The organism is Nostoc sp. NMS8, from assembly GCF_017115045.1.
Lineage (GTDB): Bacteria > Cyanobacteriota > Cyanobacteriia > Cyanobacteriales > Nostocaceae > Nostoc.
This window is the reverse complement of the sequence record NZ_JABXKK010000108.1, coordinates 1-57,671: the sequence shown is the minus strand read 5'-3', so window position 1 is coordinate 57,671 and position 57,671 is coordinate 1. Positions and strand designations below refer to the sequence as shown.

Here is a 57,671-nt window from a genome sequence, read left to right as displayed (position 1 = left end):
ACTTGTTTGGGATGATAGGCCCTCTCCTGGGTACTTTTGTTGCTTTTGTGACTGTTAGTCTATGGTGGTTTCCCCTTTTACTTCGATCTGTTTTTGGTACATCATTGAGACAACTTTTTTTAGCAGTTGCTCGACCATTGGCAGTTGCTATTCCTTATGGTTTAGCAGTCTGGTGGATTGCCAGAAGCCACACCCCTTGGGGATGGTTTGGATTGGGTGCTGAAATAGGGTTGACTGAGCTCATTTACATTGTCATGGTATGGTTACTAGTGTTCAATACATCAGAACGCTGCCAGTGGAACACTCGATTACGTATATTGTTTTCAATTATTCGTAGATAACTCTCCGCCTCCTCCAATAATCTTATTTTTCAAGATAATCATGTCTTTTGATAGCCCATGCTCAATTGCACTTCCTAACAATGCAGCTTCGGTTACGAGTCGAGTTTCATCCCAGATTGGGTTGTAATCTTCAATTGCTTCACATAAGCCTGCCATTGCATGAACCTATCCCACTAATAAAACTCTTTGAATCCAAGATATGAATAGAAGCAAGATCAAGAAATGCATCAAAATATACTTTTCGACGTTCCCAGCGAACAACTAAACGACGATATTTACGTTGATACCAAGCAAAACAACGTTCTTGCTGGTATCTCGTGACAGATATCTTGATGGGTCTACCAATATGTTTTCTTAGTTTTCCAAACCCTTTTTGGTATTTGGGGTCGAATCCCCCGTTTGCGTAGACTCGCACGTTGTTGTTTCGAGTCATACCCCTTATCAGCAGCCAAATTCACACATCACGCGCTTTGAAAAAATTATAGATAGCAAGGGCAATGGCTAAAAGCAACACTGCATGAATTAAATTTCCCGCAATATGAAGTGTCAGTCCTAATGCCCAAAAAACAACCAGTACAACAACAATGCCCCAAATTATACTCAACATATAATATTTGCTCTGATTCAAGTAAGTTTTTATTTGCTCATATACTTTACTCCTACTTTGACTTTGATTCTATTTATCTTCAGAAAGGTATATAACTTTAAATCATCGCTCTTGAGAGAGAAAACTAATTTAACTCAGTTTGAAAAATAACTGAAGTCTCGTTGCTTCTCTACAATGTCGCAGACAAGGCTTGCTTTATTGTCGGGATACGCTATTGGTGAAGTTTGTTGATTTGTTCACAATTCTTCATTTTTAGATTGCAATTTCAAGATATAAAGAGTCTTTTAAGCAGTAATACTCACCGACTTATTTACAATTCTTGACTTTCAATTTTTCAAGTAAAGTTTGTTGTCTTTTAAATTCAATAGCCCCGATCCACTGTTAGTCTTTTAATTAATGAAAGCAAGGTTTTAGCGTAATTATATGCGTCTCAATTGCTTAACAAAGCTTAAAAGTTCGATAATTAGCGTTAATTTTATAGCGATTAGTTAGTTCTTCAGGAATCTCCAAGAGTTGACATTCACCAAGTACACAACTTCCACAAACCGAACTCCCAAACCCGATGATGAATCATTACTCACTTCAATGGATTGAGGCATGGTGCCAAGAGAATGGCTGGACAGATTTGTTTGTCGAGCGACGTAATAACTTCTGGGCTTTCCCTCCGGGTGGGGTAATGCCAGAACCGATTCCAGTTCATGCTCTCAGATTGATTAAAGCCGAAAATGGACTGACTTTTGAAGAACGATTGTGGTCAATGTCCGCGGTGTTTGGCACAATTTTAGCTGTTTTCTTTACTTTTTGGTTTCAGTCGCCGATGCCATTAGTTTTAGCTTTCGCTTTGAACGCCGTTACGGTGGCTCAATTTGAACTTGAAGATGCCTAAATTATTATTTTGGGCTTTGCAATTAAAAACTGCTCTTGTCTACTTTCAGCAAGAGCAGTTTTTAATTTAACAATAAAGAATTCAGGAGTCAGGAAACAGAATGGCTAAACCTTAGCTATCCGCTAACAGAATTGAATTCTGTGCAACTCGCTACCGCTGCAAAGAAACAAGCCACGCGCAGCGTCTCGTAGAGAGCATCTTGATTCTGACTTTTGAATTCTAAATTCTGAATTCAATGATTTGTATAGCAAATGTCTAGTCTATTAGGCAATACGCTTGGGTTAAGGGCTACTGGCAACAATTTTGGGTTTTCGAGACGCGATAAATCGCCGTCTCTACAAGTGTTTTGTTGCTTATTGTGAACTGTATTGATCTATTAGGACATAACAATTAGAAATCACTAACACCTCAAATCAACTAGCAGGTACAGCTACCTTTGCGTGTTTGTTAACGTAGTCCACAAATAATTGCTTCAATCGGGGACTAATACCAGCATGTTCAAAGAATCCAAAGCCAAGATTCTTAGCTTTTGCTAGGGTTTCTTCTGGTGTTAATCCTTCCTGGATAGCGATACTCAACAGTGCAATTCCAGTTGAGCGCATCCCAGCAGCACAATGCACAACTGCTGGTTTAGGGATTTGTTCGAGTGTCGTGAGGATTTTGGTAATCACCTCTTCATTTAAATTTTTTAGATCCACCTTGAGTGGAACATTTTGATAATACAGCCCTAATGCTTCTGCTATTTTTTGCTCATCCTTAGAAAATCCTAATTCATCAGGCGATCGCAAATTTAGAACCGATTTAAAACCTTCTTGAATAGCTTGCTCAAGCTGTTTCGGTATGACTTGTCCTGTAGTTGTCAAGTTTTCGTTAATTTGTATGGCGTTGATCACATTCACTCCTTTTAACTTTCTAATGTCTTCTGGCTTGGTTAATACTCTAAGGGAGCAAGCTTTGAGAAGATATTCAAAATAAACACCCCAAAATTAGCTAAATATCACAAGATATTGCTTGATTACTTCAAAATTAGTCTTTTGAAGCCGATTATTTTATTGCTTTATCCATAATATACGGTTTGTCGATAGGTTTACTGGTAATTAGAAGTTATTATACTTTATCAGAATAAAATTACCGTAGATTATATTTCAGGCGCTATACTATTGGGCAGGTTGGGGGAGTAACTGAATCAAGATTTTCGTGAACAAGGGTATAAATAATGACTGCTATAGAACAAGTTCCTTTTCTATCCATTGGAATAGTATTGTTCCCAAATTTGACACAGTTAGATTTCACGGGGCCCTATGAAGTCTTTGCCAAATTGCCAAAGGTGCAATTATATCTGCTAGCGGAAACACTCGAACCAATTCGGAGTGATCGCGGCCTCACCTTTTTACCTGACACCACCTTTGCTCAAGCCCCAGCCTTAGATGTGTTATTTGTGCCAGGAGGCCCAGGTATTAATGCCAAAATGGAAGATGAAAAGTTTCTCAACTTTCTCAAAACCCAAGGTAAACAAGCCCGCTACGTTACAGCTGTCTGCACTGGTTCTTTGCTGCTGGCGGCGGCGGGGTTACTTCAGGGCTATCGCGCCACTACTCACTGGCGATCGCTGGATTTGCTTGAGATGTTGGGAGTTGAGACAGTTACAGAAAGAGTTGTCATCGATCGCAATCGAATTACAGGCGGCGGTGTGACAGCTGGCATTGATTTTGGATTAGCGATCGCTGCTGAGTTATTTGGGGAAGCGATCGCCCAAGGAATTCAACTAGCGATCGAATACAATCCTCAACCGCCCTTTAACAGTGGTTCTCCCCAAACTGCCCCTGCGGCTGTACTTGCTCAAGTTACCGCTGCGAGTCACAATCTTCAAGAAATCAGAAGACAAATTGTCCAGCGAGTTGTGACTCAATTGCAAACTACTATCTAAAATCCAAAATGGTATAATCTGAATGCCAGTCCTGAACCTATGAGCGCTAACGAAATCTCTCTTCGACCTGCCCAGGAAACAGATGCCTGGGCGCTGAGTGCAATTCATATTGCTGCTATCAAAGCTCTGCCTGCAACTTTTTACACCCAAAAAGAACTTTTAGCTTGGCGTTATTACCGCAACAAAGCTGATGGTTCAAATATCTTGAAAAGTATGAAAGTGGAAACTTACTGGGTTGCGATCGAGGGAGATGCCGTTGTAGGTTTTGCTAGTTTCATTGTTGATGAACTAATCGGGCTGTACGTCCATCCTAAATATCAAGGAAAAGGGATTGGCCGTGCTTTAGTTCAACATTTTTGTGATGAAGCAACTGAGCAAGGGGTAGGTGAGGTAATTACAACTGCTAGCCTTTATGCTGAAGGGTTTTATTTACGACTGGGATTTACTGCCATCCAAAGAGCGCCTCATTATTTAAGAAGTGGGATAGTTGTTCCAGTTACTAAAATGAGTAAACCATTAGCTCCTGCACCGAAATCAATTTGAGAGGGTAAAGATTTTTAATAACTTTAAAAATGCTGGCATCACGATTATTTTTTTCCCAAGTTACAACCGCCTTTTCTACATAACATATTATTGAAGTAAGTACTTGCCAGCATCAATGCATAAAACCATCCGTTCATCAACTCTTACCCGTACACGTTTGATAGAAGCTGCCTTGCAGGTATTTGCTAGTTTAGGTGTTCAAGGAGCAACTACCCGTGAAATAGCCCGTGTTGCTGGTGTGAATGAGGTGACTTTATTTCGCCACTTTGCTAGCAAAGAACAACTTCTGGGAGCAGTAATGAAAAATGCTTTGGCACTCCAGACAGAAGCCCTTGCACATCCCGAAGCCTGGACGCAGGATCTAAAAATTGATTTAAGACAGTATGCCTATCTTTACAATACGATGCTAGAGGCACAGGAAGACTTAATTCGTACCTTCATTGGAGAAGCCAAACGTCATCCTGAGGCAGCCAAACAAGTGATTCAAGAAGCTGCCAAGCCATTAGGGGAGAAACTTGTAGCTTACCTGCAATCGAGTCAGAAACGAGGCACTGTTAGAGCAGACCTCGATCCGTTTCCGGCAGTGGATATGTTTACAGGAATGTTGTTAGCTGGAATGCTATGCCGCACTGTCAAATTCAATCAAGGCAACTATAGCTGTGAGGACTATATCGAAACCTGTGTAGATATTTTTGTGCGTGGTATCAGTACTAATCCTCTGTTAGTTGTCAATGCAGATGTCAGCCGTGAGCCAAATTAGACAATAGACATCTCCGAAAAAGAATGTATAAACATAACAGTACTACGTTTCTACAAGGGTTCTGGGTAACGCATCTTTAATTTATGGAGATGTCTAATGATTTAATGGCGCTAATGAAACATGCGGTAATAGACCCGAATCTAGGACGCGTTGTCAACCAATACACTTGTAGAGACTTGTAGAGACGCGATTTATCGCGTCTTGGATTTATCGCGTCTTGAAATATCAATCAGTAGAAGACTCAGGACTGATGACCAGTCAAGTAAAATTTGGTACTCTTATCTGGGAATCACTGTAATTACGTCCGTGACCGAGATGAGTAGTCCAACAGCCCGATCCTACGCTTTCTTGTCGATTGCAGCGGCAATCATCACTATTGCCCTAAAATTCGGCGCTTACCAGCTAACCGGGTCAGTAGGTTTGCTTTCAGATGCTATTGAATCAATTGTAAATCTCCTAGCTGCATTGGTCGCTTTATGGGCATTGACCTACGCTGATAAACCAGCCGATGCCGAACACGCCTTTGGGCATTCTAAAGCCGAATACTTCTCCAGTGGTGCAGAAGGTGCGTTGATTATAGTGGCAGCGATTAGCATTGCTGTTGAAGCTTGGGGACGCTTGTTGCATCCAGAACCATTAACACAGTTAGGATTCGGGTTGACACTCTCCCTATTTGCAACCGCAATCAACGGCGTTGTTGCCTTTATCTTGCTACGAGCAGGGCGACGGTTGCGTTCCATTACACTGAGGGCTGATGCTCACCATCTGTTTACCGATGTGGTGACTTCGGGTGGTGTGATAGTTGGAATCTTACTCGTCAAGCTAACAGGCACTCTCGTATTCGATCCAATTGTCGCGCTGATAGTAGCAGCAAATATTACTTGGACAGGATTTCGTTTGCTGCGGGAAACCAGTAGCGCGTTACTGGATGCAGCTTTGCCTAAAAAAGAAATTGACGCAATTAAGAGCATCCTTAACGAGTACAAACGTCAAGATATCCAATTTCATGCCTTACGAACCCGTACTGCTGGAACCCGCCGCTTTGTTTCCTTTCATGTTCTTGTGCCTGGATCTTGGACAGTGCAACAAGGGCATGATTTATGCGAGGCAATTGAGCTTGCTATTCTTGGGGTGCTGCCTTCAACTCACGTTACAACTCATTTAGAACCAGTAGAAGATCCAGTTTCTTGGGATGATTTGGAGTTGGAGCGTCCGAGCAATCAGAAAATGCAAGATATGAGCGCAAGAGATTAATTGCTGCCGTTGAGCTTTCAGGAATGACGCGATTGCATCGGTTTATAAGAGATGCGATCGCATTGTCGGTCGTCAATACAATCGCTTTTTAACTCTGTTTTCTGTGGGAGACTTTGTAGGAATGTGCTATAAATTGATAGGGATTAAATCAGGATTACTACAGACATGGATTTATCTGTGCTGGCTTTGCAAGCAGTGAATATAGTACTTTATGCACTTGATAAAGCTACAGGTGGTACTTTAGAGAAAGCTGGAGCAGATATCTTAGATTTCTTGAAAGCAAGATTTCAAGGGAGACTTCAGCTTGAGAAGGCTAAACAAGAACCAAAGCTTTTAGAAGCTGCGCTTGTGAGTGAAGCTGAATCTGACAAAACATTTCAAGAGGACTTAGAGAGACTAGTTAGTCAGTACCAGCAGATACAGAATACCTCTAATGTCTCTCAGAATACTCAATCAGGTGTAAACCTCAACGTTAATAACAATCCTGGTACAGTTATAGGTCAACAAATAGGTCAGCAACTTTTTCGTTAATCAGTTTTACTTTGACCTACAAAGTTCAGACCTGGAAGACAATAGAAACTTACTTAACAGGTTTTACAACTACGTTAAAGTAGTCGTATTTCTGATAGGTTCTCTAGTTTTCTGGGTTTTCTTTGGTTGGTTGGCTGACTATTCTTTTCCTTTTGGTCAAGCCTTAGAGTTATTGCTTGCTTGTTTCAAAGGTACTATTTCAGCAAAGATTAACAGCTTACAACAAAAGTTACAAAAAACAGATATATTCTCTCAAGCAGATAATCAACAGCAAGTTCAAAAACTGAATAAGTTAGAATCTCAAGCTTGGCTTTACCAAGGTATCTTAGAACGTTTCGGTGAAGATCCTACTGCAAATCCTGAAAAAATAGCAAGGACACTTGAGGCATTAGAATATAAACGAAGCGAAATTACCCAAGAATTAGAACCTAGAAAACCTAAGAGATACCAAGTTTTTGCAGGTATACAGAAGATCGCTCGTTCTCTTTTAGCTAGTCAGGCTGAAAAGGATTATGAACGACTCGATACAATTGTAACTAATCTAGTTATTTTTGCAAGAAGCAAGCAATCCTCACAATTTATTCTTTCACAAGTAATTGAAAGAATAGCTGTAGAAATAGCACAAAACGCTAATCATATTAGTCCATATCGTCTTCGTCTTGCTTATAAAATTGATGATTTAATCAAGGTTTTATCAGCAAAACTGGTTTTAGGATCTGACAGGTCTAGAACTGATAGTAGTTATCAAGCACTCGTTAACGAGTTGCGTTCTCGAATCAATCTTTTATCTGAGCAATTTAACAGTTTACTTAGAAGTAGACAAAATAATACTAACGATTTAAATAAGCGTATACAGGAAATTTCTAATCTTACTAAAAATATCTCTGCTTTACATAAAGCTATATCTGAGCGTGATGCTGATATAGCTGTTTTACGAAAGAACACCCAAGATTTAACAGAGTTAGCTCAAAAAAAACAAGCTCAAATAGATAGCTTGCAAAATTCAATATCTAATTTCCAAAGAGACATTCAGAATTCAAGAGAGATTGATCGAGAAAAAAAAGCTCAAGTTAGTAACTTACAAAATCAATTGTCTCAACTGAATCAAGAGAAATCAGATTTACAGAAAAGAATTCAAGATATTGTTGTTTATGCCCGAAGCAAGGAATCTGACGTTGAGAACTTACAAAGCGAAAAGTCTCAATTGAATTCTCAGAAATCAGAGTTGCAATTACAATACCAGACACTATATAAACACTATCAGCAGCAACAAAATGAAATAGCTAGCTTAAGGGAACAAATAAAAAATCTTTCCCAGACTAATCGAGCGCAATCTACTAGCCTCACCTATAAAACACCACAACCATCTGTTAAACAAGTTGCGACCAAAAAAACAGTTTCAGTAAAAGAATATGAGAAGATTTCTAATCAAAGTGATTATGTATATATTGATGCCTATACTCGAGAAGATGGAACCCCTGTAAGGGCACACTACAGAAGGAAACCTAATAGATAAGCTTCCTGATTATCTTGATCATTCAACTGAGGTATAGGATCGGCTACAGAACAGCGCGATCGCATCTCTCATCAACTGCAACGCCAAATACTGCAAATGCGTAGGCGTAGCCAGCCGTAGGCATCGCTAATTTTCAAACTCAATCAAGTTGATTAGCTTGCGATCGCTTCCGGCGGGTAGTTACGCGATCGCAACTGTTTTTTTACGCGAAGGACGCTTGCGGTCTGATTTTTTCTTCAGTCCTACTGCTTGAGCTTGATCGCTATCTGAGCCATATTGCCCGCGTACAACTTCTTTCATCGCTAATACAGCATTATGAAATTCCCACTCTGCTAATCGGGCAGCATCAGCCGCCGCACGGTATAAAGCTAGTTTCTCAGTTTCGGTTTGCTGAGAAATCAACATCGTCTGATAAACTTCCTGTAAGTTTGCAGCTGAGGCATCAGCACGAGTTGTGTTATAGGTGCTGACGGTTTGCAAGCCGTGGAATGAGTCAATATCTTGACTAATGGTTTGAGGACGTAAACGGCGTGTTATGTCTTGGATAGTCATAAATGGATACAGTAGTATAATCTATATTTAATGTACCCATTAAAACAAAAAATCTATCATCAGTAAGACCAAAATTTAAATTAGGTAATCTTAAATAAGGGTAAGTTTTTGCAATTCATCGACTTGCATTGTGAATGCATCGACTTGCATTGTGAATGCATCGACTTGCATTGTGAATGCATCGGCTGGCATTGGGAATGTATTGACTGGCATTGGGAATGTATCGACTGGCATTGTGAATGTATCGACTGGCATTGTGAATGCATCGACTTGCATTATTAATGTATCTTGCGGAGTACATTTCAAAACACACCTTAGTTAGAGTCTCCATGTCAGATTGCTGTGATAGTATACGGCTCATTCCTGTTGTTACTTGTAGGAGACAATTATGGAAATCAGTAGACGCAGCTTATTAAAAACTGCTTCTGCTTCGGGATTAGTGGCAGCAGGACTTGCAGTTTCGGAAGGATTTTTGCAACCGATTCTCGCTCAAACAAAAACTGTTGATGAAAATACTCAACTGTTAGCCCAAAGTTCAGCTACTCCAACTCGACGCGGTGAAATGTTATATCGCAACCTCGGACGCACTGGAGAACAAGTATCTGTGATTGGCTTGGGGGGGTATCACATTGGAAAAATTCAAGAAGAGCAAGAAAGTATCAAGTTAATCCGCAGTGCGATCGATCGCGGCATCAACTTTATGGATAACTCTTGGGACTATAACAACGGACGTAGCCACCGTTGGATGGGAAATGCTCTTAAGGATGGTTATCGCCAAAAAGTTTTCCTGATGACAAAAATTGACGGTCGCACCAAAGGCGCTGCCAAAATGCAGATTGATGAATCGCTCAAAGATTTGCAGGTTGATCACATTGATTTATTGCAGCATCATGAAATACTGCGTTTTGAAGACCCCGATCGCGTATTTGCTCCTGGTGGCGCAATGGAAGCAATTTTGGAAGCCCAGAAAGCGGGCAAAATTCGCTATGTTGGTTTCACAGGACATAAAAATCCTCAGATTCACTTGCAAATGTTGGAAACTGCGGCACAAAATGGTTTCCGTTTTGATACCGTGCAGATGCCTTTGAATGTGATGGATGCCCATTTTAGAAGTTTTGAACATCAGGTTTTACCTGTATTAGTGAAAAACAACATTGGTGTGCTGGGAATGAAATCCATCGGAGAATCTTACATTCTCAGAAGCAACACCGTCAGTGCAATCGAGTGTCTGCATTACGCAATGAATTTGCCAACGTCAGTAGTAATTACAGGCATCGACAGCACGAGAATCTTAGACCAGGCGTTTGAGGCAGTCCGCACCTTTAAGCCAATGGATCAAGCACAAGTTACAGCACTGTTAGCGCGTACTCGTGAGGCAGCAGCTAAAGGGCAGTACGAACGATATAAAACTACAACCCAAAATGATAGTACAGCCATGAATCCAGCTTGGCTGGGGTAAACATCCATATAAGTCATAACTGTAAATTACTGAATAAAACCTAGAGATGATCGTAGCTAAATTAACAAATCGGCGGCATCTGGTTCACATTAATCGGCTTAGTTTGTAGCTTACTGTGCGATCGCTTCCAGCGGGCGGTTATGCCATCGCACTTGTTTTTCATTCAACGTTTCAAAATATAGCTTTATCTAAGGAGAACATTGATTATGTCCAACTTCAAAATACTCTCTACTGGTTTAGTAGCGATCGCCTTATCTCTGGCGACTGGTTGCACACCAACTACTCCCCATGACCAGAATACATCTGAAGCTCCATCTGCTGTGCCTGTACAAAATACTGAGACTGCATCACCAACTGCCTCACCAACCACCTCACCAACTGCCTCACCAACTGCCTCACCAACTACCTCACCAAGAACATCAGGGCAAAATAACCTCAGTTCTTTAGACAGACGATTCGTGACTGATGCCGCTCAAGATGGTTTAGCAGAAGTCGGACTAGGACAACTGGCATCACAACGTGGAAGCAGCAATGCGGTCAAACAATTTGGACAGCGTATGGTTCAAGATCATACCCAGGTGAATAATCAACTCAAACAGTTAGCCACTCAAAAAAGTATCACGTTGCCAACTACTATCGGTAGGACAAATCAGCAAACCGAGCAACGCTTATCCGCGCTTTCTGGTACTAAATTCGATCAAGCATATATAAATGAGATGCTTCGAGGTCATCAAAAAGATGTCTCCGAATTTCAGAATGAAGCTCAAAAAGGACAAGATCCAGACGTGAAAGCATTTGCGGCTCAAGCACTACCAACCCTCCAAGAACATCTGCAACAGGTTCGTGCTATTGCTAATCCTGGAAGTTCAACTAGTACCCCAACTCCAACTAGTACCCCAACTCCAACTAGTACTCCATAGGTAATACAGTTCAGTTAAGCATATCTTCTTTTCCTTTGCGTCCGCTGCGCGTACTACTGCAAAAAAACAAACTACGCGTAGCATGAAGACTGCATAAAAAATACTCAACTACTTCTTCTTGTAGGGTGGGTGTCTTGCCATTACCCCGTTCCTCGAATGCTGAAGTAAATATGTGCATAGCGCAGTCATGACAACCTCTGCTTGGAGTCCGCTCCGTAAATCTTTGTTTCGCGATCGCTGGATTGCCTCAATTGTCTCCAACATTGGCGGTTGGATGGAGGACACGGCGGGAGCTTGGCTAATGACTTCTCTCACCACCTCTCCCCTATTGGTGGCACTCATGCAAACAGCCGCAACTTTACCAGTGCTGCTGTTAGGACTACCAGCCGGAGCAACGGCAGATATTTTCGATCGCCGTCGGTTACTGCTGTTTTGGCAAGCCTGGATGCTGGTTGCGGCACTGATATTGAGTGGATTAATTTTTGCAGGTACGATTACGCCGTGGTCACTGTTGGCGCTGACGTTTTTGCTGAACATGGGAGCGGCAATGAATGGCCCAGCTTGGCAAGCAATTGTACCAGAATTAGTACCGCGATCGGAACTTATAGCTGCTATTGCTTTAAATAGTGCTGGGTTTAATATTGCAAGAGCAGTTGGCCCTGCGATCGCAGGTTTTATACTAGTAGCTGCAAATGCGGGAGTCGTCTTTTTAATTGATGCCCTTTCCTTTATTGGGGTGATTATTATCCTTTACCGTTGGCAGCGCAAACCGTTTTACGAAAGCGCTCTCCCCACAGAGCGAGTATTAGGTTCTATGCGGGCTGGTATTCGTTATGTCCGCTTTTCTCCCGCTTTGCAAGCCGTGTTAATTCGTGCGGCTGTTTTAACTAGTTGCACGAGTGCGTTATTAGCGTTGCTGCCTTTGGTAGCACAGCAGGATTTACGACAGGGAGCAGGTGGGTATGGTTTACTACTCGGTAGCTTTGGATTTGGGGCGATTATCGGTGCGATTTTGCTGCCACGAGTGCGGCAACATCTGACAGCCGATGGAGTTGTGATTGCAGGAACTCTGGTGTTTGCAGTTGCCACATTAATACTGGCATTCATTCACAACGTACCTTTGGTGTTGCTAGCTTTGGTGGCGGCTGGAATTGCTTGGACAAGTATGACATCCAGCTTGAATATTACAGTGCAGCTTGCGGTTCCGGCTTGGGTACAGGCGCGGGCGCTAGGAACTTATCAAATGGTATTTCAAGGAGGTTCAGCAATTGGTAGCATTGTTTGGGGTGTAGCGGCAGAACATTGGGGAATGCCGAGTGCCTTATTCGTTGCTGCCATTGGCTTAGTCGGGGGAACATTCACAGCACGGCGTTACCGCTTGCTATCAGGAAAACTTGATTTAGGCCCAGCATTACGGCGGGCGGAACCGCTAGTAGTAATTGAATTGCAACCAGAAGAAGGGCCAGTTTTAGTCACACTTGAATATTATATTGACCCAAAGCAAGCAGAGAAATTCATTACAGCAATTCATGCTCTGCGAATGGTGCGGCTACGAGATGGTGCAATTCGCTGGGGCATCTTTCATGATACATCTGTGCCGAATCGTTATTTAGAGACATTTATCGTTGAGTCTTGGGTGGATCATTTACGTCAGTATGAACGCTTTACGGTAGCAGATCGAGAGGTTCGTGAAAGAGTTTTTGCCTTTCATCAAGGCGAAGAACCGCCAGTTATTTCTCACATGATTTATGCTCACCAATCCTAAGCAGCACGATGGGTAGCAGCAAGGTTATATGTAGTTGCGATCGCGATCAAACCGCAGTGATTGCAGCAGGTATTACGGTACATGAAGCACTTAAAGCATACAGCACTTGCGTCTATTATGAGGTACACTAAATTAAAGTATAAATACCTTTAAATGAAGTCCCACTCTGTCGAGCTTCGAGAAAAAATAGTTGCGGCACATCTTCAAAAAAATATCTCAATCAGGAAAGTAGCTAACATATTTTCCGTCTCAAAGAGTTTAGTGCAAAAGCTTGTAAAGCAACAAAAACTTGAAGGAAATTTACAACCCAAGCCGCGAGGAAAACCACAATTTAGTCATTTAACAAATGCTGAAGTAGAGTTAAGGGAATTAGTTGAAGCACATCCAGATGCAACATTGATAGAGTTGTGTGAATTCTTTGCAGACAAGACTGGCAATTGGGTAGGTCAAAGTGCAATAGAACTCTTGCATAAATATTTTGTAGTATAATTAAGGGTTGTTTTATTTTTAATTTTGGGACATTAAAATAGTAAGAGGTTATCATTTTATGCTAGCAAGTATTATCTGGCGATGCCTACGGCAGGCTGCGCCTACGCTAGTTAAGAAGATGGCAGCAAACATCATTTCAGTTATTGATTAATACTGAAATTATTTGATTAATTCGATTTTTTATCTTAATTTATATGGCTAATTCGTGATTATAAATTCCCGCAATTAAATTCGCTCTTAACCCAAAACGTCGATGACGATTTCGATATCTATCAGACAAAATTTTAAATATCTTTAGACGACGATTTACGTGTTCAACAACAATTCTTAATCGATTGAGTTCCCGATTGGATTTTTTCTGTTCTTTCGTCAACTTTTTTCCTTTTGGTTTTTTAATTGGTGTTTCACTTAATTGATGAATCTTAGCAATTCCTTGATAGCCTTTATCCGCTATTACCTTAACTAATTCTCCAAATTTTATTCCACTATTTTTAAATAAGCGAAAATCATGGATTTTTCCCTTATCATGTCCCAAACAGATGATTTGGCTGCTTTTTTGGCGGATTACTACCTGTGTTTTTAAAGTATGTTCTCCTTGTTTTCCACTAAAATACCTTTTTTGGCCTTTCTGAGGCTTTTCAATTGGACTCTCTGTGACATCCATTACAACTAAATCTTCTTCAGAGGACATTTTCCATAATTGTTTCTTCCCCGGTAAACTAAACTTTCTTGACTTAATTAAAATATTTTCAATTTTAAAAACTATTCGGCAAACCGCAGATTCCGAAAGCCCAAAATCTAATCCAATATGATAATAAGTGCGGTATTCTCTCCAATATTGAATTACCATTAAAACTTGGTCTTCAATAATTAATTTAGGACGGCGGCCAGGCTTCTTCTTCTTTTGAGCATCAGTTTTAACCACATCAACCATTAATTCAAAGGTTTTACGGCTCACTCCAGTCATTCGCTTAAATTTTTTTGCAGTAAGCTGCTTGGCTTTCTCTATTTTCACTGCTCCTCAAAGTCCTAATCAAAAATTGCCAAAACCTTAATCATACCACAAAACACTTTTGCAAGAGTTCTAATGTGTCGGGCGTTACATAAATTAGGATTAAATCGTAAAAAAAAACAAAGCAGAGTACTCAAGCGGGGACAGAGAGAGTCCTAAATTTAAGATTAGATTATTGGGAGCATGTCAAACATATAGAGCCAGAAAACTTAGTATTTTTGGATGAAACTGGTGTCTTGCTTGGGTTAACTCTTGACTCATGCCCGTTCACAAATGGGAACAAGAGCTTACTCTCTTAACCCCTTCTACCGTGGATCAAAAGTTACAGTAATTGGAGCAATTAGTATTAAAAAAGTAGTTGCATTAATGACAATGAATGCTTCAATGGATGGCATTGCATTTGAATTATTTATTGAAAAGTTTTTAGTGCCAAATTTATGGTCAGGAGCAGTGGTAGTAATGGATAATTTATCCGCACATAAACTAGATTCAATTGTGCCAATGATTGAATCTAGTTTATGTGCGAAAGTTATTTGTTTATCTTCATACTCCCCCGATTTTAATCCAATTGAATTATGGTGGTCACAACTTAAATCTTTTTTACGCAGTTTTGCTCCAACTACAACAGAAATGGTTGATAAATTAATCTCAGTTGCACTCCAATTAATAAATCCTCAACATTTAAGAAACTGGTTTGCTAGTTGCTGCTACTGTACCTCATAACAGCTGTAAATGCTGTATCAGCACCTCAAAGACGAAGGGATTACGGTACGTAGCCCATTCTGACTTCTGAACTCTTCTTCAATTCTGCACGACTCGCTAACGAAGCTACTCAAGAGGCGACGGTTTTAGCGATCGCTGTATCAATTGCTTTATCCCAGTTCGGCTGTTGTTTGATCAGTCCCAGACGACCCAGTAGTTGGGATTGTGTGACAAGTTCTTGGCGGTATTCCTGATTAGGTGGCTCAAACAGTAAATTACGACGACCCAAAGTCAAAGCCGCGGCCTCTGGTGAAAGCTTATTCTCTTTAACTAGGATATCCACCGCCGCCTGACGGTTATCTTGAACCCAGGTTAGCGCTTGCTTATAGGCTTGAAGAAACCGCTGTATTGTCTCTGGGTTTTGTTCTATGTACTCTGTGCGCCCAAACAGAGCGACATAATTTAACACATAGTCGCCGCCATCTACTAATGGAACTACTTCTTTAGCAACTTCAGCACTGGCATAAAAAGGATCCCAAGTTCCCCATACATCGATCGCACCTGAAAGTAATGCGGCTCTACCTGCATCGTTTTCTATCTGAACCCATTGCACATCAGTGTCTTTTAGTCCAGCCCGTTCTAGTACTTGTACTGCAAAAAAGTAGCTTTTTCCCGATGGGTTGCCGATTTTCTTACCCTTTAAATCAGTTACCTTCTTGATGGGTGAGTTAGGTAAAACTAGCAATCCGTGGGTCTTTGGGCTACGTTCAACTAAGGCGATGACACGGATGGGCTGACCTGCGGCGATCGCAGCTACAGGTGTACCCCCTAAACCTAAATCTAAAGCTCCAGCAGATAATGCTTCGGTAACTGGCTTGAGCGAGAGTAGGCGACGGAACTCAAAACTGGTTGATTGTCCTGCAAATGCCTTCTCTAAGAATTTTTGTTGCCGCAGCGCAAACACTGCAACATAGGGTGGCTGAAAGCCTAGACGTAGCTTGCTTGCACTCTTACTTGTCGCCGCCACAGGAGCGACACTAGGCGTTGTTGATGGGGCATTGGCAATCTTTCCACAGGCTGCCACGGCTGCTGTTGATATGCCCATTCCTAGTAAGTGACGGCGTTTAATGCTCATATAAATTGCATTATAATCTACGGCAAGTCGATTGACTTACAGATGTTAGCAACTAATATTGACATAGCTACTAGCAAAAAGCAAGACACTAGTACCACAAGGCAGAATTAAAAATTAATACTTAGACTTTTAAAACAATCTCTAAGGAAATTACAAATAAAAAATATCCAATTAACTCTTGTGGGGTGGGCGACACGAGAGCCCAGTCCATAGGGCAGGCGAGATACCCATCTCACAATATAAATACCAGCATATTTACAAAAATCAGGATATATGAAAATTTTAAAAGGGAAGGTTGTCAGTGGTTTAGGAAACTTTTCTTACTGGATTGAGAAACTCCAGGAATATTACTTGAGAAAAACGGGAATGAAATTCTTTCCTGGAACTTTAAATATTCATTTAGATCAACCTTACTATCTGCCAACGAATGTGATTCGTCTGGAAAAGGAAGAATATGGAGGGACTGTTTCTGTGAGCATTGTTCTCTGTAAAATATTTGGCAGAGATGCTTTTATCTTAAGAACAGATAAAAATAATACCGAAAATGGAGATCATCCGAGAACAATTATTGAGATAGCTTGCGATGTGAAACTTCGAGAGCTATATAACCTTAAAGATAACGATTTGATTGAAGTTGAGATTCACGATGTCAGATTTATCTGAATTAAAAATCTGCTTGGAGATGAAGCGTTAATCCATTACGTGGTCGTATTTTTGATCCACAACATGGCAAATTTATATGTTGAATCATATTGAATCCAAGCTGATAAAGCGATCGCTCTATCAGCCAAAACACATTTGAATGCTACTGACTTGTTTTGCCACTAACAATCCCTGACCACTGAACTTTTTTCTCTTTCTCCCGGCGGTAAGAAAAGAAATGCTCTGGTGTTTGGAAAGTACAATAAGGTGCGATCGCAATTTGTTCTGCACTAATTCCCAAATTTTCCAGTTGTAAGGTATTCACTCGCCGCACATCCAGCCGTACTTTTCCGGGATCGGGGTCTTCTAGTAAAGGTGAATTTGGTAGCTCATATAATGCAGTGAGAATTTTTTCTTGGCTATTATGTGATATAATGCTGGCCCCAATTTCGGCAGCCACTTCAATCGAAACTTGGTAGACCTCACCAGCGATCGCAGGGCCCATCGCAATGCGTAAATCATCGAGTTTACTACCTTGAGATTGTAATCGAGCGATCGCTTGGGGCACAATCTTCTTCGCAGTTCCCCGCCAACCCGCGTGTAATGCTGCCACCCGTCCAGATTGCACATCCCCAATCAATACGGGTGTACAATCTGCGCTAGCGACCCAAACAGCTTGTAGAGGCTGCTCGCTCATTAAACCATCTGCCGATGCTAAATCTTCCTCAGCAGAGCTTAAAAAGCTTTCAACCTCTTGAGGGGTGAGAACAGTATTGCCATGAACCTGCTTTAAGCGATAGACTGATGCCTCTGGTTGCAATACTTCTGTGATAACTTGTGGCGATCGCGGCCAGAACTGCTGGGTAAAAAAGCCGTGATGCCAACGTTCCAAAAGACTACAAGTTAGATAGGGCAGTCCTTCCCAATTGTGCCAGTGCCAAGTGTGCATCTTGAACCAAACCTAAACAAATCAATGCTAACTTGAACAACGGAATTTGGGTTAACTGCTGTGGGATTTAATCTGCAAAACTTGGAAGCAGCCTTGCAAGTAGGGCGTAAGCATACATATTTACCATTTTCTCTTCACTTTTTTGAAAGCGTCTCCTCAACCAATCAAACCCTCTGGGACTTACTCAACCAAGGGGCTATTTCAGGAACAGCAGTAATCGCAACCGAGCAATCTGCTGGGCGCGGACAATGGGGCCGTCAGTGGATTTCTCCAGTTGGCGGATTATATGTTTCCGTGGCGATTTCTTTCGACCACAAAATAGAAGCTACTAACAGCTATCAGTTAACTTTCGCTACTGGTTGGGGAATTGCGTCTCAATTGCGCCAACTCGGCATAGATGTTGGGATAAAATGGCCCAACGATTTAGTTCTAAATGGTCGCAAACTCGGCGGCATTTTGACAGAAACCAAAGTAAACAAAGGACAAATCACCCAAGCAGTAATTGGTGTTGGTATTAACTGGACAAACCCAGTACCCGAAACTGGAATCAATCTGGAATCGTGGCAAGCATCCCAAAATTTTAGACCAATCTCTTGTCTGGAAATATTAACCTCTAAAGTCTTGCTGGGAATAGAATCCGGTATGGAGTGCCTGGAACAAGAAGGAGTAAAGGTACTCTTGTCTCGCTATCTAGATTTGCTTACAAACATGGGCGATCGCGTCTCCGTCAATAATCTTTCAGGTACAGTAGTTGGAGTGACATCTCAAGGAAATTTACGAGTTGATTTAGAAACACATGATACAAAGGAACTAATTACACCGGAAATTTATATTGAACCCGGTACAATCAGTTTGGGGTACCATAAATCTTCCGTTTAAATTTGAGGTTTGTTCAAAATTTCGCTCTTTGGGCAAGACAAACCACTAGCATCATCTCTTTAGGCTAATTACACACAACTGAGAGAACAAATGACGCAGCGCAAAAATTCTGCCCCTGATAGTTTGCATTATTTATGGCAGCAAGGTCTGACAAAAAAACGTTTTGCCTCAACACTACCAGCCCAGAGCCTCTGTTGGCTGAGTAGCCTCAGCCTCCTCAGCGGCGGCTTCGTGTTTGCCCAAACGGAAACACAAATAGACAATATCGTTCCCACTGTTGAAAGTTCTCAACCAACAGCAGTTATAAATCCAGTAAAAAAACAGGCTGTTGTACCGGAAGCCACTCAAGGGCAACCAGAATTTTCTCAACGGCGAGCCAGACTCAGACAGAGACTAAACAAACCAGAGGTTGCTCAATCAAAAGAGCCAGTTAGGCAGTCTACACCCAAAATCGAAGCTGCTGAACCTGTTCCTGTTGTCATTACCAGACAGTCAAAGCCCAAAGTAGAAGCCTCCCAGGTGACTCCTGCAAGGGTAAGGCAAGAAAAACCCAATACCCCCGCCCGCTCTTTACCTGAAAAACTTCCAGAAGTTGCTCAACCAAATAACTCAAACAGCCCTGTCAGTGCAACTGCGGGGAAAACCAAGGATTATAATAACGCCTATATCGATCCTAATAGTTATGACAGTGGTGCTACAGGTACTTATCAGGCACCAAACTCCGTAATTCTCACAGAACGCTCTAGTGGCTGCCGAGCCATTTTGCCTTCAGGGCAAAGCGTATTAGGCGGCGTTTGCGCCAAAGTACCCGAAAGGAGTGTAGCTGATTCTAATGGTAAAGCAGCACCTACTTGGCTCAGAAGAAGTGAAAACGCCCAATTACCAGTAGTTTCACCCGTGCGGCAGGTTGCAAGTACTGGCAACACCAGCAGATGGCGTGCTGCTCAAAGTGGTTCTACTGGTGACAGCAAGAGTGCATTTCGCCCGAATCGGTTTATCCCGAGTCCTGGTGAGTTCAGCCCCACAACAGTTAGTGCAACTCCCATTGCGCCGAGTGGTGGTACTTTACCTGCACCAATGGCAGATGGTAATATTGCACCCCGCCCCAGCAACGTAGCTTACGACTTCTCACTGGCATCAGTGTTGCCACAAATCCCTTCTATGGGACGAGTCGCCTATAGTGGTACGGGAATGATGTATCCCTTGTCTATTCCCGCTCCCATTACTTCTTTGTTTGGTTGGCGAGTTCATCCAATTACAGGAAACCAACGCTTCCACGCTGGTACAGACTTGGGTGCGCCCACAGGAACACCAGTTTTGGCGGCGGCGGCTGGTCAAGTAGAAACTGCTAATTGGATGGGCGGTTATGGTTTAACTGTTATCCTAAATCACAAATCTGCTGAACAAACTCTCTACGGCCACATGTCAGAAATCCTTGTGAAACCTGGTCAATGGGTACAGCCTGGAACTGTCATCGGGCTAGTTGGCAGCACCGGAGCTTCCACAGGGCCTCACTTGCACTTTGAAGTCCGTCACCTAACACAAGATGGGTGGGTTGCTACTGACCCAGGCGTGGAATTACAAAGCGCTCTCAGCCAGTTAGTGCGAGGCTTACAGACTGCCCAGGTTAGTCAGCAACCAGGTAGTTGAGACTGGGGACTGGGGAAGAAGCAAGGGAGCAGGGAGCAAGGGAGAAAAGTTTTCACCTCTGCCCCCTGCACCCTTCCTCTCTGCCTCTTTTCAATGCCCAATACCCAATTACAAATATCCGTGTTCTGCTAAGAATGCGGGTGTAATGCCATCCATACTATTTTCATCATGGGCAGTGGTGTTTGGGTTGCCAGAATAAAGGAATTTTTCGACGTATTTGCCAAGAATATCTCCTTCTAGATTCACCAAACTCTCAGGAAGCAAATAGCGGAGATTTGTCTCGCTATATGTGAGGGGAATTACCGCCACTTTGAATTGAGAGAGTTCTGGCTCATAAGCGGCAACTGTGAGGCTGATGCCATTGACGGCGATGCTACCTTTAGGGACAATGTACCGTGCGATCGCCTCGGATGCAATAAAGGTCATTTCCCAAGAACTAGCCGTTTGCTCTGCCACTAGCAATCGACCGATGCCGTCTACATGACCCATCACGAAATGACCGCCAACTTTGCTGCCTACCCTTAGCGATGCTTCTAAGTTGACATATCTCTGTTGCGTTTGCTCTCCTCCCAACGTCGTGCGGCGTAACGTTTCCGGTGAAGCCGTGGCGATAAACCCGTTCTTTAAAACTTTTTCTACTGTCAAGCAAACACCATCGACAGCAACACTGTCACCATAAGCCAAATCTTGCATAATTACTTCACCCGACTGGCTCACACAAGTAATTTGCCAAGAATCGCCCCCTAAGGGTTCCATCGTTCCTAATGCCTGGATTAATCCTGTAAACACGGCTTTTTTGTCAAACTAACTCTATTTATTGCCTAATTTTGGCTGAAGTCAATTGGTAATTGTCACAGAAATCTCAAACATCCAAGTATATTTTCTGACTTTTTTTCGTATAGGGATATTAACACATTAGCATCCTTCACGAGGCATACTTGGGTAAGAAGGTTATTGTCTAAGAAGACCAGTTGGACTTACTCTGGTTTTCACCCCAAGTTCGGAGTTTAATAGAAGCAATTATAGAGAACGAATGCTTATGTTTATTACTGTCGCCAAACCGCCGAAAAAGGGGTACTATTTGTTACACAGCATCCAAGGCTCTCAAAGAATTGTAGAGGCCTAGCCAATGATTGAAATGAAAGTTGCTGGCATAGCATTAGATGCCATAACCCGCAGCCCGATCGTACTTTTGAAAGATTCTTCAGATCGGCGGGCTTTGCCAATTTACATCGGTCAGGAACAGGCTAGGGCCATTATGGGCGCGTTGGAGAATCAGAAGCCTCCCAGACCCTTAACCCACGACCTGATTGTGAATCTTCTAGAGACTTGGAACATGACTCTAGAAAAGGTAATTATTCATTCCCTGCAAAAGGATACATTTTATGCAGCTTTAATTGTCCAGCAAGGTGAAGTTAAAAAAGAAATTGACGCGCGTCCTAGCGATGCGATCGCTATTGCCCTCCGTACAAATACCCCCATTTGGGTAATGGAAGAAGTAATTGCCGATGCTTCTATCCCTGTTGATCGTGATGCAGATGAAGCTGAACAGCAAGCCTTCCGTGAATTTATTTCCAATCTCCGTCCTGAAGATTTGATCAAGCGCTTTGGTAATGGCGACAGCTAGGAGAGTTAGGAGTTATGAGTGATTTTGCTTAAACTCCTAACTTGTAAGCAAAAAAAGTTAGGAGTTAAGAGTCAGGAATTACTTGCTTCAACTCATAACTCCTAACTGTTCACTCCTAACTTTGTTAAAAATGCAATACCGACGCTTTGGGAAAACGGATCTGCGCCTCTCGGTTTTTTCTCTGGGAACAATGCGTTACCTGGCTTCTTTTGAAAATGCTCACCAAACCATCGAAAAAGCCTTAGCATTAGGAATTAATCATCTAGAAACCGCCAGAGGTTACGGCAAAAGCGAGGAGTATCTTGGTAGGGCGCTAAAAGCTGGGTTATCAGTACCCCGAACGAGGCTTTACATCACTACCAAAATCTCAGCTACAGCAGATGGTGACTCCATGCGTCGGTGCATCGACGAATCTCTAGAACGATTACAGTTAGATTATGTAGATTGCTTAAGCATTCATGGTTTAAACACTTGGCAACATTTGGAGTGGGTGCAAGCTAAAAATGGCTGTATGCAGGCCGTTGAGGAAGCTATTGCCGATGGACGAGTGCGACACGCCGGTTTTTCTACCCACGGGCCATTAGAGGTAATTCAGGCTGCAATCGATACAGATTTATTTGAATTTGTCAATCTGCATTATTACTATTTTTTTCAACGGCACGCACCAGCGATTCAACTAGCTGCCGAGAAAGATATGGGTATTTTCATTATTTCCCCTGCTGATAAGGGAGGACGCCTCTACACGCCACCTCAGACCTTAAAAGACCTGTGTTATCCGTATTCACCCTTAGAACTAAATTATCGATTTTTACTTTCTAATCAGCGTATTACTACTTTGAGTATAGGGCCAGCCAACCCAGAAGAATTAATAGAACCTTTGCAAGTTGCTGATCGTGATGGAGAGTTAACATCAGCAGAAATTTCTACTTTTTTGCGTTTAGAAAATCATCAAAAAGTTGCTTTGGAAACTGACAATTGTAGCCAGTGTTATGCTTGTTTGCCCTGTCCAGAAAACATCAATATTCCAGAGGTATTACGGTTACGTAATCTTGCAGTGGCATACGACATGAAAGACTATGGCCAATATCGTTACGGAATGTTTGAAAATGCCGGTCATTGGTTTCCTGGAATGAAAGGCAATCGCTGTACAGAATGCGGTGATTGTTTACCTCGGTGTCCAGAAAAGTTAGATATTCCAGCTTTGTTGTCAGATACTCACCAAAAATTAAGTGGGAAGGCAGGTAGGAGATTGTGGGGATAAAAATGTAAACAGGAGTCAGAATTCAGAATTCAGGAGTCAGAATATCCGTTAACTTCAGCATGGTATTCACCACCCAGCCGGATACTCGTCATTCTAGGTACTGAGTTCTGAGTTCTTTATTGTTAAAATTATATAAAGATTAAAAAAGTTAGGAAGATCCGCCCAAGCTGGGGTATCTCGCGGCAATAAAGATGAAGATTAAAAAAAAAGAAATATCCTACGTCAATCGCTGACGGTTTTTCGCTACAGTGGACGGGCTGTAAGCTTAGTATGGACTACTAGCCGATCGCTTACTATTCTTCTGGCTAGTTTAACTTTGGTGGCTGGTCTTTTACCGGCGGCAATATCTTACATCAGTAAATTAATTGTTGATGCAGTGGTATTTGCTTCTCAAGTTAGTTCACACAACAATAGTTTTGTCAATATTAATCCCTCGCTATTTTATGTAGGATTAGAAGCGATCGCTGTAATTTTACTAGCAGGTAGTCAGCGAGGAATCACCATTTGTCAGTCGTTATTGCGGGCGCTAATGGGTCAGCGAGTAAATGTACTCATCTTAGAAAAGGCGCTGACACTGGATCTTAGGCAGTTTGAAGACTCAGAATTTTATGACAAATTGACCAATGCCCGCCGAGAAGCATCAGTTCGTCCCCTTTCTTTAGTAAACCGCACCTTTGGGTTAGTGCAAAATGCCCTTTCCCTCATTACCTACGGGATTTTGCTAGTAAATTTCTCAGGTTGGGCGGTAGTGGTGCTGATTTTGGCAGCTATGCCTGTATTTATTGCCGAAACAAAGTTTGCTGGAGAAGCCTTTCGCTTATTTAGTTGGCGTGCATCAGAAACTCGTCAACAGCACTACTTAGAAAATCTCCTAGCAAGAGAAGATTTTGTCACAGAAATCAAACTCTACCAGTTGGGAGAGATGTTGCTAGGACGTTACCGCAACTTATTCAATCAACTCTATGGCGAAGACCGCGATTTGACTCTGCGGCGAGGATTGTGGGGATATCTGCTGAGTTTAGTTAGTACTGGTGCTTTTTACCTAGCTTATGCTTGGATTGTGCTGGAAACAGTGCTAGGTAAGATTTCCTTGGGAGATATGACTATGTATCTTACTGTATTCCGCCAAGGACAATCTACTTTCTCCAATGCCCTTACTTCTATTGGCGGGATGTATGAGGACAACCTATATCTATCAAATCTCTATGATTTTCTAGAAGAAGAAGTACCAAAGTCTTGGGGGAAGGCAACCATTGGTTTAAATTCCCAAGATGGTATCCGTTTCGAGAACGTATCATTTACTTATCCGGGAAGTTCCAAGCCAGCATTGAGAAACATTTCGCTGCATTTGAAACCCAGAGAGAAACTGGCAATTGTGGGTGAAAATGGTTCTGGTAAGACTACCTTAATCAAACTACTTACCCGACTCTACACCCCTGACTCTGGGCGAATTTTGTTAGATGGCTTGGACTTGCAAGAATGGGATGTGGATGTGTTACGGCGTCGCGTTGGTGTGATTTTTCAGAACTTTGTCCGCTACCAGTTCACTGTGGGGGAGAATATTGGCGTGGGCGATGTAGAACATCTCGAAAACAAAACCCGTTGGCGAACTGCTGCTGAAAAAGGCATGTCCCAATCTTTTATTGACCAATTACCCCAAAATTTTCAGACTCAACTTGGTCGTTGGTTTAAGGGAGGACAGGAACTTTCGGGGGGACAGTGGCAGAAAATTGCTCTTTCTCGTGCATTTATGCGATCGCAAGCAGATATCTTGGTGTTAGATGAACCAACATCAGCAATAGACGCCCAAGCTGAGTTTGAGATTTTCAATCATTTTCGCACTGTTACTAAAAATCAGATGGTACTTTTGATTTCCCATCGCTTCTCAACGGTACGAATGGCTGACAAAATTCTAGTTATAGAAAACGGCGAAGTTATAGAACAGGGAACTCACGAAGATTTGTTAAAGCTAGGAGGACGTTATGCCAAGTTGTTTCTGTTACAAGCAGCTGGCTATCAATAGGAAAATAAGCTACAAGACTTTGTGAATTGAGATAGCGATGCTTAGGTTGGGCTGCACCTATGCTCACTTTGTAGAAAGCACATCGCAATTCTATTCAACCACGTTAAACTGTTGGGTAAACATGGGTCATTAGATGCTCCGTATCGTTAAACATTGTTACCCGATAAAACTATGCAAATAACACAACAGCGATACTATACCCCAGAGGAATATTTAGAGCTAGAAGAAGCTGCTGAGTATAAAAGCGAATACATTGACGGGCAAATAATTCCTATGGCAGGTGGAACAATAAATCACAATCGAATCTCGTTGAATCTAAGTGCTGCCTTAAATTTTGCGTTTCGCCAGCAAGATTACGAAGTTTTCATGGGTGATGTTCGTCTATGGATACCCCAAAAACTTACCTATACTTATCCAGATGTGATGATTATGGCAGGTAAACCAGAGTTTTTTAACAACCGAAAGGATATAATTCTGAATCCACAGATTATTGTTGAGGTTTTATCAAAATCTACCAAAGGGTACGATAGCGAAGATAAATTTCACGCTTACCGGACTATTTCTACCTTCCAAGAATATCTATTAATTGACCAAACTCGGATTCATGTAGATCAATTTTCCAAAACCGGGAAAAAGCAATGGACGCTTCGTGAATATGATGAAGAAGATGAAGCGATCGCACTTGTAACCGTACCCTTTGAGATTTCCTTACAGGATTTATATAATAAAGTGAAGTTTGAGTCTGTTGAGTTGCAAGTGGAAAGTGCTGATGTTGAGGGATTGGGATAAGGTGCGATCGCTCCACCTGTGCAAAATATTTAAGCCACTTTTAACGGTTTCTGAGGAAAAGTAATTGGCTTTGGCAAAGGTTTTTCTTGCTCTCCATACCATTCAATCAGAGATTCAATTACCTCTTGCCCATGTTTAGCGGCTTCTTCATAAGTCTTACCGTGAGTATGGAATTGCTGCCAAGGGAATTCCGGTAAGTGTACTAAGTAGCAATTATCCTCATCTGACCATTGAATTACCATACTGTAGCGATCGCTCGCTCATTATTCTTCCCCTATTTCGCCTAGTTGCTTCAAAACCCGATTGACTTGCTTTTCTAAGTACCGGGGTGCATCGTCTCAATCTTTTCCAGGAATGGTAACTGGTTCATCAGGTATCAATGGGTGGGTGAGTCCAGAAGGTATGACTACCTTTTGCAGGACGATAGACAAATCCAGCCTTCAACAAAATTGCTTTTAACTCTCTGGTTTTTTTGGGCATCTACCCTAAATTTAAACAACTGTGTTATTATCTTGCTGGTACAAATATACTATACAAATAAAATATAAATTACTAAATAGTAGAGTTTATGAATCCAAACACAGATAAATTCATTTTTCCTGAGAAAGGGTTTTACCTTGTAGTTGATAAAGTTGCCGAAACAGATTATTTCCTCGATATGTTGAAAAACAAACAAGACAGCTACCAAGAATTTAAGTATATATTTAGTGCGTTTGTTTCGGCTGCAAGAAGTATTACTTTCTGTCTGCAAGCTGTCATGTCTAAATACCCTGGTTTTAATGAATGGTATCCTCAACAGCAAGAAAAATTAAAAAATAGTAATCTTGCTAAATATTTTGTGGAGTTGAGAAATCAAGTTCAGAAGACAGGAACCATTCCTGTTACTCACAGTGGTTTCTTTGGCGGACAACCCCTTGAGATTGTATATTCTTATAGATTTGAATTTTCAAAAGATTTAAATGTAAAAGACATTCCTGATGGTGAAGTGCTTCAACTTTGTCATAACTATTTTACTGAAGTTTTAGAAATTATTTGCAAATGCTATCGAGAATTTGACGTTTATGTTGATCCTAGAATAATTTTCACTGTGAAAGGGCTTGAAAAACTTGGATGGTCAATCGAAGATTTGGAGGAAGCATTAGGCTTACCTAGTGGTTACACAGATATAGAAGATTGGCCTGAAGATAATAGGACTGAGATAAGACTTCAAGTTTTAAGTAGGTATGGTGGTGATGAAGAACTAGAATACTTTTTAAGTAAGTATAATATCACAACATAACTTAATTAGATAATGCTACTTAACCCTAAACCTGATGAAAAGCGATCGCTCTTTTCACAGTAACCTTTAAAATTTATTTAAAATACTAGTGTGGAGACTGCGATCGCCTTCCTTCCCTCAGTATCCCCACCACGAAAAGGGAAAGTACTGATGTTGAGGAATTGGGGCAAAAAATTCATTTGAGGAAGCGATCGCTTCTTCTCCCAACTTCCCCCGTAAACTTAGATAAAAGCACTATGGTGCTACTTAACTGAATAGTCAAATTTTCACGGTTATATAATTGGAGATTAGCTATAGTTAACGGTTAACAGGCAACGGCTAAAAGGAGTTAAAGAGATGGAAACTAAGCCAACTGACCCATCGTTAGCACTCATCGAAATTCCCCCAGGCTATCTCAACATTATGGGTTACGTCGATCAGTCAGAAGTTAATGGCCCTGGTTGTCGTGCAGTCGTCTGGGTGCAAGGTTGTCTTCGTGAGTGTCCTGGCTGCTTTAATACTAACTCCTGGTCATTTGAGGCTAACCAATTGATTGCTGTTGATACCCTTGCCAAAAATATTATCAGTAATCCCCACAACACAGGTGTAACGTTCTCTGGTGGAGAACCGTTTTGGCAAGCTACTGCACTGGCATCTTTAGCTCAGAAGGTAAAAGCTGCTGGCTTAAATGTCATGTCTTTTACTGGATTCACTCTTAAGCAGTTACAGTCTCAATCCGCGCCACCAGGTTCAGAAGCATTATTAGAACAACTCGATATCCTGATTGACGGGCCTTTTGTCCAATCTCTAGCAATTAATTCTCCCAACTCTCCAGTCTCTTCTAGCAATCAAAGAGTTCGGGTGTTAAACCCAGCTTTCCAAGACCAAATTACTTGGGCTAGCGACCAGATAGAAATCCACATCCTCAAGGATGGTGGGCGGATTGTCACTGGTTATCAAGGTGGGCTGGAACTGACGTAGTTGGGCATGGCACAACTGCTTTAAAACTTAAAAATTGAGCCTCAGAGGCTCAACTTTGAGCTTCTGAGGCTCAACTTTGACCTTCTGAGGCTCAACTTTGACCTTCTGAGGCTCAACTTTGACCTTCTGAGGTTCAACTTTGAGCTTCTGAGGTTCAACTTTGAGCTTCTGAGGTTTAACTTTGAGCTTCTGAGGTTCAACTTTGAGCTTCTGAGGTTCAAAGTTCAAATTTTAACTCCCTTCTCTCCTTGTCCAATCTCTCAATCCAAATGCATCTATGTCTAAGACGAATTATATTAAAAAAAATACATATCTAAATTTGACTAGACCAATTGAGACAATTTTTACTAAACACCGCGTATTTTGGGCTGTTTTACTCCTTGGTATAGCACTGGTGGTAACGCTAGGGCTATCACTTTCTCAAGGAGCAGTACCCTTAAATATGTCGGAATTTTGGCAAGCCATTCTCCGCAAAGGTGATCCGGTTAAACAGACTATTCTCTGGGATTTACGTCTCCCACGCATTACTGCTGCTCTGATTGTTGGTGCAGCCTTGGGAATGTCAGGAGCATTGCTACAAGGAATGCTACGCAATAGTCTTGCCGATCCATTTATTTTGGGCATTTCAGCGGGTGCAGGATTAATTGTGATTCTGATGATTGTGTGGCACATATTCCCGATCGCAATTCCTCTAGCAGCGTGGATGGGAGCAATTTTGACTTCTGCGATCGTTATTTTGCTCGGTCGTGCGGGGTCGGGTATTTCGGTTGAGCGGTTGATTTTAGGCGGAGTAGCGATCAGTTCTTTATTTGGTGCTGTACAAAGTACATTGTTGCTCTTAGCTGAAGACGGTCAAATTCAAATTGCACTCAGTTGGCTAGTTGGTAGCCTGAATGGGCGTGGTTGGCAAGAAATTGCTACGGCTGGCCCTTACATCATCGTTGCATTGATCGGGGGATGTTTGCTGGCGCGATCGGTAAATGTGCTGGCTTTAGGAGATGATTTGGCTGTGGGTTTGGGGGTTTCGTTAACGCGATCGCGCTTGTTGATTGGCGGTGTCGCCACTCTATTAGCCGCAGGTGCAGTCAGCATCAGTGGCTTGATTGGATTTGTTGGTCTTGTTGTCCCTCACGGTGTCCGCCTCATCGTTGGTACAGATCATCGCTTTGTTTTACCACTTTCTGCCCTTGCAGGTGCATGGTTGCTAACTTTTGCAGATTTACTCTCTAGGCTAGGAGCTGTAGAACTACCCGTAGGTTCCGTCACTGCCTTGCTGGGTTCACCGTTGTTTATTTGGTTACTTTATCGTCGTTCTGGTGGCTTTAATAAATTTTGAGCTAATAAAAATTGCTGGTGTAAGTAAGTCGGTGGGAAAATTTATAAAGTCGAATTTATCAAAGATTTGGCAGTTAAACCGTCCCTTCGCTTATTTCGATCTGACGTTTCAAATTACTGACGACAGAATTGGTGTTTCACTCCTTCCCAAAATAGCGATCGCTCCATTGCCTGTAATATTCATGATGGCATCGACAGCACCATTTTGATTCTCACGCACGAAGCCCAGCGCAAGCGCGATAGGTAGGCAGCTGAAGTATAAGACCAAAATACTTGTAGAGACGGCGATTTATCGCGTCTCGAAAACCCAAAATTTTTGCCATTCGTCCTTAACCCAAGCGTATTGCCCTGTACTATTGTCAAACTAGTACATCGTGAGAACAATTTTCTTTCACCTCTTTCTGTACTAAATTCTGAATGAGGGAAACAATTTGATCGAGGTCGAAGGGTTTAAGTAAATATTCTTCAAACTCCACATCTGGAATTTGATCGTGAGTACCTGTGGTAGAGGTTGAAGTCACAATAATTGGGATATGATTTCCATTGTCAGCTTTTATAACATTCAGTGTATTTAGCAATGTATAAATGCTTTCACCTGAAAATCTAATTTCAGAGACCAGGATGTTAGGTGTGAACCAACTCAGGATTTCTAAAGCTTCTTTTACCGAACCAGCAGTAATTACGTTGGCACTCAAGTCTTTGAGTAAAAACGCGTACAAATCTCTACTATCGCGATCGTTGTCTACAACGAGTACTTGTACACCTTTAAGTATCCCATCTGCCAAGCAAAAGTCATTGATTAAATTCATAATAAGACCTGCAATTAGGACTTTAAGGGGAAAGCGATCTGAAAAACTCTTAGTTTTCAGAAGAGGAGACAACCGAATAGGTCAAATAAAAAGTAGGTAAGCACAAATAAACTTAATTATGTAACGAAATGAAAAATGCTTGAAACCCTTGCAATTGCAACTCTTAGAAACGCTACGCGTAGCTTGCTTCCCCGTAGGGTACACTTCGTTTCGCTCAGTTCGCAATGACATAGTTGTAAATTTTCTCGCCTACTTACCTAGCAGAGAACCACTTAATGGTTAAAATCACTCGGTTCGATTCTTGTACTATGAGCGAATGTTGTTTGATTTCTTAAATGAGTTGATTAACTACGATACAAAATGTAAGAAAACTTTTCAATTAATTGAAAATATCTATAAAAGTTTAACCAACAAAACTATTGCCATTCCCTATCCTCAAGTTCCTTTTGAGGTAATAATAAGGTCGCTTCAATTTCTTGCCTGATAGCGGCCGTCACTTCACAATTACTATGCAGGCAATCGAGTAGTAACTGATTAGCATCATAGTAGCGTTGCAGCACTTGCTGTTGCTCAGAGCTAAACTGCCACTGCTGGTTAATATTGCGATAATTAATCACCGTCATCTTTACCTGTTCAGCCCAAGCTGAATAGTTGGTTTGCGACCATAGCTCAAACCGTTCTTTACTTTGATGAGAATTTGGAAATTGGTCAGAGAGTTGTTGCAGCGATTTATGGAGTCCAACATCCAATACAATGCCCAGAATGTTTGAGAGAGCATCTCCACAGGCGTGGATGTGGGCAAAGTCTTGGTTCCCATCAATTGCACACTCCACCAGCAGGTCATCTAATACTACATCCAGAAAGATCCCTTGGTCGAGGCTGCTGGCTAGGGCAAAATGCGATGCTATGTGAGGAGTCCGACTCAAGGCCAGGTAAAATGCTCGAACTGTCGCATCTTTTGCTTGGGTGGGAATGGTGCGGGATTTTTGACTAGCCCAGGTCAAAAACTCTTGTAAATAATCGTCTTGGGCAATTAGTGCATCAATCTGTTGCTTCATTAACTGTACTAAAGAGTCTGCACTCCGAAGCATGGTAGCGGTTAATAAAAAGATTTCGCGCCAATGCGGGTCAGTGATATGACTTACCAGACCTTCCAGTGCTTGCTCTAATGCCTGTAGGTTATAGCTGGCAACGATTTTCCTCGCTGTGAAGTATTCTTGAAAGGCCAGATAGGAGAAGGAAAAAATTCCCCGCGCTCTGGCGAAATTGCCAGTTTTCATCTAATTCCAACTTCTGAATAAATTCAACTGACTGGGCTAGACCATCCTTTTGATTAGTTTTGGTAAACACTACAAACCATTTTTGAGCGAATGCTCGGATTTGTTCTGAAGTCAATGGGGCAATCTCAACATCGGTAAAGCCTTGGAGTCTGAATTTTTGAGAGGCTGTTCGACAAGTGGCCACCAATTGATTTTTGTGATACTTCTCTGAAAATCTGCGAATTTCGCTTAAGACAGCATTGCTTTGTTGGTTAAGAATTTCATCCATGCCATCAAGCAATAGTAATACTCTGCCTGCATTCAGCAAGGTTTCGATGACTGAGGGATCTAAAATTCCAGATGTGAGAAACTCCTGGCGGATGTATTTTAATAGGCTGAACTCGTTGTTAATTTTAGACTCTTCAACAAAATTTCTCAGTGTAATGAAAATCGGCACCTGATTTACTGCAAATGCGCTTTGGTTGCACTGAATGGCGAGATATTGCAAAAAGGTGGTTTTACCTACTCCTGGTTTGCCTAGCACCCTGAGCTTGGAATGTGTTTCAACTACATGTGTACCAGGTATCTGGTTCTGGTCAGCTGAACCTAAGCCAAAACGGTCAAATTCTTTGGGATCAAGGTTTTGCAGTTCAGAGATTTCTACCCACTGTTGACTGGCAATTGACTCCAAAATATTCACATCTATATATATGTCATCGATCGCAACAGGACGGCTAATATCCAATAACTGCAAAATACCACACTGGTCTTGAATTTTGTCGAAACGTTGCGATCGCACTTGTTCCACTAACTTATCAATATGCAGCACAGAAGGCTGGGGATATTCTTCTTGTTGTAAAAATTCTGCTGGTGGATTAGTAGCAATTTCTCGCCAATTCAGTTCTAAAATCAAGCGAAACTCTGATTTAGCAAGGGCATAATTTAGCTTCAGGGTTGTGCCATCTCGTACTGAGTCGGCGGTTGAATAGGAATCTAGGCTGGATTTTGGGTCAGTAGGTTCGCCGAAGGTTTGGAAGGTACTTTGTCCTTTTGCTGCTTTACTGACAGGTGTACCTGTGAAACCGATAAATGTGGCGTTAGGGAGGGCAGCCATCAAATATATGCCGAAATTACCACCTGTGCTACGGTGTATAAGAAAATTCAACAGCGCCGCAGTTCATGCTTGTTATAAGCCTCTGTACTGTGTAAATTTGGGTTAGTTTGACTGCTTGCTGTTAAACAGTCTTGCTTTCTGACCCTGGTAGCTGCCCACCTTGATGCTGCTGTCCCTTGTGGATAGGAATAAGGTGCGCCCCCAGTAATAGAGGTGCGGGTTTACCGCAGTGGTGGCTACTGAATCACCTCCGAGCAAGGAGGAACCCACCTTAATTATTTTTTGGCATGGCAAAGCGGGGGCGATTTCCCGGGACTCCTGCCAAAACTTTAAATCCCTTTGTTCGTATGCTTTCTAGAGTTTGGGCTGTCACTTGATTTACTTTTTTCAGTGTCAACCAGCAAGTGGTTTTGGTAGTCCTGTCAAAAGTGCTTTTAGGAGACTTAATAAATAAAGGGTTTCAGGCGTGGAGTTTCAATGCCCCTCCTAGCTTGAGGCGGGTTGAAAGAATTGGAATATTTCAATGCTGGTTCTCAAAATCAGCTTAAAAAATAATGTTTGGATATAACAGTCCAAACATTACTGAATTTATTTATAGTGGGTTGAAAGGTAAGGCAGAGGTCTGCTATTAAAAAATGTCACATACATATAGCAGTGACATTTAATTTGTTAACATTGACACCAATTTGTTACAATTGACATCAATCTGTTAACAGTGACAAATAATTAGTTAATGTACAACACTTAAGGCGGCACCCGGATTTGAACCGGGGGTGGAGGTTTTGCAGACCTCTGCCTTACCACTTGGCTATGCCGCCACAGCAAGATTTCCTGAACTACTTTAATGTTTCTAAGATGTCTTAGTAGGCATTTAGTAGCCATAGGATGCTAGTTTAACCATGATAGCATAGGATTCTAAGGTAGAGATAGTGGGTTAACTGGATGTTTCTGGTAGTCTTTAAGCGATCGCTGAGTTATAAGTTTTCACTCTTCACCTGTTACACCTTTACTTCATCAGCAAAACTACCCCAGCGGACAAAGTGAAATGGGCCGGCGATAGAACCCCAAAGGCGTTCATCGGTGTCTAAATCTCTTCCTCGATCAAGGCTAAAAAATTCTTTAGCGTCAATCTCAAATTCGTTATCCAAATAAGTATTTTTGCCGTCGCGTACAACTATGCAGGCTTTACCAGGTTCAACTCTGCCTTTGAAGCTCTTACCTGTCCACTCTACAATCATATTGCAACCTGACATTTTTTCCAATTGGTCAACAGACAATTCTTTGAGGCGTTCGGGTTCACGAGATGCACCGTAAAATTTTTGTTCTTCTTTAACGGTGTAGTGTTCAATAGCAATGTGGTTTTCTGCCGGAATCAACTTCATTACCCGCATCCGGTAGGGTTGATTGAGCATAAAATCATAAGCTTGTTCGAGAAACAAACTTACTCCTGAGAATAATTCTAATGGAAGGGGACGGATACACACGCGGATATGAGCATAAAAAGGCGGATTTTCAAAAGCTTGTTCTTGATTGCTAAAGTCAGCTGCCATCCAGCGGGCTAAGGTGGCGATATCAGTAGAATGAGTCATTACAAAACGATCGACTAGTTGCTTAAAAATTATCTAGGATTATTTTGACACTTTCTAGACTCAAAAATCCTGGTTGCGATAGCTTTGATGGGCTTTGCCTACGCAATTTTTAAATTAGATATACGATGGATGCTTTGATTGTAGAAAATCAGGATGCTTTAGATGAATCGTAGAATTAACTTATACAACCAACTTAAGACAAAGTAAAGTACCTATGCTCAGGCGTTTAATTGCGATCGCTACTGCCACTATACTCTTTAGCAGTTCCTTGACGCTGGCACAGAGTAAGAAGCCCAAACCACCAGACAAATTTCCTCCCAATCCTCTAGAGATTACCACACCCGATCCCCTGTTACCACGATCGCCTAAAGATCAACAGCCGTTAACTCTCCAAGAACGGCAAAAGTTAGAACCGGCATTGGATGCGCTAAATCAAGAAGCTGCGGCGAAACTGCAAGCAGGTGAACCAGAAGCAGCCTTTGAAATTTGGAACCGAGAATTGCGTTTGCGGCGCTTTTTCGGTTCACTAGCAGAGGTGCAAGCATTATCACGAGTCGGTGCGATCGCTTGGAATCAAAACAACGGCGAAGAAGTACAATATATTACGCAACGATTGCAAGCAATTCAAAAACAGACGCAATCTGAGAAAAAAACTGCCCCAATAGATTTAGAATTGTGGCGATCGCTAGGTCAAGCTTACCAAAATGTGCGATCGTCTAAACTAGCCATAGAAGCTTACAACCAAGTTTTGCTCGTAGTGCGAGAGCAAAAAGATCCAATCGCACTTGTAGAAACTCTCCAGACAATTGGAGAACTGCATTTAAGTTGGTTTGACTATCCCAAAGCTGCCCCAATCTACGAAGAATTATTGAGTTTAGCTACATCCCGTGGCGAACGTGTAAACGAGATAACATATTTGCAACGACTGGCTTATATTTACGAGCAGACAAGCCAACCGCAGCAATCATTAAACATACTGAATAAGCTAGCAGAAATCTACGTCAATGAAAAAAATCTTACTAAAATACCAGAATTAAAGCTAGCGATCGCTTCAGATTATGAATCTCTTGCCAAGAAAGATCCTAACTTACTGCTAGAAGCTTTTAAAAATTATCAAGAAGCTTATACTACTGCTTGGCGATTACAGCAGTTCGTTCCTGCTGGTGAAGCTTTGCAGAAATTAATTGCGCTATACCGTTCTCAAGGACAAACAGACGAAGCTTTGCAGGCTAGCCAAATTCTTGTACAGACACAGGCGCAAGCCGCCAACTTTTACGGAATGATGCAAGCTTATGACCAAATTGGACAACTGTATCTAGAACGTAAAGAGTTTCCTCAAGCATTAACAGCTTTTCAAAAAGGTTTAAAACTAGCGCAACAACTCAAACATGAAGAAGCATACTTTACTGGACAAATTGAAAAACTGTCGAAAACAAATTTTTAACTGAAATTCCTGCGATCGCTTAACATAAAAATATCCGTCATGCTTACCCAAAAGGTGAAAAGCTATGTCAGAAACTACCCTAGCTGCACCAGATATTCAACTCCCACCCACCCAAGCAGAATTACCCGACGATGACGGTATCCCGATGGAAAGTCCACGACACAAAGCCCAGATGGATTTACTCATAGATGCCCTGATACCTTGGTTGGAAGAGCGAGAGGATGGGTTTATTGGCGGTAATATGTTCGTTTACTACAGTCTGGCCCAGGTGCGAAACAAAGACTTTAAAGGCCCAGACTTTTTTGCTGTGTTAGGAGTCCCAAAAGGAGAACGTCGCAGTTGGGTGGTTTGGGAAGAGGGGAAAGCACCAGATGTAGTTATTGAGTTGCTTTCTGACAGCACAGTTCAAGCAGACAAAAATGAGAAAAAGCTAATTTATCAAAATCAAATGCGTGTCCCAGAATATTTCTGGTATGACCCTTTTAACCCTAATGATTTGGCTGGTTTCTCTAATGAAAAAGGAGCTTATCAACCCATCGCAATAAATGCTCAAAATCAATTGGTGAGTCAATCTTTAGGGTTAGCATTACAGTTATGGCAAGGAAGTTATAAAGGTATTAATGCTACTTGGTTACGCTGGGCAATTTTGGCAGGGGAATTACTGCCAACTCCTGAAGAAAAGGAACGCCAAAGGGCAGACAAAGCTGAATCGCAGTTATTACAAACTGCACGCAACTTACTTGAGTCGGGGATGACAATAGAACAGGTAGCTAGGTTAACAGGTTTGAATGTATCTGAGATTGAAACTTAGAGATATTCAGAATTCAGTCATTCGTAGGTTGAGTTATGCAAAGCCTCCAACGCCACTTGCTACAACGCTCTTAACCCGCGCAACGCAGTGGCTCCCCAACGTACGTCTAATGCACAATTGTTTTGCTTGCCACGCCACTACGGTGTACATACAAATCTTTGAAAGTTCTTACACAGTCCATTAGTGTTATGTAGACAATTCTTCTAGCCCAATCCATTCAGTAATAGATTGCCATTGACTTGCGTAAACAGTAGTACTCTTACGTTTTTGTTTTTGAGGTTTTCTAGGTAGTTGTCCCATGACGGCATCGGCGAAAAAACTGGATTCGTTCCAATTATAAATAGGCATTTCTTGCCAGCAGTGGCGACAGAACCAGTAAGTCTCTGCACCGCGTATATGTTCTAAAAGTAAACTTGAGCAGCAAGGACAGTAATTCATATTTTTCTCAAATCCTGTTAATAAAAGTGTTATTGCAAATCAGGGCAGCCAGTTGAGAAGCCCGTAAATATTAAAAACAAGTCTGTCTATATTTTGACTATAGTCTTTAAATATGAGGAACTTGTGAGTAAAGTTAGAATACTTAATAGTCTTGCAAAACTTATACATATTTCTTAAGTAATGCTATCAGATTTATTTAGCTATAAATGTGGGAATTAACAGTAATTTGACCTATAAGCCCTTATATATAGGTCTGGAGCAATAATTTGGATTCCCCTGGATGCGATAGAGATACAGAGCAAATAAATTTATTTATACTCAAAATAAAAACATTTATTAAGAATAATTTAGAACTCAGGAGCCAGAATGAGCGTATAAATTTTGTGTTAGCGAAACAGTGCTGAGTAACTCGGCTTAGAGCAACAAAAGTAATAATCGCACTGGCTCAACGCCCTGCTACTAGGATTAATTGATTTCAAATATTTAATACTAACAAGATTACCAAGACCATCTATTAAGGCGTTATCGAAGATCGGGACTTACGCAAACAATAACCGAAACCCTGATTTTTTGTAGGGGTAATACCCTGCGGTAAACTGTTTCTCTACGTTCGCGCAGGATGTCGCAGATAGATGCTCCACATAGCTTGCTTCGACCCAAGAGTATGTGTCTACATGAATTACCTTTACAGCGCATAGTTTTGCGTAAGTCCTAAAGATAACAGACCATGTATTTCTAATTTGACAATAGAATGAGTTTAACGACTCTAAAATTCTATGTATTTCCTCGCTTAGTTACTAAGCACTACATCTTTTGTATTTAGTCTTGCAAGAGTTATAGAATGCCTTGATCAATGTATTTGATTGACTACTTATTGGAGACAAATAATTCCTAATTTTCAAAAATTTACTTCTTTTAGCTGGCGCTAGCTTCTACTAGTTCGTCTTCATATAAAAAAGATAATTAAAATTGACAGATTAGCCATGCAATTCAACGATAAACTGCTTAACTTACTTAGTTTAAATCATGTTATTAATCGTTCTCCATTAACGATCAGTCCTGATGGTTTTGTCGTCGAAGCTATTGTCTTAATGAGTCAGGAAAGATGTAGTAATTATGCACTTAGTAACTTAAATGTTTCATTAGATTTAAACCCCGCAAATCAACCGTTAACTAGTTGTATCTTGGTTATAGAGGGAGCAGATTTATTAGGTATTTTGACAGAAAAAGATGTCCTGATGTTGATAGCTTCTGGAATAAATTTATCGACGGTGACAATGGCTGAGGTAATGGTACAGCCAGTATTTACCCTTAGAAAATCAGATTCTCAGGATATTTTTATAGCCTTATCGTTATTGAATCAGTATCGTATTTGCCATCTGCCCGTTTTAGACGATCGCGGGCAATTATTAGGAGTCATCACTGAAACTAGCTTGCTACAAGCCTTTGACCTGATAAAAAGGCTGGGGTTATTTGAAGACTTACAGCAATTTTTACAAAAACCCACAGATGAATTCAGGCCGGTTAATGAGCTAATTGAGATAGAGCAAGTCCTGAAAGAAGAAGTACCCCAAGCTTACGAAAAGTTAGAACAACGAGTCGCAGAACGAACAGCAGAACTTATGATATCTAACGTTCTATTGCAACAAGAAATTATTGAACGTCAAGGTGCAGAAGTTGCATTACGGCAAAGCGAAAACCTCTATCGCCAACTCGTTGAAAGCCAAACTGACATAATTATCCGCATTGATTTGCAAGGACAGATTACCTTTGCCAATATGGCTGCTTGTCAAACCTTCGGCTGGAAACAAAATGAGTTTCTTGGTCAGTCATTTCTCCAGTTTTTTCACTCAGATGACTTGCCTCTAGTAGTGGAAAGTATGACAGTTTTAGAATCTTCATCCCATCTCTTGACTAATTGTGAGCGACGTTCATTGACAGTTAACGGTATACGCTGGTTTCAATGGAATGCGATCGCAATTCATGATGACAAAGGAGAGGTTATTGAAATACAAGGGGTAGCCAGAGATATTACCGAACAGAAAGCTGCACTACACGAACGCCAACTTGCCGAAACTGCATTGTCTGAAAGCGAGGAGAAATTTCGCACTTTTGCCGAAAACACCGACGCCACGATCTGGATTGGTAGCGCAGATTTATTCCATCCTTTGTATATTAGTCCTGCTTATGAGAAGATTTGGGGTCGATCTTCTCAGGGTTTATTTGAACAGCCAACATCTTGGCTAGACACCGTTCATCCAGACGATCGCGATCGCGCTGCCCAATCAATCGAGCAACTGCTTAGTGGTAGTCAATCTATTTCAGCAGAATATCGGATTTTGCGACCTGATGGATCGGTGCGCTGGATTTGGAATCGGGGCTTTGCTGTCTATGATGACCAAGGAAAAGTTAACTACTATGGTGGCATTACCGAAGATATCACCGAGCGCAAGCTGGCAGAACAAAAAATCTCCGAACAAGCTGCTCTGCTTGATATTGCCACCGACGCCATATTAGTTCGAGATTTCCAGTCTCAAATCTTATTCTGGAATCAAGGTGCAGAGCGGATGTATGGTTGGCTTTCTACAGAAGTTATGGGAAAAGAAACCCACGAGATTTTATATTCAGCAGGAACTCAGCACCAACTAGAAAAACCATTAAAAAGCGTAATTGAGAATGGCTCATGGCAAGGTGAGTTACATAAAGTGACAAAATCCGGTGAGAAAATTGTTGTGGAAAGCCGCTGGACATTGATGCGCGATTCTGAGGGAAAACCCAAATCCATTTTGACTGTTGACACTGACATCACCGAAAAGAAACAACTCGAAGAGCAGTTTTTTCGCACTCAGCGATTGGAAAGCCTTGGTACTCTTGCAAGTGGCATTGCCCACGACTTGAACAATATATTGACACCAATTTTGGCAGCGGCTCAATTGTTACAGGGAAAATTTTTTCAAGAGGAAGAGCATTCTGGGCAATTAATGGCACTTGTAGAAGCTAACGCCAGACGGGGAGCAGCTTTAGTGAAGCAAGTCTTGTCCTTTGCGCGGGGATTTAAAGGAGAGCCGACAATTATCCAAGTCAAGTACCTGATTTCAGAAATTATCCAAATTGCTAAACATACATTTCCCAAATCTATTGAATTTTGCACGGTTATCCCAGATGATATTTGGGCGATCTCTGGAGACACCACACAGCTACATCAAGTGTTGATGAATTTAGTAGTAAATGCTCGTGATGCTTTGCCTCATGGCGGCAATATCAAAATTTCTGCGGAAAATAAGTTTATTGATGAAGCTTATACCAGAATGAATCTCGATGCCAAAGTTGGACATTATATTGTAATTACCGTTGCCGATAATGGAATTGGGATACCGCCAGAAGTATTAGATAGAGTTTTTGAGCCATTTTTCACCACCAAAGAGGTCAACGTAGGTACTGGACTTGGGCTTTCAACAGTGCTAGGCATTATTAGAAGCCACGACGGTTTTATCAAAGTGTCTAGTAATGTTGGTAGAGGCAGCAAATTTGACCTGTTTTTACCAGCAGTAGAAGCAACCCAAGCATTCAGGATAGAAGACGTAGATTTGCTTCCAGGAAAGGGAGAATTGATTTTAGTTGTAGATGATGAAGCCCAAATTCGGGAGATTGCCACAATCATCCTAGAAAACCATAACTATAAAATACTCACTGCTAGTAATGGCATCGAGGCGATCGCACTTTATGCTCAACACAAGCATCAAATCAATGCTGTATTGATGGATATAATGATGCCGGAAATGGATGGAATTACCGCCATTCGCACCTTGCAAAAAATAAACCAGCAGGTTCAAATTATTGCCTGTAGTGGGCTGAACTCAATAGAGGTCTTTACTCAAGCTGCTGATGTTAATGTGCAAGCAGTTTTATTAAAACCCTATACTGCTAGAGAATTATTGAACAGTTTACATCACCTGTTCAGGAGTAATGAGTATCCCAACTAGACCTGAAGACATTAATTATCAAAGTACGCTTCAGATATATCAGACCATCACTGAATTACCCAAACCAATACTGATACATTGTGATAATTCAATTCGTTCAGCCGCGATCACATTGTTGTATATTGCCCTCAAGCAAGGTATGGCATTTGAAAAAGCCCTGCAAAAAGTTATTAATTTCGGCTTGATATAGCTATCTACTGATGATTTTAGATCGTAAACTAGTGGACATTCTTACCTAAATTAATTAGACATATCCAGAAGTCCCCAGTCCCTAACCCTATCGACTCGCTGCGTTTCACCCCAAAGCTAGACGCAAACATTTTTATAGCTATTTAAAATAGCGAGGGAAATGTACCTCAGGGAACCGAAAACTAGAGAGAAAAATGAGGTCGTAACCTAACTAAATTTCTGGAATTCGTCATCATGTATGAACTAGTTAAAGCTGTCATCAACGGTGAGGAAAAAACTGATGCGAATCAGTTTATTTATGCGTTGAGCGCTTCAGGTAAACGTTACTTTCTGAGAAACGAGATTTTGCAAGTTTTTGCTGATTACTGCAATCAATCTCAAAAGCCAGCCTATTTTTATTACTCTTCTTCTTTTGGCAAACTGATACAATATACCCACGAAATAATTATTGAAGAGGAAAGTACTTGGTTTGTAATTCGACCGAAGATTGCTAGCCAAGAAGTTTGGAAACTGACAGCCGACTTTAGCAAGTTCGAGCAGATGACGCCTCAAGCGCTGTTAGATGTGAGAGATCGCCTAGTCAACCGCTACCAACCCGACATCCTCGAAATCGACCTCCACCCCTTTTATGAAAATTCCTCAAGAATCGATGACGCCAGAAATATCGGTCAAGGTTTAGCCTTCCTCAACCGTTATCTGTGCAATCAATTGCTGACTGACCCTAAATATTGGGTAGAAATGTTATTTAAAGCATTACACGGACTGCAATGCAATGGTATTCGCCTGTTGTTGAGCGATCGCATTGACTCCGGTATTCAGTTAGCCAAACAAATTAAACCAGCGCTCAAATTGCTGAGTGAGCGATCGCCTCATGAACCTTATGAAAAATTTAGCTCTGATCTCCAAGAATTAGGCTTTGAGCCAGGTTGGGGTAACACTGCGGCGCGAGTCTCTGAAACCTTAGAACTCCTCGACCGACTCATTTACTCCCCAGAACCCGGCATTTTAGAAGCCTTTGTGGCCCGTGTCCCCGCAGTCTTTCGCGTCGTTCTCGTTTCTGTCCACGGCTGGGTGGGACAGGAAGATGTTTTAGGAAGAGATGAAACACTCGGTCAAGTTATCTATGTCCTCGAACAAGCACGCAGCTTAGAAAACGAACTAAGTGAACAAATCAAACTCGCTGGACTCGACCGACTAGGCATTAAACCCCATATTATTATTCTCACCCGGCTAATTCCTAACTGTGAAGGGACATTTTGTAACCTGCACTTAGAAAAAGTTCAAGATACTGAGAATGCTTGGATATTGCGTGTTCCTTTTGGTGAATTCAATCCCGAAATTACCAACAATTGGATTTCTAAATTTGAGATTTGGCCTTATTTAGAACAATTTGCGATTGATGCAGAAAAAGAATTACTAGCTCAATTTAAAGTCAAACCTAATCTGATTATTGGTAACTACAGCGACGGTAACTTAGTAGCCTTTCTCCTCTCTCGCCGGATGAAAGTTACCCAGTGCAACATTGCTCATTCCTTGGCAAAACCTAAATATCTATTTAGCAATTTATACTGGCAAGATTTAGAAGAGCAATATCATTTCTCGGTACAATTCACCGCCGATTTGATTAGCATGAATGCAGCTGACTTTATCATCACATCGTCCTATCAAGAAATTGTCGGTACACCTGACACCATCGGTCAATACGAATCGTATAAATGGTTTACGATGCCGCAGTTGTATCATGTAGTTGATGGCATTGATTTGTTTAGTCCTAAATTCAACTTAGTGCCGCCGGGAGTAAATGAAAATATTTTCTTTCCCTATAGCCAAAAAGAAAACCGAGATTCTCACCTGCGTAAACAAGTCCACAACTTACTCTTTAGCCGCGAAGACTCCCAAATATTAGGTCATTTAGATCGCCCCAACAAGCGACCAATCTTTGCCGTTGATACTATTAATTCAATCAATAATCTCACTGGTTTAGCTGAATGCTTTGGTAAGAATCAGGCATTACAAGAGCATTGTAATCTGATTATCTTAACTAGTAAACTGCATCAAGATGAAGCTATAAACTCACAAGAAGCAGAAGAAATTCAAAAACTCCACGAGATTATTAATGAATATCATCTCAATGGCAAGATTCGCTGGGTGGGGATGCGTATTCCTAGCACTGAACTCGGTGAAGCCTACCGAGTAGTTGCAGATTCTCAAGGAATCTATGTCCATTTTGCTCGCTTTGAATCCTTCGGACGGAGTATTTTAGAAGCGATGATTTCCGGCTTGCCAACTTTCACTACTCAGTTTGGTGGTTCTTCAGAAATTATCGAAAACCAAGAAAATGGATTTCATGTTAATCCCACAGACTTGCAAGGAACAGCAAATAAAATTTTAGACTTCCTTGAACAATGTGATACTCGTGCTGAACACTGGCAAGAAGTTTCAGAATGGATGAGTCAGCGAATTCATCATAAATATAATTGGCATTTACATAGCAATCAATTACTACTGCTGAATAAAATGTTTAGTTTTTGGAACTTTGTTGCTCCAGAAAATAACGAAGCCAGAGATCGGTACATGGAAACCTTATTTCATCTCATTTATAAGCCCAGAGTTGAGAAGATTTTGGAAAAGCATAAGGGGGGATGAGGGGAATGGGGATTGGGCATTGGGGTTAGAACTCCATTCATCTACCTCAGAACCCCGTTCATCCACCTCAGAACTCCGTTCATCCACCTCAGAACTCCATTCATCTACCTCGGAACTCCGTTCATCTACCTCGGAACTCCGTTCATCTACCTCGGAACTCCGTTCATCTATCTCGGAACTCCGTTCATCTACCTCGGAACTCCGTTCATCTACCTCAGAACTCCGTTCATCTATCTCAAAGACTCATTAACGGAGTTAAAAGACTTATTCATTTACCTCAAAATCCTCAATCCCTAATTCCCATGCCCAATGCCCAATGCCCCATGCCCCAATTTACCTATACAGATTGGATATTAATCGAAACCCAGTTTGATCCTGAGCAATTACAGTCCAAAGAAACTGTCTTTACAATCGGTAATGGATACCTGGGAACAAGAGGTAGTTTTGAAGAGGGTTATCCTCATGCATCGCCAGCTACTTTTATAAACGGTGTCTACGATGATGTGCCAGTGGTATACACTGAACTGGTAAATTGCCCTGACTGGCTACCCTTGATAGTGATTGTAAATGGCGATCGCTTCCGTCTCGATCAAGGTGAAATATTGCACTACGAGCGACAGCTTGATTTACGCCAAGGATTGCTGACTCGTGCCTTACGTTGGCGCTCTCCCAGTGGGAATACTATAGATATCAGCTTTGAACGCTTTGCTAGTCTGGCAGATCCGCACGTGTTGGCGTTACGCTGCCATTTAACGCCAGTAGATTTTGAGGGGTTAATTGAAGTTCAAGCTAGTATCAATGGCTATCCCGAAAATCAAGGTTTTAATCACTGGGAAGGATTAGATCAAGGCAAAATCGACCAAGGAATTTGGTTGCAACGCCGCACCCGCAATTCCCGAATTGAACTCGGTATGGCAGCTAAGGTGACAATATCAGGTAGTGAAGCATCTTTGCAAGTTAATACCGCACCTGGTTATCCCACCTTAAGCACGTCCTTCTCTGCGAAAGCGCAACAGACCGTAACAGTGCAAAAAATTGTGGCAGTTTTTACCTCACGGGAGATAGAAACACCAGTCACAGCCGCTCAAGAAAAACTCGCGCACCTGCCAGATTACACAACATTACTAAAAGCCAATGAGCAAGCATGGAATGAGGTTTGGCAGCAAAGTGACATCCTGATTGAGGGGGATAGCACAGCTACTTTTGCAGTTCGCTACAATCTGTTTCAATTGCTGATTGCTGCTCCCTGGAATGACGATAGAGTGAGCATTCCCGCTAAAACCCTTTCTGGGTTTGGCTATCGCGGTCATATCTTTTGGGATACAGAAATTTTTATGCAGCCCTTATTTCTGTTTACCCAACCAGCGATCGCCCGGAACTTACTCAGTTACCGTTGGCACACCTTAGCAGGAGCTAGACGCAAGGCAATTCATTACGGTTATAAAGGGGCAATGTTTGCCTGGGAAAGTGCTGAGACTGGTGATGAAGTTACACCCCGTTGGGCTATCGGCAGTGATTTTTACGGTGAAGATGTGCGAATTTGGTGCCGCGATCGCGAAATTCATATTAATGCAGATATCCCCTACGCGATTTGGAATTACTGGCAAGCTACTGCTGATGATGAGTGGATGCAAAAGTATGGCGCAGAGGTAATCTTGGATGCGGCAATCTTTTGGAGTAGCCGGGTGGAATTCAATCCTGAGCGTGAAAAGTATGAAATTCGGGGAGTAATCGGAGCGGATGAATATCATGAATTAGTCCACAATAACGCCTTTACAAACCGTATGGCGCAATGGCATCTAGAGAAAGCGATCGCAGTTTATGACTGGTTAGTTCACAAATTTCCCGAACGAGCGACTGAACTAGAGGCGAAACTGCAACTCACCTCCCAAGAGCGAACGCACTGGCAAGACATCATCGCTAAAATATTGCTTCTCTATGACCCATCAACAGAATTAATCGAGCAGTTCGAGGGATTTTTTCAATTGGAAGATATCAACTTAGCAGATTATGAACCACGCGATCGCTCCATGCAGGCTATTTTAGGTGTCGATCAAATCAATAAATATCAAGTAATCAAGCAGCCAGATATATTAATGCTCCTATATTTAATGCGGGAATCAGCAGATTTTCCCTATAACGAAAAAGCATTGCAGATAAACTGGGACTACTACGCACCCCGCACTGATATTACCTATGGTTCCTCTCTTGGCCCATCAGTTCAGGCGATTTTAGCTTCTGACTTGGGCAAATCAACCGAAGCTTACGAACAGTTTATGCGAGCCTTAATGGTTGATCTTGAAGATAACCGAGGCAACACCAGGGATGGAATTCACGGTGCTAGTGCTGGTGGTATTTGGCAAGCTGTAATTTTTGGATTCGGCGGCATCCAACTCACCGAAAATGGCCCCGTAGCCAATCCTCACCTCCCCCCAGGCTGGACGCGCCTGAAGTTTAAACTGCACTGGCAAGGGAAATGGCACGAGTTTGATTTGAAGGGATTGGGGACTGGGGGAGTAGGGGAGGCAGGAGGCAGGGAGCAGGGGGCAGGGAGCAGGGGGCAGGAAGAAGAAGAAATTGGGAAAAAAGGAGAAAGAGGAGATTTTTCTTCATCCCCCTTGCACCCCGCACCCTGCTCCCTTGCCTCTTCATCCCCCCCAATCCCCAATATCCAAGGATTCATCTTCGATTTAGATGGTGTGCTAACAGATACAGCAGAAGTTCACTACTTAGCTTGGAAAAAGCTAGCAGATGAAGAGGGTATACCGTTTAATCGGGAAGCGAACGAAGCTTTGCGGGGTGTATCCCGTCGTGCTTCCCTGATGCTGATTATTGGCGATAGACCTTATTCAGAAGCACAAATCCAGGAGATGATGGAGCGTAAAAATCGCTACTATGTAGAGTTAATCCAAAACATGACACCCAAGGATTTGTTACCAGGTGCGATCGCCCTTTTGGATGAACTGCGGCAAGCTGGGATTAAAATTGGTATTGGTTCAGCCAGCAAAAATGCCCGGACAGTGCTAGAGCGATTAGGCATTGTAGACAAAGTAGATGCGATCGCTGACGGTTACAGTGTACAGGAACCAAAGCCAGCACCAGACTTATTTTTGTACGCAGCCAAGCAACTAGGAATTAAACCAGAGCAATCTGTCGTTGTAGAAGATGCCGCAGCCGGTATTGATGCAGCCCTAGCTGCTGGTATGTGGGCTGTAGGACTCGGCCCCGTTGAACGAGTTGGAGCCGCTCATGTTGTTTTACCCAGCCTCGCAGGCGTTAAATGGGCAGACCTTCGAGATCAATTCAGTAAAGAGTACTCCAAGTAAAAAATGCACAATTGTCATTGCGAGTGAAGCGAAGCAATCCCAGTCTTTGCGATTGCTTCTCTACGAGACGCTACGCGAACGCAATGACGTGTTTTAGATCATTTATTTCTTGGAAGTCTCAAAATCTCGGCGAATATCTTCAAGGTATTCAATAGCTTTCAGTAGATTATCGGCGATCTGATGCGATCGCAATTATCTTCGATATCGGTGGTAGAGAAGTCGCTGACGATCGTGTCAATTGCCATAAGATCGTCTAAGTAGGGAATCTCAGAAAAAACCCAACTTTAGAAATTAGGAGCAAGAGCGTGAATTTGGACGATTTAGCCTTGCAGATACAGAATATGCGTAATCGCGTCGCCCTTTTGCAACGTCAGAGTGAACAGCAAAAAGCACAGGCAGATATTGAACTCCTCGCCGCAGTATTCAAAGAAGTCTACCTAGCTTTGGAAGAACTACAATTAGTGAATGAAGATTTAAAGCAGCAGAATCAACAATTACATAACACTCAACAGGCCTTGGTAGCAGAAAGTCAACGCTACCAAGAACTATTTGAAGAAGTACCAGACGCATATTTTGTGACTGATACAAAAGGGGTAATTCAAGAAGCTAACTCAGCCGCCACCAATCTGCTGAATATTTCCAAAAGTTTGTTGTTGGGCAAACCCATAGGGGCGTTTGTGCTTGAGAAAGAACTGATAGCTTTTCATTTAAAACTAACTTATCTGCGCGATCGCGCCCAATTCCCAGACTGGAAAATGCAAGAATGGGAAGTAAATCTGCGGCCACGTAACAACACTCCCATTATTGCTGCGGTTAAAGTGGTTGCAATCCGTAATCAAGATAGTAACTTAGTTGGTCTGCGCTGGATATTGCGGGATATTAGCGAAAATAAGCGAACCCAAGCCAAGCTGCAATGGGCAGAACAGGCGATGCGACAAGCGCTTGCCAAAGAAAGGGAGTTTAGTGAACTTAAATCTCGCTTGCTCACCGTCACCTCCCATGAGTTTCGCACCCCTTTGGCTACCATCCACTCTTCTGCGGAACTATTAGAACATTATCGCCACCTCTGGAGTGAACAGCGACAACAAACCCACCTACGTCGTATTCAAACATCAGTTATGCATATAACCCAGTTGTTGAATGATGTATTGGTACTGAGTCAGGATGAAACAGGTAAGTTAGAGTTTAATCCAACACCTATAAATCTGGTGGAATTTTGCCGCGATCTCTTAGAAGAATTACAACAGAGCGATCGCTCACAACATGCGATCGCTTTTAGCAGCGAATGCCAATGCACCCTGGCTAACTTAGACGCTAAACTACTGCGGCAAATCTTAAGTAATTTATTGTCAAATTGTCTAAAATACTCTCCCCTTGGTAGCACAGTTAAGTTTTCTGTCACCACTACCAACGAGCAAGCCATATTCCAGACTCAAGATTCTGGTATTGGCATTCCCCCTTCTGACATCGAACACATCTTTGAACCCTTCCATCGCGCTAGTAATGCAGGCAATATCCCAGGAATGGGATTAGGAATGTCCATCGTCAAGCAAGCTGTAGATTCGCATAGCGGCGAAATAACAGTCGAAAGTGCGATCGATGTGGGAACTACTTTTAGAGTCATTCTGCCATTTTCAATAAATTTATATCTATAGCAGCTTGCACTTATAATTTAACGTGAGTTCGATAAACCTCTCCCTGCCTTGAACTAAAGTTCAAGTCTGTCCCTCTCCGAGTCGGCTACGGTGTACACACAAGTTTTCTATAGCTGTGTTACAGGCTTTTGATCCCCCCAACCCCCCTTTTTAAGGGGGGCAAAAAGCTCTCAAAGTCCCCCTTCTTAAGGGAGATTTAGGGGGATCTAGAACGATTTTGGTTTTCTAGAAAGATGTGTGTACACCGTAGCTCCGACTCGGAGAGGGACGGTTTTGCATAGTAAAACCAGGGAGAGGTCTTTTTTACGGCTAATTAGATGGACACTATCTGATTCGTCGAACTCACGTTAATTTACAGCTATTTTCAGTTAAATAGACATGCTGTGCCCTGACGACAGATGTAGTTCAAATACATGAAAAATACTGTCAGCGCACTTCCAATTCAAAAGTGAAATTCAAAAAATCCGATAAATTAGAGAAATTTTATGATTGACATGATTCACACAATGTGTCAATAATAATAGTTTGTGGAAACTTTACTTCTTAATATAAGCTCTTGGCTAACGTCATTGTCATAGGTGCCCAATGGGGCGATGAAGGAAAAGGTAAAATAACTGACTTACTCAGTCGTTCCGCAGATGTTGTGGTGCGTTACCAAGGGGGTGTCAACGCTGGACACACGATTGTAGTCAAAGGTCAGACCTTTAAACTGCACTTGATTCCCTCTGGTATTTTGTATCCAAATACCGATTGCATTATCGGCTGTGGAACAGTGATCGATCCACAGATTTTGATCGCAGAAATCGACCAACTAAAAGATTTAAATATTTCCACTGACCACCTGCTGATATCTGAGACAGCCCACGTAACCATGCCTTATCATCGGTTGATTGACCAGGCATCGGAAGAACGAAGGGGAAGCCATAAGATCGGCACAACAGGTCGGGGCATTGGGCCGACTTATGCTGACAAATCTGAGCGTACAGGCATTCGGGTTTTAGACTTGATGAACCCGGACGAGCTACGCGAGCAGTTAGAGTGGACGATTAATTATAAAAACGTCATTTTAGAAAAGCTTTACAACTTGCCGCCTCTAGATCCACAAGAGGTGATTGAGCAGTATTTGGGTTATGCAGAACGCTTGCGCCCTTATGTTATTGATACATCGTTGAAAATATACGATGCGATTCAGCGACGGCGCAATATTTTGTTTGAAGGCGCACAAGGTACGCTCCTCGATCTAGATCATGGAACTTATCCTTATGTAACCTCCTCTAACCCGGTAGCAGGTGGGGCTTGTGTTGGTACAGGGGTAGGGCCGACAATGATCGATCGGGTAATTGGGGTGTCAAAAGCCTATACAACCCGTGTCGGAGAGGGGCCATTTCCCACTGAGTTACATGGAGAGTTGGGAGAGTTACTGTGCGATCGCGGTGCCGAATTTGGCACAACCACCGGGCGCAAACGGCGCTGTGGCTGGTTTGATGCTGTCATTGGTCGCTATGCCGTGCGGATTAACGGCATGGATTGTATGGCGCTGACCAAACTAGATGTTCTCGATGAATTAGAGGAAATCCAAGTTTGTGTCGCTTATGACATAGATGGACAACGCAGCGAACACTTCCCCACCAGTTCCCGTCAATTTGCGAGATGTCGCCCCATCTACAAAACCTTACCAGGATGGCAAGTGTCAACAACTGACTGCCGCACCCTAGAAGACTTGCCAAAACGGGCATTGGACTATCTCAAATTCTTAGCCGAATTGATGGAAGTTCCGATCGCGATCGTCTCACTAGGAGCCAGCCGCGATCAAACCATAATCGTAGAAGACCCCATCCACGGGCCCAAACGCGCTTTATTGCACCCCGACGGGACACCTGCTACCCTACTTAGTGCGTAAATTTAGTCATTAGTCATTTGTCATTGGTCATTAGCAAATGACTAATGACAAAGGACAAAGGACAACTGACAACTGACAAAGGACAACTTCTATGGCTATTACAGTCGAATCTCAAAAACGTCCAGAAGGCAGCAAGCCAAGAGCCTTGCGTCGTGCTGGATTGATACCTGGCAATTTGTATGGTCATAAGGGTACAGAATCTATTTCTTTGACCATTGAAGCTAAAACTGTTGAACGTTTGCTCAAAAGAGCTTCCGTTAACAACACATTGATTGAGTTGAATATTGCTGATGCACCTTGGCGCGGCAAAACCTTGCTGCGGGAACTTCAGATCCATCCAGCCAAAGGTACGCCTTATCACCTCAGCTTTTTCGCGGTTGCCGGCCACGGCGACACCACCGTAGAAGTACGTCTGCGTTTTGTGGGAACTGCTATTGGTGTTAAACAAGAGGGTGGTGTATTAGACACCGTAGTCACTGAATTGCAAGTGACTTGTGCGCCAGAAAACATCCCAGATGTAATTGAAATCGATGTCTCTAACCTGCAAATTGGAGACAGCTTGAGTATTAGTGATATACCCTTTCCTGAAGGTGTTACACCTCTAGCTGAATCAGAGCGACTTGTTGTCAGCGTTTTGCCACCACAAATTAGCGCTGAAGATGCTGGCATAGAAACTGAAACTGAAGCAGCTTCTTAAGCTAGTTAAACTGTGTAATAATTTTTGATGATACCAGGGGGAAACTCCTGGTTTTTTTGTATTTGAACCGCAGAGGCGCAGAGAGCGCAGAGAACAGAGATGACAGAAGCGACTCTTCCAGCTTTAATTCAGCAAATGTTACAGCCGAGATTTTATCCCCATAAGGTAACAGAACCTATTCAACTAATTCAAACCCACGCTTCTTATCTGCTGTTAACTGGGGATTACGCTTATAAGCTGAAAAAACCTGTGAATTTTGGCTTTTTGGACTTTTCCACCTTAGATAAGCGGCAGCATTTTTGTCAGGAAGAGTTACGGTTAAATCAGCGAGGTGCTGGTGAACTGTATTTAGAAGTTTTGCCCATAACTTTGGTTGAGGAGCAATATCAGTTAGAGGGAACGAGCGAGGCTGTAGAATATGCGCTGAAGATGCGTCAGTTTCCTCAAGAGTCGCTATTAAGTACGCTTTTTGAAGAGGGTAAGTTAAACGAGACACGCCTAGATGAGTTGGGGCGGGTAGTGGCTAAGTACCATGCTGAAGCAGAGACGAATGATTATATTCGTACTTTTGGGGAAGTGCCAAATGTCCGGGCTGCCTTTGATGAGAATTATAAGCAAAGTGAGAAGTATATTGGCGGCCCCCAGACGCAGACGCAGTTTACAGAAACAAAGCAATATACAGATAAATTTTTTGCCGAACGTCCAGAATTATTTGCTAGCAGAATTCACAACGACTATATTCGTGAATGTCACGGGGATTTACACCTGAGAAATATTGCCTTGTGGCACGATAAAATCTTGTTGTTCGATTGCATTGAGTTTAATGAGCCGTTCCGCTTTGTCGATGTGATGTACGATGTGGCATTCACGGTGATGGATTTGGAAGCTCGCCAACGCAAAGATTTGGGTAATGCGTTTTTGAATTCGTATATAGAGCAAACTGGTGACTGGGAAGGCTTACAAGTGTTGCCTTTGTATTTAAGTCGTCAGGCTTACGTCCGAGCTAAGGTGACATCATTTTTGTTAGATGATCCAAGCGTACCTACGACAGTAAAGGAAGAAGCAACAAAAACTGCTGCTGATTATTACAAACAGTCTTGGGAATACACTAAACCAAACCAGGGACAACTAATTTTGATGTCGGGGTTGTCGGGTTCTGGTAAAAGTACCACAGCAAGGTCTTTAGCGCGTCAACAGGGAGCGATTCACCTGCGTTCGGATGCGGTACGGAAGCATTTAGGGGGAATTCCTTTGTGGGAAAAGGGTGGCGATGATTTGTATACGCCGGAGATGACCGAGAAAACTTACACACGGCTGTTAGAATTGGGAATTATCTTGGCTAAACAAGGTTTTTCGGTGATTTTGGACGCCAAGTATGATAGACAACATTTACGGCAAGAAGCGATCGCACAAGCTACAAAGCATCAACTTCCTATTCAGATTATTCAATGCACAGCACCCCTTGAAGTTCTAAAAGAGCGTTTGAATAATCGCACTGGTGATATTGCTGATGCCACTGCCGATTTATTAGCCTCACAAATCAAACAAGCTGAACCTTTTACTGAAGAGGAACAACCTTATGTAAAGATTTGGGATACAACTCAAACACAACAGGCACAATTAAAATAATCCGTAATTCGTAATACTCGCCAAAGGCGAGAAGCAAGCTACGTAATTCGTAATTTTCGATTCAATTACGAATTCATAATTAGTAATTAGTTAGTTTTTTATTCTATGGCAGACAAAAAGAACGACTTTTTCAGTATTTCTCCTAGCTTCTTTTCTCAACTGTTATTTGGGGCATTTTTAACATTTATATTAATTATGACCGGCTCCGCACCAGCCCTGAGTATCTTCTTAGGAATTATGGGCGGTTTCATTTTAAGCTGGATCACCAATGTAACTGATAATAGCCCCCAGGCTCCAGCAGTCGCTTCCTCTGATGGTGTCGATACAGGATTGAAATACTGGTTATTTTTCATGCTGGGTTTTGTTTATCTGGGTTATCCAGCACCTATGAGTATCTTACTAGGTGGAATAGGCGCTTTAGCTGGAGGCTGGATTACTGCTTGGTGGGGAAGTAAAGAAGAAACTAGAACTCAGTTGCAAGTTGAAGAACCAGAAAATGGCGAAGTTGAACCAACGAATGAGAGGATCAACAAACGTCAAACAAGAAGGGCTGGCCGCCGTTACCGTCGCGCCCCTGGAAGTCGTTTCAATTTCAAGTTTTGGGAAAGGTAGTAATTTGGGAATAGGGCATTGGGCATTGAAAGAGGTAGAGGGGAAAAACTCACTGCAACTTTTCCTGTGCTTCCCATTCCCTCCTCTCCTATGCCCCATGCCCCATTCCCCATGCCCCAATAAATAATATGTTTTTATATCTATCCAAATTACTGCCACTATTTTTTTATCCACTAGGATTAGCGTGTGTAAGCTTGGTGGTAGCATTAGTAACGTTGTGGAGACGACCGCGGACTGCGGCGATCGCAATTGCTTTTGCTCTAATTTTATTGCTATTTTGTAGCAATGCCTGGATTGCTAAATTGTTAGTGCGATCGCTAGAATGGCAAAATCTTCCACTCGCTCAAATACCTAATGCAGAAGCGATTGTGGTCTTGGGTGGTGCAACTAAATCAGCTTTTCCCCCAAGACCTACCGTCGATTTGAGTGAAGCAGGCGATCGCGTTATCTACGCTGCACAACTCTATCGTCAGAAAAAAGCGCCTATTATCATTCTCAGCGGCGGTCGCATTGATTGGCGTGGCAGTGGTTCGTCAGAGTCGGCAGATATGGCAACAATCCTCACATCTATTGGTATTCCATCTGAGGCAATTGTTCAAGAACCTGACTCTCTCAATACTTATCAAAATGCTGTCAATGTCCGAAAAATTTTGGAGTCTCGTGGCATTCGTCAGGTATTATTAGTAACTTCGGCAATGCATATACCGCGATCGCTTCAGATTTTCCGGCGTCAAGGAATCAATGTTATTCCTGCACCGACTGACTTTCTGGTGAGTGAGGGTGAGTTGCAAGAACTCGGCAGCACTCCCAAAGCCGCTATACTGAATTTATTACCTGATACCGACAACTTACACCAATTTACTATCGCTTTAAAAGAGTATATTGGTTCTTTTGTCTATCGCTTACGCGGTTGGCTTTAATTAAGTTAGAGTTTCTAGAAAGTTATGAGTTGTGAGTTATGAGTTATTAATTACAAAGTACGGTAATTACGTGAATTCAAAACTCTCTATTCCTTACAGACGCGATTAATCGCGTCTCTACCAAATCTTATTTTTATGTCTAAAAATTTACCTTATATTATGCCATCCCCTCAACCCCAAGTTGAGGAAGCTTTTGCCTCTTACCAAACAACTCACCAGTTTTACCACGAAGTTCGATCGCGGTCGGAGTTTCAACGTCATTGTGATTGGTATTATACAACAGCAGAACAAAACCGCCAAGAACTTAAAAGAATGCGCGGCGAACTGAATATTTTTCAGTGGTTTCGCCGCCGATAAGTGATTTAGATGACTTCTAACTCATTTTCACGTAAATGGGCTTTGAATTTTTTACTAAACTGGACTACAACAGGCAGATTAGCGCTTACGGGTCTGCCTTGCCATTGGGTGGCAATACCGATTACATCACCTTCTATGCCTTGGATGTCAAAAGCCTGATTCCGATGTTCAGGATGATGATACACTACTACCGAATCTTTAACGCGGACGCGATCGCCAACTTCCATAACAACATTTACACCTAGCATTTTCTTTTCCACAAGTATCTGCTACAAAATATATGATTAAATCGCTTAGAATTTGATTTAATCAGCTATTTCTTGACGCTTCATCGGGGTGCAATAGCGCATTTAACCCTCTGCGTCCAGGCACGTTTTAGCAATCCGTGCGTACTTTTTTAAGTTTTTTGCCACGTTAATAAGTATCGCCCCTAGCTTTCGTCTTTACCCTAAAACAGGGAAACGAAAGAAAATTAGGCGATATCTATTAGATGTGCTTAGTACTTTGACAAGATATCTAACCCTTTTATCTTGACTCTAGGATGTTCCCCAGGTCAACTCTCTCACGAATTTTCGTGCATGGCAGTTATACGCTCAAGGAGGGTGCTAGGGCTAAAGTTTTTGTCAAATCAGTAAGGAGAATGCGATCGCAGAGGTTAAACAGTTCTGCCTCGGTTTGAGTCTGTCGCATCAGCCGCAGGAAATGACCTTCAGCGTCAATACTCAGGGCAATGTAGTTGAGGAACATTTTGAGATAGCCGACGCGCGCGCGCTCTGGCATAGTTGCTGCTGTGGGGGTTTGCCATAGCCGCTCAATATAGTTGCGTACCTCCACTAAAGGAACAGGTGCGATCGCCTCTCCTCGCAAAGCCTGCCGAATCTGATTAAAAAGCCAAGGATTCCCGATTGCCCAGCGTCCTACCATCACACCCGCCGCGCCTGTTTGAGAAAGCACCTCAAGAGCAGTTTTTGCAGAGTGAATGTTGCCATTGGCCAGCACTGGGCAATGGACTCGTCTTACCGCTTCGCCAATCAAATCATATTTCACTGCTCCGTGGTACATATCTTTGACTGTGCGACCATGCAAACTCAGCAAATCGATGCTGTGGCGATTAATCATATCTAGAATTTCATAAAAGTTATCTGTATTTTCAAAGCCGACGCGCATCTTAACGGTTAAAGGGCGATCGTTCACTGCTTGGCGCAGTTCTCCTAAAATCCGATCCACTTTTTCTGGTAAGAGCAGCAATCCACCCCCAACATTTTTGCGATAGATTCTCGGTGCGGGACAGCCCAGGTTCAAGTCAACTCCAGCGATATTATAGCTACAGAGTTCCTTTGCTGTTCTTACTAAGTCTGGAATGCTTTCGCCAATCATTTGAGCAAAAACGGGGTGACCTGTGTCGTTTTCAGTGATTGATGCCAAAATATGACGATTGAGCCGTGAAGTATCATTGACACGGAAATATTCAGTGAAAAAGTAGTCAGGGCTGCCGTAGTGGGCAATAACCTTCATAAACCAGAGGTTTGTCACATCCTGCATGGGCGCAAGAGCGGTAAGGGGTAGAGATGGATGGAGCGATCGGGGAATATCATGTCCGGTTAAAGACTTATCATTAAGGCAGCAGGGGTGCAGAGGAGCAGAGGAGAAGGGCTTGTGGGCTTGCTGCATAGATTTGAGAATTAAAACTAATTAGCCGGACTTGATAAAACAGGAGTCAGAATTCAGAATACTCTACCCATAAAGGGATAGAGTTTTAAGGCGAGAATATTTTAATTTTTTTCGCCCACCATTCCACTCGCTTTTAACCAATATTCAGACGCGACTCGAAAATACTCGCTATCGCGGACTCGTTTGCCGCCGGCGCTATCACCCACTCGTACAGAATTCATACTGTTAGCGGATAGCTAAGGTTTAGCCCATTCTGACTCCTGAGTTCTGAATTCTTCTTATAAAAAAGTGTGTACAAGAAGTATATCCAGGGTAACAACTGGCTTTCACCAGCCTAACTATCGCTAACCAAAATTTACTTGCTTGCTTAAGAAATCTCGAAAGCTGGAATGATAAAAACTGTAGTGGATTTCTCCATCGATTTCCTGGAGTGTTAAAAACTCACGCCAATTTTCCAGAACTATTTTGATACGGATTGGGCCGCGATCGCACTTTTCCCCATCCCCGCATCCCCAATCACGGTAAAATAACCTTTAGGATACTTTTTGAGGAAATCATCAAACTCCTTAAATACAAATACTCGTCCGCAAAATGCCTTAGTTTTTTCTTCAATTAGCGCTTTAAAGTCATCTGGATAAAGAGACTGTTCTGTAGGTTCTGTAAATTGATTTAGGTGTTCTTGAAGTTGTTTTTTATTAAACTCATCTGGATAGAGCGACTGTTTTAGGGGTTCTGTAGATTGATTCAGGCGTTCTAAAAGTTGTATGTTAGTTATACAGCAGATTGCAGGTTTATGAGGTACAGTAGCAGCAGTTTGCAAACCAGTTTC

Annotated in this window: 55 protein-coding genes, 1 tRNA gene and 3 pseudogenes (1 of these 59 running past the window's edge); 38 read left to right on the top strand and 21 right to left on the bottom strand. The window is 42.2% G+C overall.

All coding sequences use genetic code 11. From position 1 onward, the window contains the following. Positions 1-341, top strand: partial view of a polysaccharide biosynthesis C-terminal domain-containing protein gene (locus HWQ39_RS29020; protein WP_292853152.1) — the 3' portion only. The gene continues 1,183 nt to the left of window position 1, outside the view; only the last 341 of its 1,524 coding nucleotides appear in the window; its start codon lies off the left edge, out of view; the stop codon is at positions 339-341. Here HWQ39_RS29020 and HWQ39_RS29015 read toward each other — a convergent pair. The 3 genes and pseudogenes from HWQ39_RS29015 to HWQ39_RS29005 form a co-directional block, all read right to left on the bottom strand. After that, positions 324-497, bottom strand: a complete 174-nt coding sequence (locus tag HWQ39_RS29015; protein ID WP_292853150.1) for a hypothetical protein — start codon at positions 495-497, stop codon at positions 324-326. The genes HWQ39_RS29020 and HWQ39_RS29015 overlap by 18 nt on opposite strands. Before the next feature lie 209 nt (positions 498-706). Further along, a pseudogene (locus HWQ39_RS29010) lies at positions 707-810 on the bottom strand (IS5/IS1182 family transposase); the annotation flags it as partial. A gap of 12 nt (positions 811-822) precedes the next feature. Further along, positions 823-948 (bottom strand): annotated as a pseudogene (locus HWQ39_RS29005) (DUF5670 family protein); the annotation flags it as partial. A gap of 562 nt (positions 949-1,510) precedes the next feature. Here HWQ39_RS29005 and HWQ39_RS29000 point away from each other — a divergent pair. Continuing rightward, positions 1,511-1,834 carry a hypothetical protein gene (locus tag HWQ39_RS29000; protein ID WP_292853148.1) on the top strand — a complete coding sequence of 108 codons (324 nt, stop codon included), beginning with the start codon at positions 1,511-1,513 and terminating at the stop codon, positions 1,832-1,834. Between the two features lie 413 nt (positions 1,835-2,247). On the opposite strand, the gene HWQ39_RS28995 is transcribed toward HWQ39_RS29000, so the two are convergent. Then, on the bottom strand, positions 2,248-2,727 hold the full coding sequence (locus HWQ39_RS28995; RefSeq protein WP_292853196.1) for a sulfur transferase domain-containing protein: 480 nt from the start codon (positions 2,725-2,727) through the stop codon (positions 2,248-2,250). A gap of 323 nt (positions 2,728-3,050) precedes the next feature. Here HWQ39_RS28995 and HWQ39_RS28990 point away from each other — a divergent pair, with 323 nt between their 5' ends. The 6 genes from HWQ39_RS28990 to HWQ39_RS28965 all read left to right on the top strand — a co-directional run bounded on the left by HWQ39_RS28990 (position 3,051) and on the right by HWQ39_RS28965 (position 8,365). Beyond that, the gene (locus tag HWQ39_RS28990; RefSeq protein ID WP_292853146.1) at positions 3,051-3,761 is read left to right on the top strand and encodes a DJ-1/PfpI family protein; all 711 of its coding nucleotides are present in this window, start codon (positions 3,051-3,053) and stop codon (positions 3,759-3,761) included. Positions 3,762-3,800: 39 nt separating this feature from the next. After that, positions 3,801-4,304 carry a GNAT family N-acetyltransferase gene (locus HWQ39_RS28985; RefSeq protein WP_292853145.1) on the top strand — a complete coding sequence of 168 codons (504 nt, stop codon included), beginning with the start codon at positions 3,801-3,803 and terminating at the stop codon, positions 4,302-4,304. Positions 4,305-4,419: 115 nt separating this feature from the next. Then, positions 4,420-5,064: a TetR/AcrR family transcriptional regulator gene (locus HWQ39_RS28980; protein ID WP_292853143.1), complete on the top strand. Its 645-nt coding sequence runs from the start codon at positions 4,420-4,422 to the stop codon at positions 5,062-5,064. A gap of 315 nt (positions 5,065-5,379) precedes the next feature. Next, entirely contained in the window at positions 5,380-6,318 is a 939-nt protein-coding gene (locus tag HWQ39_RS28975) for a cation diffusion facilitator family transporter (RefSeq protein ID WP_292853141.1), read from the top strand. Between the two features lie 165 nt (positions 6,319-6,483). Then, entirely contained in the window at positions 6,484-6,849 is a 366-nt protein-coding gene (locus tag HWQ39_RS28970) for a hypothetical protein (protein ID WP_292853139.1), read from the top strand. A gap of 130 nt (positions 6,850-6,979) precedes the next feature. Then, the gene (locus HWQ39_RS28965; protein WP_292853137.1) at positions 6,980-8,365 is read left to right on the top strand and encodes a hypothetical protein; all 1,386 of its coding nucleotides are present in this window, start codon (positions 6,980-6,982) and stop codon (positions 8,363-8,365) included. A gap of 180 nt (positions 8,366-8,545) precedes the next feature. Here HWQ39_RS28965 and HWQ39_RS28960 read toward each other — a convergent pair whose 3' ends face one another. Further along, positions 8,546-8,917, bottom strand: a complete 372-nt coding sequence (locus HWQ39_RS28960) for a hypothetical protein (RefSeq protein ID WP_292853135.1) — start codon at positions 8,915-8,917, stop codon at positions 8,546-8,548. Between the two features lie 388 nt (positions 8,918-9,305). On the opposite strand from HWQ39_RS28960, the gene HWQ39_RS28955 reads away from it, so the two are divergent. The 5 genes from HWQ39_RS28955 (at position 9,306) to HWQ39_RS28935 (ending at position 13,550) form a co-directional block, all read left to right on the top strand. Further along, complete coding sequence (locus HWQ39_RS28955) at positions 9,306-10,376, top strand: aldo/keto reductase (protein ID WP_292853133.1); 1,071 nt, start codon at positions 9,306-9,308, stop codon at positions 10,374-10,376. Between the two features lie 206 nt (positions 10,377-10,582). Next, complete coding sequence (locus tag HWQ39_RS28950) at positions 10,583-11,296, top strand: DUF4142 domain-containing protein (protein WP_292853131.1); 714 nt, start codon at positions 10,583-10,585, stop codon at positions 11,294-11,296. A 187-nt stretch (positions 11,297-11,483) separates the two neighbouring features. Beyond that, on the top strand, positions 11,484-13,061 hold the full coding sequence (locus HWQ39_RS28945; RefSeq protein WP_292853129.1) for an MFS transporter: 1,578 nt from the start codon (positions 11,484-11,486) through the stop codon (positions 13,059-13,061). An 8-nt stretch (positions 13,062-13,069) separates the two neighbouring features. After that, positions 13,070-13,192, top strand: a complete 123-nt coding sequence (locus HWQ39_RS28940) for a hypothetical protein (protein WP_292853127.1) — start codon at positions 13,070-13,072, stop codon at positions 13,190-13,192. Between the two features lie 22 nt (positions 13,193-13,214). Beyond that, complete coding sequence (locus HWQ39_RS28935; RefSeq protein ID WP_292853125.1) at positions 13,215-13,550, top strand: hypothetical protein; 336 nt, start codon at positions 13,215-13,217, stop codon at positions 13,548-13,550. Positions 13,551-13,740: 190 nt separating this feature from the next. Here the strand turns inward: HWQ39_RS28935 and HWQ39_RS28930 are convergent, their stop codons facing one another. Beyond that, entirely contained in the window at positions 13,741-14,565 is an 825-nt protein-coding gene (locus HWQ39_RS28930) for an IS5 family transposase (RefSeq protein WP_292853123.1), read from the bottom strand. 249 nt (positions 14,566-14,814) lie between these two features. Between HWQ39_RS28930 and HWQ39_RS28925 the strand changes: the two genes are divergently transcribed. After that, positions 14,815-15,285 carry a transposase gene (locus HWQ39_RS28925; protein WP_292853121.1) on the top strand — a complete coding sequence of 157 codons (471 nt, stop codon included), beginning with the start codon at positions 14,815-14,817 and terminating at the stop codon, positions 15,283-15,285. Positions 15,286-15,394: 109 nt separating this feature from the next. Here HWQ39_RS28925 and HWQ39_RS28920 read toward each other — a convergent pair whose 3' ends face one another. Further along, positions 15,395-16,399 carry an aliphatic sulfonate ABC transporter substrate-binding protein gene (locus tag HWQ39_RS28920; RefSeq protein WP_292853119.1) on the bottom strand — a complete coding sequence of 335 codons (1,005 nt, stop codon included), beginning with the start codon at positions 16,397-16,399 and terminating at the stop codon, positions 15,395-15,397. Between the two features lie 273 nt (positions 16,400-16,672). On the opposite strand from HWQ39_RS28920, the gene HWQ39_RS28915 reads away from it, so the two are divergent. Further along, positions 16,673-17,062, top strand: coding sequence for a DUF120 domain-containing protein (locus HWQ39_RS28915; RefSeq protein ID WP_292853117.1), 390 nt, complete (start codon positions 16,673-16,675; stop codon positions 17,060-17,062). A 142-nt stretch (positions 17,063-17,204) separates the two neighbouring features. Here the strand turns inward: HWQ39_RS28915 and pgeF are convergent, their stop codons facing one another. After that, positions 17,205-17,990: a peptidoglycan editing factor PgeF gene (pgeF, locus tag HWQ39_RS28910; RefSeq protein ID WP_292853115.1), complete on the bottom strand. Its 786-nt coding sequence runs from the start codon at positions 17,988-17,990 to the stop codon at positions 17,205-17,207. Between the two features lie 60 nt (positions 17,991-18,050). Here pgeF and HWQ39_RS28905 point away from each other — a divergent pair, with 60 nt between their 5' ends. Continuing rightward, positions 18,051-18,869, top strand: a complete 819-nt coding sequence (locus tag HWQ39_RS28905; protein ID WP_292853112.1) for a biotin--[acetyl-CoA-carboxylase] ligase — start codon at positions 18,051-18,053, stop codon at positions 18,867-18,869. Between the two features lie 90 nt (positions 18,870-18,959). Further along, on the top strand, positions 18,960-20,519 hold the full coding sequence (locus tag HWQ39_RS28900; RefSeq protein WP_292853109.1) for a M23 family metallopeptidase: 1,560 nt from the start codon (positions 18,960-18,962) through the stop codon (positions 20,517-20,519). 108 nt (positions 20,520-20,627) lie between these two features. Here the strand turns inward: HWQ39_RS28900 and HWQ39_RS28895 are convergent, their stop codons facing one another. Beyond that, positions 20,628-21,308, bottom strand: a complete 681-nt coding sequence (locus tag HWQ39_RS28895) for a riboflavin synthase (RefSeq protein WP_292853106.1) — start codon at positions 21,306-21,308, stop codon at positions 20,628-20,630. Between the two features lie 340 nt (positions 21,309-21,648). On the opposite strand from HWQ39_RS28895, the gene HWQ39_RS28890 reads away from it, so the two are divergent. From HWQ39_RS28890 to HWQ39_RS28875, 4 genes are all read left to right on the top strand, one after another. Further along, a complete protein-coding gene (locus HWQ39_RS28890) occupies positions 21,649-22,146 on the top strand; it encodes a bifunctional nuclease family protein (RefSeq protein WP_012406891.1) in 498 nt (165 codons plus the stop codon). A gap of 130 nt (positions 22,147-22,276) precedes the next feature. Continuing rightward, the gene (locus HWQ39_RS28885; protein WP_292853103.1) at positions 22,277-23,407 is read left to right on the top strand and encodes an aldo/keto reductase; all 1,131 of its coding nucleotides are present in this window, start codon (positions 22,277-22,279) and stop codon (positions 23,405-23,407) included. A 214-nt stretch (positions 23,408-23,621) separates the two neighbouring features. Next, a complete protein-coding gene (locus HWQ39_RS28880; RefSeq protein WP_292853194.1) occupies positions 23,622-25,430 on the top strand; it encodes an ABC transporter ATP-binding protein in 1,809 nt (602 codons plus the stop codon). Between the two features lie 171 nt (positions 25,431-25,601). Then, positions 25,602-26,219, top strand: a complete 618-nt coding sequence (locus tag HWQ39_RS28875; protein WP_292853100.1) for a Uma2 family endonuclease — start codon at positions 25,602-25,604, stop codon at positions 26,217-26,219. Positions 26,220-26,248: 29 nt separating this feature from the next. Here HWQ39_RS28875 and HWQ39_RS28870 read toward each other — a convergent pair whose 3' ends face one another. Together HWQ39_RS28870 and HWQ39_RS28865 are read right to left on the bottom strand one after the other, a co-directional pair. Then, positions 26,249-26,461, bottom strand: coding sequence for a type II toxin-antitoxin system HicB family antitoxin (locus HWQ39_RS28870; protein ID WP_292853097.1), 213 nt, complete (start codon positions 26,459-26,461; stop codon positions 26,249-26,251). 127 nt (positions 26,462-26,588) lie between these two features. Continuing rightward, on the bottom strand, positions 26,589-26,699 hold the full coding sequence (locus HWQ39_RS28865) for a type II toxin-antitoxin system HicA family toxin (protein ID WP_292853095.1): 111 nt from the start codon (positions 26,697-26,699) through the stop codon (positions 26,589-26,591). An 88-nt stretch (positions 26,700-26,787) separates the two neighbouring features. Between HWQ39_RS28865 and HWQ39_RS28860 the strand changes: the two genes are divergently transcribed. Both HWQ39_RS28860 and HWQ39_RS28855 read left to right on the top strand, forming a co-directional pair. Continuing rightward, positions 26,788-27,498, top strand: coding sequence for a hypothetical protein (locus HWQ39_RS28860; RefSeq protein ID WP_292853093.1), 711 nt, complete (start codon positions 26,788-26,790; stop codon positions 27,496-27,498). 336 nt (positions 27,499-27,834) lie between these two features. Beyond that, positions 27,835-28,458, top strand: a complete 624-nt coding sequence (locus HWQ39_RS28855) for a 4Fe-4S single cluster domain-containing protein (RefSeq protein WP_292853091.1) — start codon at positions 27,835-27,837, stop codon at positions 28,456-28,458. 27 nt (positions 28,459-28,485) lie between these two features. On the opposite strand, the gene HWQ39_RS28850 is transcribed toward HWQ39_RS28855, so the two are convergent. Beyond that, positions 28,486-28,686: a hypothetical protein gene (locus tag HWQ39_RS28850; RefSeq protein ID WP_292853089.1), complete on the bottom strand. Its 201-nt coding sequence runs from the start codon at positions 28,684-28,686 to the stop codon at positions 28,486-28,488. Positions 28,687-28,789: 103 nt separating this feature from the next. Here HWQ39_RS28850 and HWQ39_RS28845 point away from each other — a divergent pair, with 103 nt between their 5' ends. Continuing rightward, a complete protein-coding gene (locus tag HWQ39_RS28845) occupies positions 28,790-29,794 on the top strand; it encodes an iron ABC transporter permease (protein WP_292853192.1) in 1,005 nt (334 codons plus the stop codon). Positions 29,795-30,152: 358 nt separating this feature from the next. On the opposite strand, the gene HWQ39_RS28840 is transcribed toward HWQ39_RS28845, so the two are convergent. The 5 genes from HWQ39_RS28840 to HWQ39_RS28820 all read right to left on the bottom strand — a co-directional run bounded on the left by HWQ39_RS28840 (position 30,153) and on the right by HWQ39_RS28820 (position 34,564). Then, positions 30,153-30,602 (bottom strand): response regulator, encoded by a 450-nt coding sequence (locus HWQ39_RS28840; protein WP_292853087.1) that lies wholly within the window; start codon positions 30,600-30,602, stop codon positions 30,153-30,155. A gap of 416 nt (positions 30,603-31,018) precedes the next feature. Then, positions 31,019-31,882 carry a hypothetical protein gene (locus tag HWQ39_RS28835; protein WP_292853085.1) on the bottom strand — a complete coding sequence of 288 codons (864 nt, stop codon included), beginning with the start codon at positions 31,880-31,882 and terminating at the stop codon, positions 31,019-31,021. Continuing rightward, the gene (locus tag HWQ39_RS28830; protein ID WP_292853083.1) at positions 31,782-33,026 is read right to left on the bottom strand and encodes an NACHT domain-containing protein; all 1,245 of its coding nucleotides are present in this window, start codon (positions 33,024-33,026) and stop codon (positions 31,782-31,784) included. Before HWQ39_RS28830 ends, HWQ39_RS28835 begins: the two co-directional genes overlap by 101 nt. A gap of 696 nt (positions 33,027-33,722) precedes the next feature. Continuing rightward, positions 33,723-33,793: transfer RNA gene (locus HWQ39_RS28825), tRNA-Cys, on the bottom strand. Positions 33,794-33,973: 180 nt separating this feature from the next. Continuing rightward, a complete protein-coding gene (locus HWQ39_RS28820; RefSeq protein WP_179064554.1) occupies positions 33,974-34,564 on the bottom strand; it encodes a chromophore lyase CpcT/CpeT in 591 nt (196 codons plus the stop codon). A gap of 214 nt (positions 34,565-34,778) precedes the next feature. Here HWQ39_RS28820 and HWQ39_RS28815 point away from each other — a divergent pair, with 214 nt between their 5' ends. Beyond that, complete coding sequence (locus HWQ39_RS28815) at positions 34,779-36,008, top strand: hypothetical protein (RefSeq protein ID WP_292853080.1); 1,230 nt, start codon at positions 34,779-34,781, stop codon at positions 36,006-36,008. A 64-nt stretch (positions 36,009-36,072) separates the two neighbouring features. After that, complete coding sequence (locus HWQ39_RS28810) at positions 36,073-36,819, top strand: Uma2 family endonuclease (RefSeq protein WP_292853079.1); 747 nt, start codon at positions 36,073-36,075, stop codon at positions 36,817-36,819. 186 nt (positions 36,820-37,005) lie between these two features. Here HWQ39_RS28810 and HWQ39_RS28805 read toward each other — a convergent pair whose 3' ends face one another. Then, a complete protein-coding gene (locus HWQ39_RS28805; protein ID WP_292853078.1) occupies positions 37,006-37,257 on the bottom strand; it encodes a hypothetical protein in 252 nt (83 codons plus the stop codon). A 983-nt stretch (positions 37,258-38,240) separates the two neighbouring features. On the opposite strand from HWQ39_RS28805, the gene HWQ39_RS28800 reads away from it, so the two are divergent. The 12 genes from HWQ39_RS28800 (at position 38,241) to HWQ39_RS28745 (ending at position 55,171) form a co-directional block, all read left to right on the top strand. Further along, the gene (locus tag HWQ39_RS28800) at positions 38,241-41,240 is read left to right on the top strand and encodes a PAS domain S-box protein (protein WP_292853076.1); all 3,000 of its coding nucleotides are present in this window, start codon (positions 38,241-38,243) and stop codon (positions 41,238-41,240) included. Then, positions 41,224-41,430, top strand: coding sequence for a hypothetical protein (locus HWQ39_RS28795; RefSeq protein ID WP_366932308.1), 207 nt, complete (start codon positions 41,224-41,226; stop codon positions 41,428-41,430). Before HWQ39_RS28800 ends, HWQ39_RS28795 begins: the two co-directional genes overlap by 17 nt. 233 nt (positions 41,431-41,663) lie before the next feature. Continuing rightward, positions 41,664-44,075: a sucrose synthase gene (locus tag HWQ39_RS28790; protein WP_292853074.1), complete on the top strand. Its 2,412-nt coding sequence runs from the start codon at positions 41,664-41,666 to the stop codon at positions 44,073-44,075. A 19-nt stretch (positions 44,076-44,094) separates the two neighbouring features. Beyond that, positions 44,095-44,325 carry a hypothetical protein gene (locus HWQ39_RS28785; protein WP_292853072.1) on the top strand — a complete coding sequence of 77 codons (231 nt, stop codon included), beginning with the start codon at positions 44,095-44,097 and terminating at the stop codon, positions 44,323-44,325. A 73-nt stretch (positions 44,326-44,398) separates the two neighbouring features. Then, positions 44,399-47,401 (top strand): beta-phosphoglucomutase, encoded by a 3,003-nt coding sequence (gene pgmB, locus HWQ39_RS28780; RefSeq protein ID WP_292853070.1) that lies wholly within the window; start codon positions 44,399-44,401, stop codon positions 47,399-47,401. A gap of 305 nt (positions 47,402-47,706) precedes the next feature. Beyond that, entirely contained in the window at positions 47,707-49,056 is a 1,350-nt protein-coding gene (locus HWQ39_RS28775; protein ID WP_292853068.1) for an ATP-binding protein, read from the top strand. A 556-nt stretch (positions 49,057-49,612) separates the two neighbouring features. After that, positions 49,613-50,956 carry an adenylosuccinate synthase gene (locus HWQ39_RS28770; protein WP_292853066.1) on the top strand — a complete coding sequence of 448 codons (1,344 nt, stop codon included), beginning with the start codon at positions 49,613-49,615 and terminating at the stop codon, positions 50,954-50,956. A gap of 91 nt (positions 50,957-51,047) precedes the next feature. Next, positions 51,048-51,653 carry a 50S ribosomal protein L25/general stress protein Ctc gene (locus tag HWQ39_RS28765; protein ID WP_292853064.1) on the top strand — a complete coding sequence of 202 codons (606 nt, stop codon included), beginning with the start codon at positions 51,048-51,050 and terminating at the stop codon, positions 51,651-51,653. 99 nt (positions 51,654-51,752) lie between these two features. After that, complete coding sequence (locus HWQ39_RS28760) at positions 51,753-53,282, top strand: AAA family ATPase (RefSeq protein ID WP_292853062.1); 1,530 nt, start codon at positions 51,753-51,755, stop codon at positions 53,280-53,282. A 105-nt stretch (positions 53,283-53,387) separates the two neighbouring features. Then, complete coding sequence (locus tag HWQ39_RS28755) at positions 53,388-53,894, top strand: hypothetical protein (protein ID WP_292853060.1); 507 nt, start codon at positions 53,388-53,390, stop codon at positions 53,892-53,894. A gap of 128 nt (positions 53,895-54,022) precedes the next feature. Further along, positions 54,023-54,814, top strand: coding sequence for a YdcF family protein (locus HWQ39_RS28750; protein ID WP_292853058.1), 792 nt, complete (start codon positions 54,023-54,025; stop codon positions 54,812-54,814). Positions 54,815-54,949: 135 nt separating this feature from the next. Beyond that, on the top strand, positions 54,950-55,171 hold the full coding sequence (locus HWQ39_RS28745; RefSeq protein ID WP_292853056.1) for a hypothetical protein: 222 nt from the start codon (positions 54,950-54,952) through the stop codon (positions 55,169-55,171). Between the two features lie 5 nt (positions 55,172-55,176). On the opposite strand, the gene HWQ39_RS28740 is transcribed toward HWQ39_RS28745, so the two are convergent. From HWQ39_RS28740 to HWQ39_RS34485, 3 genes and pseudogenes are all read right to left on the bottom strand, one after another. Then, entirely contained in the window at positions 55,177-55,398 is a 222-nt protein-coding gene (locus tag HWQ39_RS28740) for a ferredoxin-thioredoxin reductase variable chain (RefSeq protein ID WP_292853190.1), read from the bottom strand. 358 nt (positions 55,399-55,756) lie between these two features. After that, a complete protein-coding gene (locus HWQ39_RS28735) occupies positions 55,757-56,842 on the bottom strand; it encodes a tRNA-dihydrouridine synthase family protein (RefSeq protein ID WP_292853054.1) in 1,086 nt (361 codons plus the stop codon). A 460-nt stretch (positions 56,843-57,302) separates the two neighbouring features. Further along, positions 57,303-57,671, bottom strand: a pseudogene (locus HWQ39_RS34485) (hypothetical protein); the annotation flags it as partial.

Coding starts and splice junctions, on each gene's coding strand:
- HWQ39_RS28945 (WP_292853129.1), top strand. CDS start 11,484: ATGACAACCTCTGCTTGGAGTCCGCTCCGTAAATCTTTGTTTCGCGAT.
- HWQ39_RS28820 (WP_179064554.1), bottom strand. CDS start 34,564: ATGACTCATTCTACTGATATCGCCACCTTAGCCCGCTGGATGGCAGCT.
- HWQ39_RS28890 (WP_012406891.1), top strand. CDS start 21,649: ATGATTGAAATGAAAGTTGCTGGCATAGCATTAGATGCCATAACCCGC.
- HWQ39_RS28860 (WP_292853093.1), top strand. CDS start 26,788: ATGAATCCAAACACAGATAAATTCATTTTTCCTGAGAAAGGGTTTTAC.
- HWQ39_RS28855 (WP_292853091.1), top strand. CDS start 27,835: ATGGAAACTAAGCCAACTGACCCATCGTTAGCACTCATCGAAATTCCC.
- HWQ39_RS28935 (WP_292853125.1), top strand. CDS start 13,215: ATGAAGTCCCACTCTGTCGAGCTTCGAGAAAAAATAGTTGCGGCACAT.
- HWQ39_RS28740 (WP_292853190.1), bottom strand. CDS start 55,398: ATGGAAGTTGGCGATCGCGTCCGCGTTAAAGATTCGGTAGTAGTGTAT.
- HWQ39_RS28790 (WP_292853074.1), top strand. CDS start 41,664: ATGTATGAACTAGTTAAAGCTGTCATCAACGGTGAGGAAAAAACTGAT.
- HWQ39_RS28885 (WP_292853103.1), top strand. CDS start 22,277: ATGCAATACCGACGCTTTGGGAAAACGGATCTGCGCCTCTCGGTTTTT.
- HWQ39_RS28815 (WP_292853080.1), top strand. CDS start 34,779: ATGCTCAGGCGTTTAATTGCGATCGCTACTGCCACTATACTCTTTAGC.
- HWQ39_RS28800 (WP_292853076.1), top strand. CDS start 38,241: ATGCAATTCAACGATAAACTGCTTAACTTACTTAGTTTAAATCATGTT.
- HWQ39_RS28975 (WP_292853141.1), top strand. CDS start 5,380: ATGAGTAGTCCAACAGCCCGATCCTACGCTTTCTTGTCGATTGCAGCG.
- HWQ39_RS28745 (WP_292853056.1), top strand. CDS start 54,950: ATGTCTAAAAATTTACCTTATATTATGCCATCCCCTCAACCCCAAGTT.
- HWQ39_RS28970 (WP_292853139.1), top strand. CDS start 6,484: ATGGATTTATCTGTGCTGGCTTTGCAAGCAGTGAATATAGTACTTTAT.
- HWQ39_RS28990 (WP_292853146.1), top strand. CDS start 3,051: ATGACTGCTATAGAACAAGTTCCTTTTCTATCCATTGGAATAGTATTG.
- HWQ39_RS28920 (WP_292853119.1), bottom strand. CDS start 16,399: ATGAGCATTAAACGCCGTCACTTACTAGGAATGGGCATATCAACAGCA.
- HWQ39_RS28765 (WP_292853064.1), top strand. CDS start 51,048: ATGGCTATTACAGTCGAATCTCAAAAACGTCCAGAAGGCAGCAAGCCA.
- HWQ39_RS29000 (WP_292853148.1), top strand. CDS start 1,511: ATGATGAATCATTACTCACTTCAATGGATTGAGGCATGGTGCCAAGAG.
- HWQ39_RS28835 (WP_292853085.1), bottom strand. CDS start 31,882: ATGAAAACTGGCAATTTCGCCAGAGCGCGGGGAATTTTTTCCTTCTCC.
- HWQ39_RS28735 (WP_292853054.1), bottom strand. CDS start 56,842: ATGCAGCAAGCCCACAAGCCCTTCTCCTCTGCTCCTCTGCACCCCTGC.
- pgeF (WP_292853115.1), bottom strand. CDS start 17,990: ATGCACACTTGGCACTGGCACAATTGGGAAGGACTGCCCTATCTAACT.
- HWQ39_RS28875 (WP_292853100.1), top strand. CDS start 25,602: ATGCAAATAACACAACAGCGATACTATACCCCAGAGGAATATTTAGAG.
- HWQ39_RS28865 (WP_292853095.1), bottom strand. CDS start 26,699: ATGCCCAAAAAAACCAGAGAGTTAAAAGCAATTTTGTTGAAGGCTGGA.
- HWQ39_RS29015 (WP_292853150.1), bottom strand. CDS start 497: ATGGCAGGCTTATGTGAAGCAATTGAAGATTACAACCCAATCTGGGAT.
- HWQ39_RS28940 (WP_292853127.1), top strand. CDS start 13,070: ATGGGTAGCAGCAAGGTTATATGTAGTTGCGATCGCGATCAAACCGCA.
- pgmB (WP_292853070.1), top strand. CDS start 44,399: ATGCCCCAATTTACCTATACAGATTGGATATTAATCGAAACCCAGTTT.
- HWQ39_RS28950 (WP_292853131.1), top strand. CDS start 10,583: ATGTCCAACTTCAAAATACTCTCTACTGGTTTAGTAGCGATCGCCTTA.
- HWQ39_RS28955 (WP_292853133.1), top strand. CDS start 9,306: ATGGAAATCAGTAGACGCAGCTTATTAAAAACTGCTTCTGCTTCGGGA.
- HWQ39_RS28915 (WP_292853117.1), top strand. CDS start 16,673: ATGAAAATTTTAAAAGGGAAGGTTGTCAGTGGTTTAGGAAACTTTTCT.
- HWQ39_RS28795 (WP_366932308.1), top strand. CDS start 41,224: ATGAGTATCCCAACTAGACCTGAAGACATTAATTATCAAAGTACGCTT.
- HWQ39_RS28805 (WP_292853078.1), bottom strand. CDS start 37,257: ATGAATTACTGTCCTTGCTGCTCAAGTTTACTTTTAGAACATATACGC.
- HWQ39_RS28900 (WP_292853109.1), top strand. CDS start 18,960: ATGACGCAGCGCAAAAATTCTGCCCCTGATAGTTTGCATTATTTATGG.
- HWQ39_RS28750 (WP_292853058.1), top strand. CDS start 54,023: ATGTTTTTATATCTATCCAAATTACTGCCACTATTTTTTTATCCACTA.
- HWQ39_RS28870 (WP_292853097.1), bottom strand. CDS start 26,461: ATGGTAATTCAATGGTCAGATGAGGATAATTGCTACTTAGTACACTTA.
- HWQ39_RS28960 (WP_292853135.1), bottom strand. CDS start 8,917: ATGACTATCCAAGACATAACACGCCGTTTACGTCCTCAAACCATTAGT.
- HWQ39_RS28985 (WP_292853145.1), top strand. CDS start 3,801: ATGAGCGCTAACGAAATCTCTCTTCGACCTGCCCAGGAAACAGATGCC.
- HWQ39_RS28980 (WP_292853143.1), top strand. CDS start 4,420: ATGCATAAAACCATCCGTTCATCAACTCTTACCCGTACACGTTTGATA.
- HWQ39_RS28810 (WP_292853079.1), top strand. CDS start 36,073: ATGTCAGAAACTACCCTAGCTGCACCAGATATTCAACTCCCACCCACC.
- HWQ39_RS28755 (WP_292853060.1), top strand. CDS start 53,388: ATGGCAGACAAAAAGAACGACTTTTTCAGTATTTCTCCTAGCTTCTTT.
- HWQ39_RS28760 (WP_292853062.1), top strand. CDS start 51,753: ATGACAGAAGCGACTCTTCCAGCTTTAATTCAGCAAATGTTACAGCCG.
- HWQ39_RS28840 (WP_292853087.1), bottom strand. CDS start 30,602: ATGAATTTAATCAATGACTTTTGCTTGGCAGATGGGATACTTAAAGGT.